We start from the raw sequence: 42,034 nt of genomic DNA on the forward strand, positions 1-42,034 counted from the left end.
CTCACCCGGGGCCCGGTCGTCGCGCTGCGCTACGCATGGCTCCGCGCGCCGCCCTCTCACCGCAAAAACCCGACCCACACCCGTTCGTTGAGAGCCTTGACTCACAAAGCCCCATATGAGGGTGGGCAAAGCGCAGCGTGCCCACCACCCACGTTCGGTGCAAGGAAAGGTGGGCACGCTGCGCTTTGCCCACCCTGCGGGATCTAAGCGGCTGCCGCGGCCGCTTTCAGCGCCGGCCGCTTGATCGCCAGCGCGATCGACGCTGCAACGAGGCAGAGTGCTCCGGCAATGAAGAAGGCGGGCAGGTAGCTTTCGTACACCGTCCGTGACAGGCCGGCGCCAAAGGCGGCGGCACCGGCGCCCAGTTGATGTCCGGCAAAGATCCAGCCGAATACGAGATTGGCGCGCTCGGCACCAAAACTCTGCGCGGTCAGGCGCACGGTTGGCGGCACGGTGGCGATCCAGTCGAGCCCGTAGAACATCGCAAACAGCGACAGACCGTAGAACGAGAAGTCCGTGAACGGCAGGAAGATGAGCGACAGCCCGCGCAAGCCGTAATACCAGAACAACAGCCAGCGGTTGTCGTAGCGGTCCGACAGCCAGCCCGAGATGATGGTGCCGAAGAAATCGAAAATGCCCATCGCGGCAAGCAGGCTCGCGGCCTGCACCTGGGGAATGCCGAAATCAAGGCACATCGGGATCAGGTGCACCTGGACCAGGCCATTGGTGGAGGCGCCGCAAATGAAGAAGGTCGCGAACAGGATCCAGAATACCGGGGACTTCGAGGCGTCGCGCAGCGTGCCAAGCGCCGCCGCCATGATCGGTGCATTGCTTGGCGGCGGCGCGGGGAGCGGCTCCTTGCCGGTGTCGCCGAACGGGCGGAGGCCGACGTCGCTCGGGCGGTCGCGCATGACGAGCAGCACCAGGAAGGCGGACAGGCCGAGCACGACGCATACCAGCGACAGCGCAATCCGCCAGCCGAAGCGCTCAGTGAGGCTCGCGAGCAGGGGCAGAAAGACGAGTTGGCCGGTCGCGACGCTCGCAGTCATGATGCCGATGACGAGGCCGCGCTGCGCGACGAACCAGCGCGCAGCGATCGTCGCGCCCAATACGAGCGCCGTCATGCCGGTGCCGATCCCGATCACGACACCCCACAGCAGCACCAACTGCCAGACCTGTGTCATCGCGAGCGAGGCAAGCAGGCCAGAGACCACGATGAGCTGGGCCGCCAAGGTCACATTGCGCAATCCGTAACGATTCATCAGCGCAGCCGCGAATGGCGCCATCAATCCGAACAGGATGAAACGGATCGAGAGCGCGGAGGAGATCTCCGCCGTGCTCCATCCGAACTCCTTCTGCAGCGGCACGATGAAGACGCCGGGCGCGCCGACCGTGCCTGCGGCGATCAGCGCGGTGAGGAAGGTGACGCCGACCATCACCCAGCCGTAATGGATATTGCGGCGGGTGAGGGTGGCCGCCAGCCAGTTCGAGATCATCGGGCCTCAGAAAATTCTACCTGGATGGAAGGCTAGCTTGTTAGGCACATACTGCCGCAAGGGGTGTATGACGTAAATGTCATACTTCCCTCATTTCAGGACATCCGGCCAGATTCTTGTTTTGACGCGTTTTCTTGACGCGAACCGGTATCCACTTCGCTCGAAAACGCTCTGTCTAGTGCGAGGCGCGCTCGACCGCGATCGCGGTGGCTTCGCCGCCGCCGATGCAGAGCGCGGCGACGCCGCGCTTCAGGTTCTGCGCTTCCAGAGCATGCAGCAGCGTCACGATCAGTCGCGCGCCGGTGGCGCCGATCGGATGGCCGAGCGCGCAAGCGCCGCCATTGATGTTGAGTTTTTCGCGGGGAATTCCGAGGTCGCGCTGCGCCGCCATCGCCACCACTGCGAAGGCCTCATTGATCTCGAACAGATCGACGTCGCCGGCGCTCCAGCCGACCTTGTCGAGCAGCTTGCGGATCGCCGGGATCGGCGCCGTGGTGAACCATTGCGGCTCCTGGCTGTGGGTGGCGTGGCCCTTGATCTCGGCCAGCACCGGCAGGCCGTCGCGATCGGCCAGCGAACGCTTGGCGAGGATCAGCGCCGCGGCGCCGTCGGCATTGGCGGAGGAGGCGGCCGGCGTGATGGTGCCGTTGGGGCGGAATGCCGGCTTTAATCCGGGAATTTTGGCAGGGTCGACCTTGAGCGGATGCTCGTCATTGGCGATCACGCGCGGGCCCGCTTTCTCCGTGATCGTGATCGGCACGATCTCGGCCTTGAAGGCGCCGCCCTCGACCGCGTTACGCGCCCGCGTCAGCGTCTCCATCGCGTAAGTGTCCTGGTCCTTGCGCGTGAACTGATAGGCCTCCGCGGTCGCCTCGCCGAAATCGCCCATCGAGCGCCCGGTCTCGTAGGCGTCCTCAAGTCCGTCCATCATCATGTGGTCGATGATGCGGTCATGGCCGGCGCGATAGCCGCCTCGCGCCTTGGCAAGCAGATAGGGCGCATTGCTCATGCTCTCCATGCCGCCGGACACCACGATCTCGGCCGAACCGGCCTTGATGATGTCATGGCCGAGCATGGTCGCCTTCATGCCGGAGCCGCAGACCTTGTTGACGGTGGTGGCGCCGGTCGCATCGGGCAGTTTGGCGCCGCGCGCGGCCTGGCGGGCTGGCGCCTGGCCCTGGCCAGCCGGCAGCACATTGCCCATGAACACTTCATCGACGCGTTCAGGCGAGAGCTTTGCCCGCTCCAGCGCCGCACCGATCACATGGGAACCGAGCTTGTGCGCGCTGAACGGCGACAATTCGCCCATGAAACGGCCAAGCGGCGTGCGGGCGGCGGAAAGGATGACGACGGGATCGAAGGCATTGGCCATGGCGGGCTCCCTGGAGGATTCTTGGTCACATGATGATGACCATATGATGCGCCGCAAAAATTGCAACGCCCGCCCGCATGAGAAATTGTCGTGCTTCATCCGCACCGCCGTCATCATCCGCGAAGGCGGATGATCCAGTAACCACAAAACGACGTTCGGTGGTTACTGGATGCCCCGCCTTCGCGGGGCATGACAACTAGCGCTTCCGCCCCAGGAACCCCTGCATCAGCCGCTGCGGTTCGCCGGTCAAGAAGGATTTCCCGAACACGCCCACGCTCAAATTGACCGACTCCGTCAGCGGCAGCTCTTCCCATTGCCGCAGCAAATCCTTCTGGATGCGCAGCGCCTCGGGGCCGCATTCGAGCAGCGCCGCCACGGTGTGTTCGACCTCGGCGTCAAGCTCGCCTTGTTTCGCGACCTTGTCGACGAGGCCCCAGGCGAGCGCAGTCGGTGCGTCGATGTTCTCAGCGGTCATCACCAGCCAGCGCGCGCGGCTCCAGCCGATCAGCCTCGGCAACAGCGCCGCATGGATCACCGAGGGGATGCCGACGCGCACCTCGGGCATGCCGAACTTCGCGTCATGCGCTGCGATCCGGAAATCGCAGGCCGCGGCCACTTCCAGCCCGCCGCCGAGACACCAGCCCGGCATTCGCGCGATGACCGGCGCCGGGAATCGGCGCACGGCCTCGCAGAGGTCGCGCAGTCGCGTGATGAAGATTTCCGCCGACTTCTGCTCGAGCTTGGCCATCTCCTTGATATCGGCGCCGCCGATCATGCTCTTCTCGCTCTGGCCGGCCAGGATTACCGCGCGGATGTCGCGGTCATCGGCAAGCTTCTCGAATCCTTCGCGGACGCCATCGGTGACGGCCGAGCTCAGGATGTTCAGCGAACCGGCGTTGCAGACGGTGAGGCGGACCACGCCGCGGGAATCGCGGTCGACGCCGCAATGGGTATTGAGCATTTCCATGGGATCATCTCGAGGCAGGGGACATCCAGCCACTTCCCGGACAATGGCGGCGCTTGTCAAGCCGCCGCGCAACCGCTGTTGCGATGCAGCGGTGCGTACAATAGAATGATGAATATCATTTAATCTCACCTAAAAGGAGTTGCCATGGCCTTCGCCGATACTGCCGATCTGCTCTCGCCAGCGTCCCGCCGCGAGCGAGTGGTGAATTGGCAGGCGCCTGGACCGACCGCGAAGGTCGCTGCCGCGATGTCGGGCATGGAAGCGATGTGCGGGATTCGCGACGGTGTCCTGCCGCCGCCGCCGTTCGCCAAGCTGATCGGTTTCCGGATGGCGGTCGTCGAGCCCAGCCGGATCGTGATGGAACTTGATCCCGAGGAGAGCCTCGAGAACACGATCGGTCTCCTGCACGGCGCGACCGCCGCGGCGTTGCTCGATACTGCCATGGGCTGCGCGATCTCGACCATGCTCCCCGCTGGCCAGACCTCTGTTACGCTCGACCTGAAGCTCACATATCTGCGACCGCTCTCGGTGCGTTCAGGCACGATCCGCGCCGAGGGCAAGGTCATCAAGCTCGGCCGCCAAAACAGCTACACCGAAGGTTTCGTCCGCGACGGCGCCGGCAATCTTGCAGTGCACTCTACCGCGACCTTCGCCATGATCGGTGGCGCGAATTTGAAATAGCTACAGCTTTCTTTACGTCTTGATGCTATTATATGACCGGAAACATCCAATGAGACCCCCATGCGTTATTCGAAAGAACACAAGGCGGAGACCCACGAGCGGATCGTGAAACAGGCCTCGGTCAGGCTGCGCGAGCGCGGCGCCCATGGCATCGGCGTCGCCGACCTGATGAAGGAGGTCGGACTGACCCATGGCGGCTTCTACGCCCATTTCGATTCCCGCGAGGCGCTGGTGATCGAGGCGTTCGGCTACGCCATGGACCGCGCCAACGAGCGCTGGCGCAAGATCGTTGAGGAGACGCCGCCGGAGAAGCGGCTGGCGACCATCGTCGATTCCTATCTGACGACGACGCACCGCGACGATCCCGGCCGCGGCTGCGCGGTTCCGTCTCTCGGCGCCGAGATCGCCCGCGAAAGCCCGAAGACGCGCAAGGCGTTCGCCGCCAAGCTGGAGCGGATGATCGATATGGTGGCCGACCAGATTCTGGACGTGCCGCCGAAGGCCGCACGCAAGCAGGCGATGGCAGCGCTCGCGACCATGATGGGAACCGTCGTGATGTCCCGCATCGCCGGCAATAGCGAGTTGTCCGACGAGATCCTCACCGCCGGCCGCGAAGCCGTATTGCCTCGTGCTGCCGCGAAGCCCGCGGTGAAGAAGCCGCGCGCCAAGGCGCACTGAGGCAAGTCAGGCTAGTAATTGTTTACGTCGTCCCGGGCTTGACCCGGGACCCATAACCACGAATGTCAGTTGTTTCTGGTGCTGAGGCCACAAGCGTCTCGCACAACAACGCGATCCTGTGGTTATGGGTCCCGGCTTTCGCCGGGACGACGCGGTGTTGTTGTGGCGGGCGGCTCATACCCATTGAACAACGCGCGCTCGTCCTCGACCGTCTCGTAGATATAATCCGCCACCGCGCGGATGCGGGCGAGGTCCTTGCTGTCGGCGTGCATCAACAGCCAGAAGGTGCGTGAGATCCGCACCTCGTCCGGCAGCACAGGACGCAATTCCGGATGCGCCGTCGCCATGAAATGCGGCAGCACCGCAATGCCGTAGCCGGCGATGGTCGCGTTGAGCTGCGCGATCAGATTGGCGCTGCGGAATTTGGCGGAGATCTTCGGCGAGACCTGCGGCAGATAGTCGAGCTCGGGCGTGAACAAGAGTTCCTCGATATAGCCGACGAAGCGATGCGTCGGCAGATCGCTGCGCGCGGTGATCTTCGGCGCGCGGCCGAGATAGGCGGGCGCCGCGTAGAGGCCGAGGCTGTAATCGAGCAATTTGCGGCCGACGATGCGGCCTTCCTTCGGCATCGACAGGCTGATCGCGATATCGGCCTCGCGCTTCGACAGGCTGAACAATCGCGCGGTCGCCACCAACTGCAGATCGACATCGGGATACCGGTCGGTGAATTTAACCAGGCGCGAGGCCAGGAAGTGGCTGCCGAAGCCGTCGGGCGCGCCGATCCGGACCGTGCCGGTCAGATGCGCGCGCGAGCCGCCGACCGCCTCCTGGTTGGCGACGATGGTCGATTCCATCGCCTCCGCGCTGTCGGCGACGCGCTGGCCGGCTTCGGTCAGGAGGTAGCCGGTCTTGCGGCGGTCGAACAACTTCGCCGAAAGGTGATGCTCCAGCCGGTCGACACGGCGGATCACCGTGGCATGATCGACGCCGAGTTGTTTTGCCGCAGCCGACACCGATCCGCCGCGCACGATGGCGAGCACGAAGCGAAAATCATCCCAGTCGATCGCGCCGCCTTGATCCAGCATTTCCGCACATCTATGGTGCAATTTATCGGACTTGAATCCCATAAAATGCGGGTCGATAGGGTTTGTAAAGCGATCTAGGTGCGGATCAGGCGTTCGGCCGGGACCAGGGAGGTTTTCATGCGTTCAATCGGACATTTCATCGGTGGCAAGGAGGTCAAGGGCACCTCGGGCCGGACGGCCGACGTCTTCGAGCCGATGACCGGCGATGTGCAGGCCAAGGTGGCGCTCGCCTCGAAGGCCGAGCTGCGCGCCGCGGTCGAGAATGCCAAGGCCGCGCAGCCCGAATGGGCGGCGACCAACCCGCAGCGGCGCGCCCGCATCATGATGAAGTTCCTGGAACTGGTGCAGCGCGACTACGACAAGCTCGCCGAGCTGCTCGCCCGCGAACACGGCAAGACCGTTCCCGACGCCAAGGGCGACATCCAGCGCGGCCTTGAAGTGGTCGAGTTCGCCTGCGGCATCCCGCATCTGATGAAGGGCGAATATACCGAGGGTGCCGGCCCCGGCATCGACATCTATTCGCTGCGCCAGCCGCTCGGCGTCGTTGCCGGCATCACGCCGTTCAATTTCCCGGCGATGATCCCGATGTGGAAGTTCGCGCCCGCGATCGCCTGCGGCAACGCGTTCATCCTCAAGCCATCCGAACGCGATCCGGGTGTACCGATGATGCTCGCGGAATTGATGATCGAGGCCGGCCTGCCGCCGGGCATCCTCAACGTCGTCAACGGCGACAAGGAAGCGGTCGACGCCATCCTTGACGACCCCGACATCAAGGCGATCGGCTTCGTCGGCTCCTCGCCGATCGCGCAATATATCTATGAGCGCGCGGCCGCGACCGGCAAGCGCTGCCAGTGCTTCGGCGGCGCCAAGAACCACGCCATCGTGATGCCCGACGCCGACATGGACCAGGCGGTCGACGCGCTGATCGGCGCCGGCTACGGCTCGGCGGGCGAGCGCTGCATGGCGGTCTCGGTCGCGGTTCCCGTCGGCAAGACCACCGCCGACCGTCTCATGGAAAAGCTGATCCCGCGCGTGGAAAGCTTGAAGATCGGCACCTCGATCGATCCCTCCGCCGATTACGGCCCGCTGGTGACGCGCGAGGCGGTCGAGAAGGTGAAGGGCTATATCGACATCGGCATCAAGGAAGGCGCGACGCTTGCCGTCGACGGCCGCGGCTTCAAGATGCAGGGCTATGAAAAGGGCTTCTATCTCGGCGGTTCGCTGTTCGACAACGTCACCAAGGACATGCGGATCTACAAGGAAGAGATCTTCGGCCCCGTGCTGTCCGTGGTGCGCGCGCATGATTACAACGAAGCGCTGGCGCTGCCGTCCGATCATGACTACGGCAATGGCGTGGCCATCTTCACGCGCGACGGCGATGCGGCGCGCGATTTCGCCGCCAAGGTGAATGTCGGCATGGTCGGCGTCAACGTGCCGATCCCGGTGCCGATCGCCTATTACACCTTCGGCGGCTGGAAGAAGTCTGGCTTCGGCGACCTCAACCAGCACGGCCCGGATTCGATCCGCTTCTACACCAAGACCAAGACGGTCACCTCGCGCTGGCCGTCGGGCGTCAAGGAAGGTGCGGAGTTCTCGATCCCGACGATGAAGTGACCTCGCGCGAGGCGGGCGCTATGCAGTTCGCTCTGAACGAGGACCAGATCGCCGTCAGAGACATGGCGCGGGCGTTTGCGGCGGAGAAGATCGCGCCGCACGCGCTGCGCTGGGACGAGGAGAAGCATTTTCCGGTCGACGTGATGCGCGAGGCGGCGGCCCTCGGCATGGGCGGCATCTACATCAAGGACGATGTCGGCGGCTCAGCGATGACGCGGTTCGACGCGGCGCTGATCTTCGAGGCGCTCGCGACCGGCTGTCCGACAGTGTCGGCTTACATCTCCATCCACAACATGGCGTCCTGGATGATCGATGCCTTCGGCAACGACGCGCAGCGCCAGAAGTGGCTGCCAAAGCTCTGCACCATGGAGCTGTTGGCGAGCTATTGCCTGACCGAGCCGGGCTCGGGTTCGGACGCCGCGGCGCTGCGTACCCGCGCGGTGCGCGACGGCGATCATTATGTGCTGAACGGCCAGAAGCAGTTCATCTCGGGCGCCGGCGGCGGCGATCTCTATGTGGTGATGGTCCGCACCGGCGGCGATGGTCCCGGCGGCATCTCGACATTGGTCATTCCCGCCGACACGTCCGGCCTCTCGCTCGGCGCCAATGAGCGCAAGATGGGCTGGAATGCGCAGCCGACCCGCGCGGTGATCTTCGAGAACGCGCGCGTGCCGGTCGAGAACCGGCTCGGCGAGGAGGGCATCGGCTTCAAGATCGCGATGGCCGGGCTCGACGGCGGCCGGCTCAACATCGCCGCGTGTTCGCTCGGCGGCGCGCAGAGTGCGCTCGACAAGGCGCTCGCCTATATGAAGGACCGCAAGGCGTTCGGAAAGCGGCTCGATGAATTCCAGGCGCTGCAGTTCCGCGTCGCCGACATGGCGACTGAGCTGGAGGCCGCGCGCACCTTCCTCTGGCGCGCCGCCGCCGCGCTCGACCGTAGGGATCCCGAGGCGACCAAGCTTTGCGCGATGGCAAAGCGCTTCGGCACCGATGTCGGTTTTGAAGTCGCCAACCAGGCGCTGCAGCTCCACGGAGGCTACGGTTACCTCAGCGAATATGGCGTCGAGAAAATCGTGCGCGATTTGCGCGTGCACCAGATCCTGGAAGGAACCAACGAGATCATGCGGCTGATCGTGGCGCGGAAGTTGATTGAGGGAGCGCGATGACGGCTGCCGTGCAGGATGAAGGCGACCTGATCGTTCGCCGCGAAGGGGCGGCGGGCGTGATCCGCCTCAACCGTCCCAAGGCGATCAATGCCATGACGCTGGAGATGTCTGAGGGCATCGACGCGGCGCTGGACCAGTTCGAGGCCGATCCTGCTGTTGCCGTCGTGCTGCTGGAAGGCGCCGGCGAACGCGGCCTCTGCGCTGGAGGCGACATCCGCGGGCTCTATGAGAGCTCCAAGGCGGGAGGCGATCTCGGCAAGCGGTTCTGGCACCAGGAATACATCATGAACGCGCGGATCGCGAAATATCCGAAGCCATACGTGGCGTTCATGGATGGTTTGGTGATGGGCGGCGGCGTCGGCCTGTCCGGCCACGGTTCGCACCGTGTCGTCACCGAGCGCACGAAACTGGCGATGCCCGAAGTGGGCCTCGGCTTTTTTCCTGACGTCGGCGGCACTTGGCTGTTGTCGCGTTCACCGGGCGAAGTCGGCGCTTACTTTGGCCTGACCGGGCAGACCATGAACGGGCCCGATGCGATCTATGCGAAATTCGCCGACGCCGAGGTGCCGTCGTCGAAATTGCCCGAATTGCGCGCGGCGCTGACGAAGGTCGGCGCCGGTGTGACACACGCCGAGGTCAGGAAACTGATCGACGGCCTTGCGACCGGAGAGACATCGGGTCCCGCAGCGGCGATGCAGCCCAGGATCGATTCCTGGTTTGCGCATGATCGCATGGCAGACATCATCGCATCGCTGCAGCGCGACGGCTCGGAGTTCGCGCTGTCGACGTTGAAGGTGCTGAACGAGAAGTCGCCGCGCGGCATGGTGGTGACGCTGAAGCTGTTGCGGCTGGCACGCACGTCGTCCTCGCTGGAGGAATGCCTGGTGCGGGAATATCGCGCCGCGCTCGCGGTGTTCGCCAGCGACGATTTTCGCGAGGGCGTGCGCGCCGCCGTGATCGACAAGGACCGCAATCCGAAATGGTCGCCGCCGCGGGTCGAGGACGTGACCGCGGAGATGCTGGCGCCATACTTCGCCGAGATCGGCGCCGACGAATTGATATTCGAAAAATAGAAGACAGGACGGGGAGGACATCGAGATGGCAACGATCGCATTCATTGGTCTCGGCAACATGGGCGGCCCGATGGCTGCCAACCTGGTGAAGGCCGGCCACAAAGTGGTGGCCTTCGACCTAGTCGCGGCGTCGCGCAATCAGGCCCAGAGCGATGGTGCTGCGATTGCGGAAAGCAGCGCGGCCGCGGTGAAGGACGCCGACATCGTCATCACCATGCTGCCGGCCGGCAAGCACGTGCTGTCGGTGTGGAACGAGGTCCTGCCTGCGGTGACCAAGGGGGCGCTTATCATCGACAGCTCGACCATTGATGTCGAAAGCGCGAGACAGGCGCATGCGCTTGCGGCCAAGCATGGCGTCTTGTCGGTGGATGCACCGGTCTCCGGCGGCACCGGCGGTGCCAAGGCGGCGACGCTCACCTTCATGTGCGGCGGCGAGGAGAAGGCGTTCGCCGCGGCCAAGCCCGTGCTCGAGAACATGGGCAAGAAGATCGTGCATTGTGGCGGCCCCGGCGCAGGGCAGGCGGCCAAGATCTGCAACAACATGATCCTCGGCATTTCCATGATCGGCGTCGGCGAAGCGTTTGTGCTGGCGGAGAAGCTCGGGCTCTCGCATCAGGCGCTGTTCGACGTCGCCTCGACCTCGTCAGGCCAGTGCTGGGCGATTACGAGCTATTGCCCGGTGCCGGGCCCGGTTCCGACCTCGCCCGCCAACAACGACTACAAGCCCGGCTTCGCCGCGAACCTGATGGTGAAGGATCTGACGCTCGCGCAGGACGCCGCCAACACCGCCGGTGCGGTCACGCCGCTCGGCAAGCATGCCCAGGAAATCTATAAGGCGTTCGATGCCTCTGGTAACGGCGGGGTCGACTTTTCCGGAATTATCCAGCACGTTAGGGCGCTCGCCGGAAAATAACTTTGCTCGTAGCCCGGATGGAGCGAAGCGAAATCCGGGACAGCTTCGTCTCCTGGCGCGGCCTGCCCCGGATTGCGCTTCGCTCCATCCGGGCTACGGTCTAGCGACCACGAGGGCGCGGAGGGAATGACCTGATGACGACCTTTCAGGAAGCGCGCGCGTTTCTGCTTCAGCACCGCACAGACTATGAGACCGCGGTAAAGAGCTTCCGCTGGCCCGATCCGGTGCCCTTCAACTGGGTGCTGGATTGGTTCGATGCGGAGCTCGCGCAAAATCCTGACAGCCGCGACCGCGCGGCGTTGTGGATCGTCGATGCCGGCAGCGACCGTGAGACGAAGCTCTCCTTCGCCACGCTGTCGCGCCGCTCCAATCAGGTTGCGAATTTCCTGCGCGCGCAAGGATTGAAGCGCGGCGATCATCTGCTGCTTCTGCTCGGCAATGTCGTGCCGCTGTGGGAGACCATGCTGGCCGCGATGAAGCTCGACGTCGTCGTGATCCCTGCGACCACGCTGCTGACGTCAGACGAATTGCGCGACCGGCTCGACCGCGGCAAGGCGAGGGCGGTGGTCGCCACGCAGGACCATGTCGGAAAATTTGCCGCCCTCGGCAGCGAAAAGCTCGTGCGCATCGTGGTCGGTGCGACGTCGCAGCAAAACGGCTGGCTGCCGTTCGAGCGGGCGGCGGATGCGTCGGAAACCTTCACGCCTGACGGACCGACCAAGGCCGACGATCCGATGCTGCTCTATTTCACTTCGGGCACCACGGCCAAGCCAAAGCTGGTGCGGCACAGCCAGCGCAGCTATCCGGTCGGTCATCTCTCGACCATGTACTGGATCGGCCTGCAGCCGGGCGACGTGCATCTCAATATCTCTTCGCCCGGCTGGGCCAAGCACGCCTGGAGCTGCTTCTTCGCGCCCTGGAATGCCGGCGCCACCGTGTTCGTGGTCAACCAGCCGCGCTTCGACGCCAAGTCGCTGCTTTCAACCATCGGCCGCTGCGGCGTCACTACGCTCTGCGCGCCGCCGACCGTGTGGCGCCTGTTCATCCAGGAGAAGCTGTCGAGCTTCAAGGTGTCGCTCCGCGAAGTCTGCGGCGCCGGCGAGCCGCTCAATCCGGAAGTGATCGATCAGGTGCAGGCGGCCTGGGGCCTGACCATTCGCGACGGCTATGGGCAGACCGAGACCACTGCGCTGGCCGGCAACTCGCCGGGCCAGAAGGTCAAGATCGGCTCGATGGGCCGGCCGCTGCCCGGCTATCGCGTCGAGATCACCGATCTCGACGGCAATCCGACCCGGGAAGGCGAGGTCTCGCTGGTACTCGGTGCCGACAGGCCCGCCGGCCTGATGCAGGGCTATCAGGGCGATGATGGCAAGCTCTCGGGGGCCGACGGCGCGATCTATCGTAGCGGCGATGTCGTGTTCAGCGACGAGGAGGGCTATTTGACCTTCGTCGGCCGCACCGACGATGTGTTCAAGTCATCCGATTACCGCATCAGCCCGTTCGAACTCGAGAGCGTCCTGCTCGAGCATGAGGCGGTCGCGGAGGCCGCCGTCGTGCCGAGCCCCGATCCAATTCGGCTCGCGATCCCGAAGGCCTATGTGCTGCTGGCCGCAGGCGTCGAGCGCACGCCGGAGACGGCGCTGTCGATCTTTGGGCATCTGCACACGCGCCTCGCGCCGTTCAAGCGCGTCCGCAAGATCGAGCTCGTCACCGAGCTGCCCAAGACAATCTCCGGAAAAATCCGCCGCGTGCAGTTGCGCCGGCTCGAACATGAGGATAATCGCGAGGACAGTTTGCGTGGCGTCGAGTTCCGCGAGGAAGAATTCCCTGAGCTGCAGAGAGTGCGTGCAACGGGATCGGAGAACTAGCGAATGAACGAAGTCTGGAAGAAGCCGCCGGTGTCGCTGGAAACGTATCAGGGCATGGTCGGCAAAGAGATCGGCGTGTCCGCCTGGCACCTGATCGATCAGAAGCGGATCGACACTTATGCTGATGTGATCGAGGATCACCAGTTCATCCATGTCGATCCCGAGCGCGCGAAGGAAACCGCGTTCGGCACCACGATCGCGCACGGTTTCCTGACGATGTCGCTGCTCAGCATCATGTCGTATCAGGTGATGCCCGTCATCGAGGGCACGACGATGGGCGTCAATTACGGCTTCGACAAGCTGCGCTTCATCTCGCCGGTGCGCTCCGGCAAGCGCGTCCGCGGCCGCTTCGTGCTTGCCGAGGCCAAGCTGCGCAAGCCGACCGAGCTGGCGTCGCGCACCAATGTCACCGTCGAGATCGAGGGCGAAGAGAAGCCGGCGCTGGTCGCCGACTGGCTTGCCCTGATCTACTTCGCCTGAAGCTCCCCCGCTCGTCATGGCCGGGCTTGACCCGGCCATCCATCGCTGCTCAAAACGCTCTGATTTTTGATGGATGCCCGGGTCAAGCCCGGGCATGACAAACCGGGAACATACTTCATGACAATCAGGTTTGACGGACGCGTCGCCATCGTCACCGGCGCGGGCAATGGCCTCGGACGGGCGCACGCGCTGGGGCTCGCGAGCCGCGGCGCCAGGGTTGTGGTCAACGATTTCGGCGGCGCGCGCGACGGCACCGGCGCCTCGCTGTCGCCGGCGGAGACCGTGGTCGAGGAAATCCGGAAAGCCGGCGGCACCGCGATGGCCGATGGCGCCGACGTCTCGAATTTCGAGCAAGTCACGGCGATGATCGAGCGCGCGACCAAGGAGTGGGGCAGCGTCGACCTGCTTTGCGCCAATGCCGGCATCCTGCGCGACAAGTCGTTCGGCAAGCTCGAAGTCGCCGATTTCCAGAAGGTGCTGGACGTCCATCTCGTCGGCACCTTCTACTGCTGCAAGGCGGCGTGGGCCGGCATGCGCGACCGCAATTACGGCCGCATCGTGCTGACGACGTCGTCCTCCGGCCTCTACGGCAATTTCGGCCAGGCCAATTACGGGGCCGCCAAGGCCGGCATGGTCGGGCTGATGAACGTGCTCGCGGAGGAAGGCCGCAAGAACAACATCCGCGTCAACACCATCTCGCCGACGGCCGCGACCCGCATGACCGAAGAGCTGTTGCCGCCGCAGGCGCTCGCGCTGATGAAGCCCGAAGCGATCACACCGGCGGTAGAATATATGCTGAGCGAGGATGCGCCGACCCGCACCATCATGGGCGCCGGCGCCGGCTCGTTTGCGGTGATCAAGATCCTAGAGACCGAGGGCATCAACCTGCCACCCTCCGAATGGACGCCCGATGCCGTCGCCGCGCATTTCGCTGAGATCAGCGACATGTCGAAGGCCAAGGCGTTGCAGGGCGCTTTCGAGCAGACGCAGAAGTACGTCGCCCAGGCGGCGGCAAGAGCAGGGATCAAGCTCTGACGATGCCCATCGCCGTCGTCGGCGCCGGCCCCGCCGGCCTGATGGCGGCCGAGGTGCTGGCGCAGGCCGGCGCGGAGGTCACGATCTACGATGCGATGCCGTCGGCCGGCCGCAAATTCCTGATGGCCGGCCGCGGGGGGCTCAATCTCACCCACAGCGAGCCGCTGCCAAAATTCCTCGCGCGCTATCGCGAGGCAATGCCGCATCTTGCGGCCGCCATCGAAGCGTTCCCGCCGCAAGCGTTGCGCGACTGGAGCGAGGCGCTGGGTCAGCCGACCTTCGTCGGCTCCAGCGGCCGGGTGTTCCCGAAAACGTTCAAGGCCTCGCCGTTGCTGCGCGCCTGGCTGCGCCGGCTCGACGGCGCCGGCGTCCGGCTGCTGCTCCGGCATCGCTGGACCGGGTGGGACAATGACGGCCGCCTGCTGTTTCAAACGCCGGAAGGAGCACGCGCCGTTGAAGCCCGCGCCACCATCCTGGCGCTCGGCGGCGCGAGCTGGCCGCGGCTTGGATCTGACGGATCATGGGTGGATGTGCTCGCGGCGAGAGGCGTAAAAGTCTCGCCGCTACGGCCGGCCAATTCCGGCTTCGCCGTCGCGTGGTCGGATATCTTCCGCGATCGCTTCGAGGGCCAGCCGCTCAAAGGCGTCGCGCTGAACTTCGGCAGCCAGCAAGTGCGCGGCGAAGCCATCATCACCCGCACCGGCATCGAGGGCGGCGCCATCTATGCGCTATCGGCCGATTTGCGCGAGGCGATTCTCCACGACGGCGAGGCAACGCTCCATATCGCATTACGGCCCGATCTCGGGATCGACGAGCTCTCCACGAAGCTATCGATGCCGAAGGGCAAGCAATCCTTCTCGAACTTCCTGCGCAAAGCTATGAATCTCGCGCCCATCGCCATCGGCCTGTTGCAGGAGGTGGCAAAAACCTCAGGCTTGTCTCTGCCGTCGCAGTCTCCCGCCGATATCGCTCGCCTCGTCAACGCCGTGCCGCTGCGTCTTGCCGGCACAGCACCGATCGCCCGCGCGATCTCCACCGCCGGCGGCATCGCATTCGACGAACTCGACGCCAACTTCATGCTTCGCCGCTTGCCCGGCATCTTCGCCGCCGGCGAGATGCTCGACTGGGAAGCCCCGACCGGCGGCTATCTATTGCAGGCGTCGTTTGCGACCGGTGCCGCTGCGGGGCAGGGCGTGTTGAAGTGGCTCGACGCGTAGGGTGGGCAAAGCGAAGCGTGCCCACCTTCTCTTGCACCGACCGTGAATGGTGGGCACGCTACGCTTTGCCCACCCTACAAGGCTAACTACAAGGCTAACGCCTCACGGATGGCTATGTGAAAGCGGTGTTCCTCGGGGCAAATCTATCGTCACCCTCTCGGTGATCTGTTTGAGAGTGAGCCAGTTGTTGAGCCTGTCTGCACGCAAGAACACAACCAGCCCCCAAATGGTACATATGAAAAATATCAATCCGACCGCGGCAACAACTGGTTGCCTGACTGCAGCGAGCAATCTCTTCATGAGTATGTCTTCGGGATGATTGGTGAACGAGCGTCTTTTTGAAAATACTACCGAGAATTGTATATCTCTTTCGTCCCGCTTAAACAACACCGTCGCTTCAGTACCGCAATGTGTCCCGATCCGGGGGGCGCCTCGGATTGTGAGTACACACCCTAGTTTTCAGTCGGCTTAGCTCAACAGGTAGAGTGTCCGCATTGTAGGTGGGTGGTTGTTGGTCCAACTCCGGCAGCCGGCTCCAAATCAATGCGGGCTGGAGCAGGGGTAACTCGCGGGCTCATAACCGTGAGATCGCCGGTTCGCGGACCCTTGAGGCGGCCAGCGTGGTTCGTCGTGGTCCTTCTGGCTCTGATCTTTATTACGACGCTCTCGAAGAGCTAGCCCACGCTAGTTGCACATAGCCTCGCAATCGCAGCCGAAGGCGCTGTACGACGTCCAGATTTCTTGCGCAGCGCGGCACAGTTTTAACTGCCATCAGTTCGACGGTTGTGCTCTCCTTGGCAGCGCGACCTCTCGCTGACCACTCAGCCCCCAGCCCCGGTCGGCGGAGAGGAAGCGCGCCCCGGCGTTGATCCCACGATCGCGCCGGGGCACGATCGCGCTGGTCGCCTTGGTCATGAGTTGAGCTGGAGTGGCAGCCATGGTGCAGAACCTCGTAGCCGGATTGGTCGTGGTGGCTTTGATTGTCATGGGCGTGCTTGCCTACGCCCAGAAACATGAAGGGTGCTTGCACGGGCACTCGCTTCAAACCTTCAAGCCCTGTGGATCAGTCAGCGCTGAAATGTAGCGCTGGCCGCGATGCTACGAATGCTTGTCGATTAGCACGAGCCACTTTGCTCGATTGAGAGAGAAAACGAGCGCCCGCCTACAATGCGGGCGTTCGGATAGCTCATCAGGGCCGACGCCTAAATCCCATTCGGCGTGCAGGCCATCAGCAGCTTGGCCGATTCGAGAAGCTGATGTTGGCTTGAGCCTTTGATTATCCGGCTTAGGTTCGGCAGCACAAAGACGATTTCGTCATCGTCTTGCATGGCATAGTGATTATCGTGCTCTTCTTCGGTGATGATGACGGCACGCCTCAGTGCCATGCCGGTTTCTCGATTAATCAGTTCTGTAGCCTCAGCCACGGCCTGTTTCGTCGGAATGTTGCTGTCGGGGGGGTCCCGGTCCAATATGTGTCCACGGTTGTTCCACACCTCAACGATCACTCTCGGAAGGTCGGTGTCGGGGTAGGAAAGAGTTGGCTGTGTGATGTCTCTATCTTCAGTGCCCCGAGCTGTCTTCACTTTCCTGATGATGGCCACGGTCAATTCCTCCCTAATGAAAAGCATTTTGCAGTAGGGCGCTACGCAGTCGTAGCAATTTATGCCTGCAAGCTAGCGTTGTACATGCGCCAGATTAGCGCGTGAACTAGACAGCGCCTCTGTCATATAGGCGCTGCGGTCGACCGGATGTTCTCCATCGGCTTTTCGTCGCAGACACGCGGAGTGCTGGTTCGTGAGTTGAGGTCGACCAGCGTATCCTGACAGATTCAGGCAAAGATCCGGCTAGCGCAGCTTGCCGCGCGCGGCGACCGGCAGTGTGCCGATGATCTCCTCGCCGCGCACCATTACCACTTCGTCCATCATGTTGACGACGACGCAGACGTGATTGGGCACGATGCGGACGACGTCGCCGACATTGGGCCGCGTGTTGCTGCGGGAGAGATCGAGAAAGCCGTGCTCCTCGGCAAAGCGCGCGATCTTGGCCTCGGGATGTTCGAGGATCAGCCCGTGGCCTTCGAGCCCGCCGGTGTCCGTGGTCAGCGTCTTCGAGCCGGCATCGAGGATGCCGCGATCGGTAGCGGCGCGGCTCACCACCGTCGAATAGATGTGCAGCGCGCAGTCGTCCCAGGTGGCGACGCCGGCGGCGACCTGCATGCGGTCGTTGTAGATGTAGGTGCCGAAGCGATGCTCGGTCGCACCTTTCAGCTTGCCGAGATTCTTCAGGTTCGGCGTGCCGCCGGTGGACACGATGGCCGCGTCAAGGCCGTGCGCGCGCACGCCGGCCAGCGCCTCGTCGAAGAACTTCTGCGCATCCGCCCAGCCGGTTTCGGTCGGATACAGCATGAAGCCGGCAAATTGCAGCCCCTTGCTGCCGGCGATCTCCCGCGCCAACGCGACCGCCTCAGTCGGCGTCTCGACGCCGGCGCGCTTGCGTCCGGTGTCGCATTCGACCACGACTGACAGCGTGCGGCCCGAGGCAGCCGCGGCCTTCGGGAGGTCGGCGACAACAACCGAATTGTCGGCCGCCACGGTGACGTTTGCCTTGCCCTGCAGCGCGCCGAGCCGCGCCATTTTCTCGTCGCCGAGCAAATTGTAGCTGATCAGGATGTCGGAGATCCCGGCATCCGCCATGATCTCGGCCTCGCCGAGCTTCTGGCAGGTAATGCCCTTGGCGCCGGCCGCGATCTGCATCTGCGCCAGCATCGGGTTCTTGTGCGTCTTGATGTGCGGACGATGCGCCACGCCCGCGGCATCGCACGCCGCCTGGATGCGCGCGATGTTGCGCTCGACGCGGTCCATGTCGATCACGGCGCAGGGCGTGCCATATTCACGGGCGATCTTTGCGGCGAGGGGAGAGGTCATGGATTATGCCTGTTCAATTTCTTCGCGCAAGACTTCGAGCTCGAGCCAACGGTCTTCCGCTGCGGAAAGCTCCTGCTGCGCCTTGGCGATCGCGGCGGAGGCGTCGTCGAATGTCTTGCGATCCTTCGCGTAGAGGTTCGGATCGTCAAGCAGCTTCTGCTGCTTTGCGATCTCCGCGTGCAATCTCTCGATCGTCTTCGGCAGCGTCTCCAGCGCGTGCTTCTCGTTGAAGCTCAGCCGCCGCTTTGGCGCGGAAGCGGGCGCCGCAGCCTTCGCTTCCTTTTTCTCCTCGACAACCGCCGTCTTCACCGCTTCGCGCTTCAAATCCGCGCCGCGCTGCGCCAGCATGTCGGTGTAGCCGCCGGCATATTCGATCCAGCGGCCATTGCCCTCGGGCACGATCACCGACGTCACCACGCGATCGAGGAAATCGCGATCGTGGCTGATCAGGATCACCGTGCCCTCGTAGTCGCCGAGCATCTCCTCGAGCACGTCGAGGGTGTCGAGATCGAGGTCGTTGGTTGGCTCGTCCAGCACCAGGAGGTTCGATGGCTTTGCCAGTGCCCGCGCCAGCATCAGCCGGCCGCGCTCGCCGCCGGACAGCACTTCCAGTGGCGTGCGGATCTGCTCCTGCGAGAACAGGAAGTCCTTCATGTAGCTGACGACATGCTTTGGCTTGCCGCCGACCATCACATGGTCGCCGCGGCCGCCGGTCAGAGCATCCGACAGCGTCGACTTCGGATCGAGGCTTTCGCGGTGCTGGTCGAGCGTCGCCATTTCCAGGTTGACGCCGAGCCGCACACTGCCGGCATCGGGCGCCTCCGCACCGGTCAAGAGGTTCACCAGCGTGGTCTTGCCGGCGCCGTTCGGGCCGACGATGCCGACGCGGTCGCCGCGCTGGATGCGGATCGAGAAATCCTCGACAATCTTGCGCTCGCCGAACGCCTTGGCGATGTTCTTCGCCTCTATCACCAGCCGTCCGGATTTCTCTGCCTCCGCAGCGGCGAGATTGGCGCTACCCGCAGTGCCGCGATAGTTCCGCCGCTGCGAGCGCAGCGCATGCAGATTGGCAAGCCGCTTGACGTTGCGCTTGCGGCGGCCGGAGACGCCGTAGCGCAGCCAGTGCTCCTCGTTGACGATCTTGCGATCGAGCTTGTGCTGATCCCGCTCTTCCTCCGCCAGCACCTCATCGCGCCAGGCCTCGAACGCGCCGAAGCCGCGATCGATCTGCCTGATCTGGCCGCGGTCGAGCCAAGCGGTCGCGCGCGACAAATTGGTGAGGAAGCGGCGGTCGTGGCTGATCAGGACCAGCGCGCTACGCCGGTTCTGCAATTCGCTTTCCAGCCATTCGATGGTCGGCAGATCGAGATGGTTGGTCGGCTCGTCCAGCAGCAGAATGTCGGGCGAGGGCGCCAGCACCCGCGCCAGCGCCGCGCGCCGCGCTTCGCCACCCGAGAGATGCGCGGGATCTTCATCGCCGTGCAGCCCGAGCTGCTCCAGCAGATAGCGCGCCTGATAATGGTCATCGCCCGGCCCGAGCCCGGATTCCACATAGGCGTGCGTGGTGGTGTGATTGCCAAAATCCGGCTCCTGCGGCAGATAGCGGATGGTCGCGCCCGGCTGCACGAAACGGTTGCCGGCGTCAGGCTCGACAAGTCCGGCCGCGATCTTGAGCAGCGTCGATTTGCCGGAGCCGTTGCGTCCGATCAGGCACACGCGCTCTTCGGCCGAGACCGACAGCTCGACGCCCGTCAATAGCGGCGTGCCGCCGAACGTCAGCCTGATATCCTTGAGCTGGATGAGAGGAGGCGCCATCAACCTTGTCCTGGTGCGGTCTGTTCAGCGCGGCGGCGCTGGATGCGGCGGATCGCGGTGTCGAGCGCCGAGAGGAATGCCGAGCGGTCGCGCGGCGAGAATGATCGTGGCCCGCCGGTGACCTCGCCTGACGAGCGCAGGTCGGTCATCAAATTGCGCATCGCCAGCGTCATGCCGATCGATTGCTCCGTGAACGGTTTGCCGTTCGGAGCAATCACGTCCGCGCCCGCCTTCACGCAGCGGCTTGCCAGCGGAATGTCGGCGGTGATGACGATGTCGCCATCTCCGGCGCGCTCGGCGATCCAGTTATCAGCAGCATCCATGCCGGAACCGGCGGCGACGCGTTCGATCAGCGGGTCCTGCGGCACACGGATGAAATTGCCCGCGACCACGCTGACGGGCAGCCCGTGGCGGAGCGCGACACGATAGATCTCGTCCTTCACCGGACAGGCGTCGGCATCGACATAGATGCGGGTGGGGTTTTCAGTTGGCATCACGGCTTGGCGGTTCATTCGTGGGCCGCATGTAACCCATCGGGCGGAAAATTGCGAGGCCGCCCGCAGGCTTGCCACGGACGGTTGATGGCGTACGATCCTGTCAGAAAATAACTGAAATAAGGGGAACCCCATGAGCAATCCTCAAACCCACCGCGTCTCGGCCTATAACACCTCGAAAGAGTCCGAGAACAAGATCCATGACGACACGGTAGCGCGGCGGTACGGCTTCTCGGGCGGGCTGGTCCCCGGCGTCGACGTGATGGCCTATATGATGCACCTGCCGGTTGCGAAATGGGGCCGCGATTTCCTCGAGCGCGGCTTGATTGACGCGCGTTTCGTTAAGCCGGTCTATGACGGCGAACAGGCCGAGGTGAGGGGCGAGCAGCGCGACGGCGCGCTGGCGATCGAGGTGTTCAGCCGCGGACAGCTTTGCGCCACCGGCAGCGCGTCGCTACCGACTGCGGCGCCCGCTGTTTCGATCAAGGATTACACCGAGGTCCCCGCGGTCGCCGAGCGCAAGCCGGTAAACGCATCATCCTACGAAGTCGGCAAATGGCTCGGCACCCGCCCGTACGTCTGGGCCGGGGACGCCGCGACGGGATATCTCGCCGATATCAGGGAGACGGACACGATCTACACGCGCGAAAATCTCGGCCATCCCGGCATGCTGCAGAAAGTGATGAACAAGTTGCTCGTCGACAACGCCATCCTCGGCCCCTGGATTCACGTCGGCAGCCGGATGCAGCTCCTCTCGGCCGCGAAGACCGGCGACGAGCTGACGGCCCGCGCGCGCGTCACCGCCAATTACGACAAGAAGGGCCACCGCTTCGTCGAACTCAACGCGATCGTGGTCGCCAACGGCACCACGCCGCTCGCGCATTGCTGGCACATCGCGATCTACCAGCCACGCGAGCAAGCCGCGGCGTAGCCTCTTCGCCTCTCTCTACGGGAGATCCGTAGCCCGGGTGGAGCGCAGCGTAACCCGGGGCCGCTCGCCAACGCTGATGCAGAAGTCCCGGGTTGCGCTGCGCTCCACCCGGGCTACGAGCTCCCTTCGCCTCTCCTCGGCAGGCGGCCTACGCCGCCTCCGCCTTCTTCGCGTCCTGGATCGCGCGCCACACTTTTTCCGGCGTCAACGGCATGTTGATGTGCTTGATGCCGTATTCCGACAGCGCATCGACCACCGCATTCACCACCGTCGCGAGGCTGCCGGCGCATCCCGCTTCGCCGCAGCCTTTGGTGCCGAGCGGATTCGACTTTGCCGGCGAGGGGTGATCGCCGACTGCCATGGGCGGAATGTCCTCGGCGCGCGGCAGCGCATAGTCCATGAACGAGCCGGTGATCGGCTGGCCGGAGGCATCGTAGTTGACCTCTTCCATCAGCGCCTGGCCGATGCCCTGCGCGACGCCGCCGTGCAACTGGCCCGCGACGATCATCGGATTGACGATGGTGCCGAAATCGTTGACGCCGGTGTAGCGCACGATCCTGATCACGCCGGTGTCCGGGTCGATCTCGACCTCCGCGACATGGCAGCCATTGGGGAAGGTCGACGGCGTCTCCTTGGTGGCGTGGTCGACGTCAAGCGTATCAGGCCCGCCCTCGGCAATCTGGCCCTCGCGCATCCGCTGCGCGAGCTCCATGATGCCGATCGAGCGATCGGTGCCGGCGATGGTGAAGCGGCCATCGGCGAATTCGATGTCGGTTTCGGAGGCTTCCATCACATGCCCGGCCGCTTTCTTGCCCTTCTCGACGACGAGCGCGGAAGCTTCGACGATGGCCTGGCCGGTCGCGGTGATCGAGCGCGAGCCGCCGGTGCCGTTGCCGAACCGCACCAGATCGCTGTCGCCCTGTTCCAGCTTGATCTTGTTGAAGGGCACGCCGAGCTGGTCGGACAGCACCTGCGCGAATGGCGTCGCGTGGCCCTGGCCGTAGTCGAGCGTGCCTGTGGTGAGCGTCACCGATCCGTCCGGATCGAACGTGATCTTGCCGAGTTCGCCGCTCGGCGGCGCGGTGACCTCGAGATAGGAACCGACCGCGATGCCGCGCAACTTGCCGTCCTTCTTGCTCTCCCGCTTGCGCTTGCCGAAATTCTCGTAGTCCGAAATCTCCAGCGCCTTCTCGAACACACCCTGGAAATCGCCGCTGTCATAGGTGACGCCGGACGCGGCCGGGAAGGGCAGTTGTGACGGCTTGATGAAATTGCGCTTCCGTAAAGTGAGCCGGTTGATGCCCATCTCGTCGGCGGCCTTATCGATCAGCCGCTCCATATAGTAATTGGCCTCGGGCCGGCCGGCGCCGCGATAGGCGCCCATCAGCGTGGTGTTGGTCAGCACCGTCTTGATGTCGACGCCGAGCAGCGGCGTGCGATAGACGCTTGCGAGATTCTTGCCGGTGTTGAGCGACAGCGGCCCGGGCGCGACGCCGGTGATGTAGGCGCCGAGATTGCCATAGCCGGAAAGCCGCACCGCCAGGAACTTGCCATCGGCATCGAGCGCGAGCTCGGCATGGATGAGCTGGGCGCGACCCTGGCTGTCCGACAGGAAGCTGGTCGAGCGCTCATCGGTCCATTTCACGGGACGCCCGAGCTCCTTCGCCGCATGCGCGATGCAGGTATATTCGGGATAGTTGAGGTTCTTCATCCCGAAGGAGCCGCCGACATTGGCGGTCAGGATCCGCACCTTCTCCGGCGGCACATTGAGGATTTTTGCTAGAGTCGCCTTGTTGCCGGAAACGCCCTGCGTCGGCACCTGCAGCGTATAGCGCTCGGTCGTCTTGTCGTAGGCCGCAAGCGCCACGCGCGGCTCCATCGAGACGACAGCGACGCGGGTGTTGACGATGTCAAGCTTGGTCACATGCGCGGCACCGGCGAAGGCGGCCTCGATCTTGTCGGTGTCGCCATAGTGGTAGTCGAGCGCGACATTGTTCGGGATGTGGTCGTAGAGCTGCGGCGCGCCGGGCTCGGCGGCCTCGGCGGCATCCGTCACCGCCGGCAGCGATTCGATATCGAGCTCGACGGCTTCGGCCGCATCGCGCGCCTGCGCCGCCGTTTCCGCCACCACGAAGGCGACGGGGTCGCCGACGAAGCGGACCTTGTCGGTCGGCAGCGGCAGGCGGTTGGTCTGCAGCAGTGGGGAGCCATCCCGGCTTTTCAGCGGCATGCCACAGGTGAAGGGGTTGTAGCTGGCGGCCGCGAGGTCGGCCCCGGTCCACACCCCGAGCACGCCCGGCATCGCCCGGGCCGCCGAGGTGTCGATCCCCTTGATGACGCCGTGGGCGTGGGAGGAGCGCACCATCCAGCAATAGGCCTGGCCGGGCAGGGAGAAATCGTCGGTGTATTTGCCCTTGCCGCGCACCAGCGTGTCGTCCTCCTTGCGGCGGACCGGTTGCCCGACACCGTATTTTTGCAGTGCGATGGCGTTTTCGAGGGCAGCGGGAGATGTGTGATCTTGCATGGTAAATAACCTGAAATGCCGCGATTTGGAGCAATTTCGCAGTGTTTCGACCAGATAACGTAGGGTGAGTTCAGCGACAACGCCCGATTAGGCATGTCGCGTGTGATGATTTGTTGCGTAGGCCTTTGGCGCTGCTAAAGTTTCCGTGAAGGGAAATTCTTCGACGGGCGCCTGCGCCGGCGGAAAGACAGTGTTGATGAAGGATGACACGCGGCCTTGCGTCGGCCTTGTGGCCCGCGAGAGCCCGTCAGGGTTGGCTACGGCGGCCGTCGAAAGCGGCGTTTACGCCGCGCTCGACCTTGGCACCAACAACTGCAGGCTCCTGATCGCCTGTCCCACCGGGGACGGGTTCCGCGTGGTCGACTCCTTTTCGCGAATCATCCGGCTTGGCGAGGGCATTTCGGCGACCGGTTCCATCAGCGACGCCGCGATCGAACGCGCGATCGCCGCGCTCTCGATCTGCAGCGACAAGATCCGGTACCGCAGGGCCCGCCGGCTGCGGCTGATAGCGACGGAGGCCTGCCGTGCCGCCGCCAATGCCGACAGTTTCCGCGCCCGCGTCGCCGCGGAGACCGGCATCAAGCTCGAGGTGATCGACCGCGAGACCGAGGCGACGCTGGCCGTGATCGGCTGCTCGCCGCTGCTCGACCGAAGGGGCCGCGGCGCGATCCTGTTCGATATCGGCGGCGGCTCGACCGAATTGGTGCGGATCGAGCGCGATCCGGCAAGGCCGGATGCGGCGCCCCGGATCAAATCCTGGATGTCGATCCCGTTCGGCGTGGTCAGCCTTGCCGAGCAATTCGGCGGTCGCGATGTCACAAAAGAGTTGTATGCGCGGATGGTCGCCGAGGTCGCGCAATATATCGCCCCGTTCGCGGCCGAGCACGGCACGGATTTGCGCGACATGCATCTGCTGGGCACATCAGGCACGGTGACGACGCTGGCCGGCGTATTCCTCAACCTGCCGCGCTACGATCGCCGCCGCATCGACGGCATCTGGATGAACGATGCCGACGTGACCGCGACGATTCAAAAGCTGCTCGGCATGAGCTATGAGGAGCGCATCAACAATAGCTGCATCAGCATCGAGCGCGCCGACCTCGTGCTCGCGGGCTGCGCGATCCTCGATGCCGTCAGGAACGCATTCCCGCTGCCGCGGCTCAGGGTCGCCGATCGCGGCCTGCGCGAGGGCATGCTGGTCGAGATGATGCGCGAGGACGGCGCGCTGAAGGCGTGCCTGCACGTGCCGTAGCGAGCATGATCCGGGAAAGTGGGAACCGGTTTTCCGATAAGATCATGCTCCAACAAAAGAGAGGGAGATTATGATCCGATCAAATTGATCGGATCATAATCCAGAGATACTTTATGGCGAAAGATTCGACCGGCCGGCTCCACGTCACGGTCAAGAGCGGCGGCAAGCGGAAATTGTCCTCGAAGCTGTGGCTGGAGCGGCAACTCAACGATCCCTATGTCGCGAAGGCCAAGGCGCAGGGCTACCGCTCGCGCGCGGCCTTCAAGCTGACCGAGATCGACGACAAATATCGGCTGCTCAAGCCGGGCATGACCGTCGTCGACCTGGGCGCCGCGCCCGGCGGCTGGAGCCAGGTCGCGGTCAAGCGCGTCGGCGCTGTCGACGGCAAGGGCAAGGTGATCGCAATCGACCTGTTGGAAATGGGCGAGATCCCCGGCGTCACCTTCGCGCAGCTCGATTTCCTCGACCATGACGCGCCGGACAAACTGATCGCGATGATGGGCGGCCGCGCCGACTTCGTAATGTCCGACATGGCCGCCAACACCACCGGGCACCGCAAGACCGACCAGCTTCGCATTGTCGGCCTCGTCGAGACCGCCGCGGCCTTCGCCTGCGACGTGCTCAGCCCCGGCGGCGCGTTCCTGGCAAAAGTCTTTCAGAGCGGCGCCGATGCGGAGCTATTGGCGCAATTGAAGCGCGACTTCGCAACCGTGCGTCACGTGAAACCCGCCGCCAGCCGCCAGGATTCCTCCGAACGTTACGTGCTCGCGACAGGGTTCCGCGGCGGCGTCACCAAGAGCGAGGGGCGCTCATGACGAATCGCGTCAGGCTCGCTGGTCCGCTCGCTGCGGCAGGAGAAAAACCAGCGCCGCGATGGCGGCTGCGAGGGCGCCTGAAGCCGCATATCGGCTGAGAGCCAAGCCGCCGTGATCGAGGGGCTTGTCCAGGAAATCGCCCACGGTCGCTCCAAGAGGCCGGGTCAGCACGAAGGCGACCCAGAAGAGAAGCGTCCTGGACAGATTGGTCCAAAGGTATGCGCCAGCGACGATGGCGATGCCTGCTGCGAAGACCAGGGCTCCGCCGCGATAGCCAAGCCCGGTCGAGTCGGCCATCCAGTCTCCGAGCGCCGTTCCGAGCGTTTGCGAAAACAGGATCGTGACCCAATAGAAGGCTTCCGCCGCCTTGTTGTCGATCGATGCAATCGAGACCGACCCCATCGTTCGATGCCAGACCGCGAGCGATGCGACGAGCAGTGCCGCGAGCAGGGAGGAGCCGCCGAGATAGCCGATCCCGAGTGACCGGTCCACGAAGTCTGCCAGCGTCGTGCCGACGGTGGTCGTTGCGATGATGACCGTCCAATACAGGAACGGATGGAATCGTTTCGCTGCGATCTGGGCGGCGACCACCACGGCAAAGATGATGGCGAAAATCGCCGTACCAACCAGATAGCCGAGACCCATCGACATCGTCACGGCATCGCCGCCGGTTTCGCCCAGCGTCGTGGCCAAGATCTTGACGATCCAAAAGCCCAACGAAATGGCTGGCACCTTGCCGGCGTCGTCGACGCCGCCGTTCTCGTTGATGAATTCCATAGGCTCTTCACTCCGGAGATTGAGGGGATCGAATGGAGGCACTTCTAGGCCTTCATCGAATCCATCACAGCCAGCAGCTCGGCGAGGGCCTTCTTGCATTTGGCGGCATCGGGAGTGCTTTCGCGGACGGCTTCGAGCGCGCGATCGATAGCCTTGTCGACCGTGTGCCAATCGGCGGCGGCCCGGGGTTTCAATCCGGCCTCCACCTCATCCCACTTTGTCTCGAGGTCCTTGATCCGCGCCTTCGCGCCCGGAAAATCGCGCTCGTCGACCAGGGCGGCGACGTCGATGACAATGCTGCGGAACGGGCTCAGGTCTCCGAGCTTCGACGCGGCGGCTTCGGCGCGTGGCCACAAGGACACGCCTCCATTGGCGTTGGGGACCGACTGAGCGGCAACGACCGCAAGAAGCCCGGCGGCGAGGGTAAGAATCTTCCTTTTCATCATGCTCTCCATGGTTAACTGGCACGGACCTTGGTCGATCTCATTCGCCAAGGTAGGCCGCGGCCTTGTGGGTGCGGCCGTCTTCGAAGGAAATCCAGGCAACCAGAGCCACGATCACCGCGAGGAAGACGAGGCTGGTGTGGATCGTGCCGAAGCCGAGACCGCCATATTCGCGTGCCTGCGACAGCAGGTCTCCGAACGACGCGCCCAGTGGACGTGTCAGGATGTACGCCAGCCAGAACGTCAGCACGGCGTTGGTGCCGAGGGCATAGGCCGCCGCGATCGATGCGATCAGAGCCGCGAACGCCACGACGCCGACGTTGAACCCGAGGCCCAGGGCTTCCGTCGCAAGATCGCCCGCCGCTGTCCCGAGCGCGAAGGTGGACAGAATCGCAGCCCAGTAGAAAAGCTCGCGGCGCGTGGTCACGATGGTTTGGATCGACAGCGTCCGCTCCACGGCGTACCAGACGGCGAATATGGCGGCGAGGATGAGGGCGAAGACCGCCGTGCTGACGTAAAGGCTTATCTCCAGCCTGTCCGTCAATGCATCGGTGATCTGGGTGCCGACGACGCTGACCAGCACCACTGTCAGCCAGTATATCCAGGGTATGTAGCGCTGCATGCGCAACTGCGCGATCAACGCCACGATGAGGAAGCTAGCCATCAGGAGCCCGGTTACGGTGGCCCCGAGACCCACATGCACGGCAAGGTAGTCCGCGCCCGTCTCGCCGACTGTCGTTGACATGATCTTGATCACCCAGAAGATTAGCGTGACTCCGGGGACCTTGTTCAGCATCGGCGCGCCAGTGCGTTCAGGATAGGACACTTTGCGGAACTCCAATCGGGGATGTCTTGCGGTGTTGCCGAATTTCGAATGGAGCGTGCCTGTCCCAACTTAGCTCCGACTTAGGGGCGCGATCGTGCCGAAGGATGAACGGGAGTAGAGCTAAGTATCGGCTAAGTCGGAGCTGTCATGCTTCCCGGGGAGGCCCAGACCCGACAGGAGAACCAGAGGAAAGATGATGTCCCGTTCACGGACCGTAGCCTGCTCGCTGGCCACTGGCATTGCGACGGCCGAGACTCCCGGCGCAGCCGCGAACGATGCCGGTCCGCCGGCTCCATAGCGGGTGCCGACTGTCATGCGAGTGCTGCTGGTCGAAGACGACAAAATGATCGGCGCGGCCGTTCTGGAGGCGCTGAAGGATGCCGCCTACGCCGTCGATTGGGTCAGGAACGGCGATCTCGCCATCGCGGCGATCCACAGCGAGACCTACGATATCGCGCTGCTCGATCTTGGCCTGCCCCTCGTCGATGGCCTCGATGTTCTAAAACGAGTCCGCGCGGAACGCGCGCGCCTTCCGATCATCGTACTGACGGCGCGCGACGCCTTGAGCGATCGCGTGGCTGGTCTCGACCTTGGTGCCGACGACTACTTGGTCAAGCCATTCGAGATCGGGGAATTGCTGGCGCGCATGCGCGCTGTACTGCGGCGCGAAGGCAGCGGTACGCCGCCGGTTCTCACCAACGGCCGGCTTTGGCTTGATCCAGCCACGCGCGAGGCGACCTTCTTGGGTGAGCAAGCGGTACTGAGCGCACGCGAATTCGCTCTGGTTCAGGCGCTGCTGATGCGGCCTGGTGCGATCCTGTCCCGCAGCGAACTCGAGCGCCAGATCTACGGCTGGACCGAGGAAGTCGAAAGCAATGCTGTCGAATTCCTTATTCACGCGGTGCGCAAGAAGCTGGGTGCCATTGCGATCAGGAACGTTCGCGGCGTTGGGTGGATGGTGGATCGTCCTACATGCTGAAATCGTTGCGCGCACGTCTGTTCGTCGGCCTCACGGCGATTATCGTGCTGACGGGAGTGATCGGAGGCACCTTCGCTTATCTATGGGCCTACAGCGAAGCCATCGAAATGCAGGACTCGGTCCTGATCCAGGTCGGCACGTTCGCGCTGAACGCTTCGGTCAGGGAAAGCCAGCCCGTCAACGGTGTCGACGCGGAGGCCGAGGTTGCGGTCATCGAACTGGGAACGTCGCCGCGCGGCTCGGCCGACGACCGTAATCTCTGGACGCTGCCGGACGGATTGCACAACGGCGTCTATAGAGGGCAGCCGATTCGCCTGTTGCTGCGCACGCGCGCCGACGGCAGCCGATTCGCGGTGACGCAGCGCACGGAGATCCGCACCGAGATCGCAGACGACATGGCGTTGCGGACATTGCTGCCGATTGTCGCGCTGGTTCCATGTCTTCTGCTGGTGACAGCATTGGTGATCGCAAGTTCGTTCCGACCGATGGTCAAGCTGGCTCATGATCTCGATGCGAGAAGGGGCGACGACATCCATGAATTGAAGGCGGCGGGAATGCCGAGCGAGTTACATCCGTTTCTCGTGTCAATTAACGGATTGTTGGATCGCATGCGCGGCATGATGGAGCAACAGCGGCGGTTTATCGCAGACGCGGCCCACGAACTCCGGACGCCGATTACGGCGCTGAGCCTTCAGGCCGAAAATCTGGATCCGCGCGAAATGCCGCCCCAGGCGCGCGAGCGTCTCAACGCGTTGAAGAGCGGCATGCGGCGAACCAAGCATCTGCTCGAGCAACTCTTGGCACTTGCGCGCCAGGATGCCGTGCAAGCCACGGTTTGGGAGACCGTCTCTCTCGACGAGATAGCGAAGGAAGTCGTCGCCGATCTTCTGCCGGAAGCCGCCGCGCGAGACATAGATTTGGGCTTTAGGATGGCCGAGACTGTTGCGGTCAGCGGTGATGCGCTGTCGCTTGCCTCGGCCGTGCGCAATCTCGTCGAAAACGCGGTCAAGTTCACGCCCGATAGCGGAAGCGTCGACCTTGGGGTCTATCGTGAAGGCGAGATGGCGGTCCTGCAGATCGAGGACACCGGGCCGGGGATTCCACCGAGCGATCTCGACCGGATATTCGAGCCGTTCTTTCGAGGTGAGCGGCCGACGGGGGAGGGATCCGGGCTTGGATTATCGATCGTGAAACGGATCATCGATCGTTGCGGTGGCTCGATCGCGTTCGAAAACGTCAACGGGACCGGCCGATCGGGCCTTCGCGCGACCATCAAGATGCCGTGCAAGAGCAACCCATAGTTTTGGGGTTTAGCCTGCCCCCAATGCGACCGCGATATTGTAGGTCGCAAAGCTCGCCAGATACGCCAGTGTGAGCATGTAGAAGAAGGTGACCGCCATCCATCGCCAGCCGCCGGTCTCGCGGCGGATCACCGCGAGCGTCGAGGCGCATTGTGGGGCGAAGATGTACCACACAAGCAACGACAAAGCGGTGGCGAGGCTCCATTTGGTGGCGAGCACATGGCCGATCTGGTCGGCGGCTTCCTTGCCACCTTCGATGGCGTAGACGGTGCCAAGCGCTGCCACCGCGACCTCGCGGGCGGCCATGCCGGGGATCAGCGCCACCGCGATCTGCCAGTTGAAACCGAGCGGCGCCAGCAGTGGCTCGATCGCCTTGCCGATGATCGCGGCGAGGCTGTAGTCGATGGCGGGATCTTGGGCACCGGTCGGCGCGGTCGGGAACGATGCCAGGAACCAGATCAGCACCATCATCGAGAAGATCGTCGTGCCGGCCCGCTGCAGGAACATCTTCGCCCGCGTGTAGACGCCGATGGCGATGCTCTTCAGCCGCGGCAGTTTGTAGTCGGGCAATTCCAGCATGAACGGCGCAGGGGCGTAATCGCGCAGCATGAAGAATTTGACCAGGAACGAGACGCCGAGCGCGCTGGTGATTCCAGCCGCATAGAGGCCGAACAGGACGAGGCCACGCAGGTTGAACCAGCCCCACACATCGCGGTCCGGAATGAACGCCGAGATGATCAGCGTGTACACGGGAATTCGTGCCGAACACGTCATCAGCGGCGCGATCAGGATGGTGGTCAGGCGGTCGCGCCGGTTGTCGATCACGCGCGTCGCCATGATGCCGGGGATCGCGCACGCAAAGCTCGACAGCAGCGGAATGAAGGCGCGGCCGTGCAGGCCGGCGCCGCCCATGATGCGGTCCATCAGGAACGCCGCGCGCGCCATGTAGCCGAAATCTTCCAGGAGCAGGATAAACAGGAAGATGATGATGATCTGCGGCAGGAACACGATGACGCTGCCGACGCCGGAGATGACGCCGTTCTGCAGGAAGCTCTGCAGCAGCCCTTCCGGCAGCGTGTCATGCACGAACTGGCCGAGCGCGTCGAAGGCCGAGGACAACAGCTCCATCAGCGGCTGTGCCCAGGCGAACACGGCCTGGAACATCAGGAACAGGATCAGCGCGAGGATGAAAAGTCCCGCCACCGGATGCAGCACCACCGCGTCGATCCGGGCGGTCCAGGTGTCGGGCTTGGCCGGTAGCGAGACGGCGGAGGCGATGATGCGGTCGGCCTCGCGCTGGGTGGCGCGCAACTCGGAGGCGGTGAGGGGCTGCCATCGATTCGGCCCGACGGGTGGCTGCTCTTGCGCCGCGATCTCGTCGGTTCGACGCAACAGTTCCGCGATCCCGCCTTTGCGAACCGCGATCGACGTCACGACGGGCACGCCGAGCGCCTCGGACAATTTCGGCACGTCCACGCTCACACCGCGGCGGGCCGCAATGTCGAACATGTTGAGCACCAGCATCATCGGCCGGCCGGTGTTCTTCAGCTCCAGCAGCAGGCGGATCGTCAGCCGCAGGTTGGTCGCGTCCGCGACACAGAGGATGAGGTCGGGCACGGCCTCGCCAGAGGTGCGGCCGAGCACCATGTCGCGGGTGATTTCCTCGTCCGGGCTGCGCCCGCGCAGCGAATAGGTGCCGGGCAGGTCCACCACCGAAACCTGCCGTCCGGCGGGGGTGACGAAAAACCCTTCCTTGCGCTCGACGGTCACGCCCGGATAGTTCGCGACCTTCTGGCGGCTGCCGGTCAGCGCATTGAAAAGCGAGGTCTTGCCGCTGTTGGGCGTGCCAACCAGCGCGAGATGCAGCAGTGGGGCTTCCATCGCGTTACCGCTCGCTCCATCAGGCGACGATGATCGCCATGGCCTCGCGCCGGCGCAGGGCGATCGTGACGTTTTCGACCCTGACCGCGATCGGGTCGCGTCCAACGATCCCCTCGTGCAGCACCTCGACCCGGGCGCCCTCGACGAAACCGAGCTCGATCAACCGGCTCTCGAGTTCGTGGCCGGCGAGCGCTGAAGCTGCCTCAGCTACGGCCAGATGCTGGATCACGCCCGAATATCCCCGCTTGGCCAGTCCCAACGGCTGAGATGTTCGGATATCGGTTTGTTCGCTCATCACACGTGTTTTTCAGCCGGGCGCGAAACGGTCAAGCGCTGCGACCAACACGAAGCTGGGATTTAGAACGATTACAAGTTGGTGGCGCGGGTGCTATCCCAATCGCTGATCCCGCGCGTCCTGCGTTCCTTCGGTTGCGGCCTTCACGGCGGCGGTGGCCGCGCCCTTGCGGCTGGAGATCTCGACCGCCTTGCGGCCGGAGATCTCGTGGCCGGCATCATCGGGCATCTGCCAGAAGAACCAGGCTGATGCCGCGGAGATGACTGCAACCACCACGAAGGCTGGTGCGAACATGGTCGCGCTTAAGTCGCTCGCACCGTGCAGCAACATCGTCGTCTCCACCGAGAACGCGCCGACCGCGACGCCGGCGGAGATCGCAAGCTGCTGGTTGACGCTGACCAGCGTTGTGGCGCGGCTCATCTGCGCCGGCTCGACCTCGGCATAGGCGACCGTGTTGATGGCGGTGAACTGCAGCGAGCGGAAGAAGCCGCCGACCACCAGGATGATCATGATCAGGAGCAGCGGGGTCGTCGATGTGAACAGCGCGCAGGCGGCAAGGAAGAGCGAGCTCACCACAGCATTCACCGTCATCAGGTTGCGGAAGCCGAAGCTGCGGATGATGCGTGCGGCAAGCGTCTTCATGCCCATGGCGCCGACGGCGGACGCGAAGGTGACGAGGCCGGACTGGAACGGCGACAGCCCGAAGCCGACCTGCATCAGCAACGGCAGCAGGAACGGCAGAGCGCCGACGCCGAGGCGGAACATGAAGCCGCCGATGATGCTGGCGCGCAGCGTCGACAGGTTCAGCAGGGAGAAATCCAGCACCGGCGATCCGGTCCGTCGTGCGTGGATGACGTAGAGCGTCATCGAGATCGAGCCGACCGCGATCAGCGAGGCGACAACCGTCCATGGCAAAAGGTTGAGGCCGGCGACCGAAAGCCCGAAGGCGATACCGGCAAGGCCGATGCCGGCGAGCACGAGGCCGTAGAGGTCGAACGGCTCCGGGTTCTCGCTCTTGATCGGATCGATGTATTTCAGCGCCATGAAGATGCCGAGGAACCCGATCGGAATGTTGATCAGGAAGATCCAGTGCCAGGAGAAATAGGTGGTGATGAAGCCGCCGAGCGGCGGCCCGATGACGGGGCCGATCAGCGCCGGCACCGTCACCCACGCCATCGCGTTGACCAGCGCGCTCTTGTCGACTGAGCGCAATAGCACCAGCCGCCCGACCGGTGTCATCATCGCCCCGCCGAGGCCCTGCAGGATGCGCGCGAACACGAAGTCGGTGACCGAGGACGACAGCGCGCAGCCGATCGATCCCAGCATGAACACACCGACCGCCCCCGCAAACACCATCCGCGCGCCGAACCGGTCTGCGGTCCAGCCGCTCGCCGGAATGAAGACCGCAAGCGAGAGCAGGTACGAGGTGATCGCGAGCTTCAGCGTCAACGGACTGGTGCCAATATCGGCCGCAATCGCCGGCAGCGAGGTCGCAATAACCGTCGAATCCATGTTCTCCATGAACAGGGCGGTCGCGACGATCAGCGGGATCAGGCGTTGCTTGTCCATCGGTATCGGAGAACAGGCGAGTCAGGGGCGGGATGCCGTGCGGCTTAGCACCGCGTTGCGTGCGAGGCTATTGCGGAGTGCCCGCGAAAGCTAAATCCTGTGTAACCTTCAGTTCCCGCCGTGCGCACTATATCGCACTATGCGAAGGTATCTTGTCGAACGAATCGCGTTGTGCGATAATTGCCAGTGAAAGAGATCGAATTCACCTCTGCTGCCGTCCGCTAATGGCGCAAACTCAGCGCTGCGACACGCGGCCAGATCGATCTCAAGCTAAAGACATTCGCAGAAACCGGCGCTGGTGACGTGAAAGCGCTCAAGGGCGTATCAGGCATGCGATTGCGTTCGGGTGACTGGCGCGTCCTGTTCACGATGACGGGCAATACCATCACGGTTCACGCCGTAGGCCACCGCCGCGAGATCTATGATTGAGAGGATGCCATGGCAAAAGCCGGCACAGCAAAGAGCAATGTCCAGTTTATCCGTACCCCCGGCGGTGACGATCTCGCCGTGCTGCCGCGCAACGAATATGATCGACTGGTCGCCTTGGCCGCCGAGGCGCAAGAGGATGCCGGCACGAGCCGGATTGTCCGTAATTCCATGCGTGCCCTGAAGGAGGGGCGCGAGGTCGTGCTGCCGAAGGCCGTCGCCGATCGTCTGGCGAACGGCGATAATGCAGTGCGCGTCATCCGTGAGTGGCGTGGCATGATTCAGGGCGAACTGGCTGTCGCGGTCGGGATCAGCCAGAACTACCTGTCCGAGATCGAGACGGGGCGCCGCAAGGGCCCGGCCGAACTGCAGAAGAAATTCGCTCGCGCGTTGGCTGTACCGGTCGACCTGTTGATCGACTAGGGCAGCGGGCTCGGTCGCCACGACCGGATCCGGCTATTGTTCCCGGCGGAAAACCACCTAAATCCCAGCCTGACGCGGCCATTCAGGCCGAAGGCGATCGGCGGCGCGGTTGCCGGCGGGCGCTGAAAAAGCCTGTGCATGGCTGGCAAACACTTTGATTCGTCATGTCGCCATGCTATCGACCACCGTCAACCCCACCGATGGGCTCCGATTCGACGGCGATGCAGCAGGCAGCGCCGGGAGGCGGCGCTCATCCTTTTACGTTATCGCGGCGGATCGCCGCCGAAAGGAGTTGGCAATGGCGACGGTACAGGCATCCCCCGCGATCCGCGAGGCCTTCACGTTTGACGACGTGCTGCTGAAGCCGGGCCTCTCGGACGTGCTTCCCTCGGAAGTCGACATCCGCTCTTACGTCACCCGCGCCATCCCGCTCAATATCCCGATCATCGCTTCCGCGATGGACACCGTCACCGAAGCGCGCATGGCGATCGCGATGGCGCAGTCCGGCGGCATTGGCGTCATCCATCGCAATTTCGACGCCGAGGGCCAGGCCGCGCAGGTGCGGCAGGTGAAGAAGTTCGAATCCGGCATGGTGGTCAACCCGCTCACCATCGGTCCCGACGCCACGCTCGCGGATGCGCTGACGCTGATGAAGGACCACGGCATATCAGGCATTCCCGTGGTCACCGGCGCGGCCAAAAATGTCCCGGGCAAGCTGGTCGGCATCCTCACCAACCGCGACGTGCGCTTTGCCACCGATCCCAGGCAGAAGGTCTCGGAATTGATGACGCACGAAAACCTCGTGACGGTGCGCGAGGGCGTCAGCCAGGACGAAGCCAAGCGGATGCTGCACAAGCATCGCATCGAGAAGCTCTTGGTCGTCGACGATCAATATCGCTGCGTCGGCCTGATCACCGTGAAGGACATCGAAAAGGCGGTGGCGCATCCGCTGGCCGCAAAGGACGCACAGGGCCGCCTGCGCGTGGCCGCGGCGACCACGGTCGGCGAGGGCGGTTTCGAGCGCACCGAGCGCCTGATCGACGCCGGCGTCGATCTCATTGTCGTGGATACCGCGCACGGCCATTCCTCGCGCGTGCTGGAAGCCGTCAACCGTATCAAGCGGCTCTCCAACGCGGTGCAGGTGATCGCCGGCAATATCGCAACCAAAGACGGCGCGCAGGCGCTGATCGATGCCGGCGCGGATTCAATCAAGGTCGGCATCGGCCCGGGCTCGATCTGCACCACCCGCATCGTCGCCGGCGTCGGCGTGCCGCAGCTCACGGCGATCATGGATGCGGTCGAAGCGGCGAAGAAGGCCAATGTGCCCGTCATCGCCGATGGCGGCATCAAATATTCCGGCGACCTCGCCAAGGCGCTTGCGGCCGGCGCCGACATCGCGATGGTCGGCTCGCTGCTCGCCGGCACCGATGAGACGCCCGGCGAAGTCTTCTTGTGGCAGGGCCGCTCCTACAAGGCCTATCGCGGCATGGGCTCGGTCGGCGCGATGGCGCGCGGCTCGGCCGACCGTTATTTCCAGCAGGACATCAAGGATACGCTCAAGCTCGTGCCTGAAGGCATCGAAGGGCAGGTGCCCTACAAGGGCCCGGTCGCCAATGTGATGCACCAGCTTGCCGGCGGCCTGCGCGCCGCAATGGGCTATGTCGGCGCCAGGAACATCGCCGAATTCCACAACAAAGCGGAGTTCATTCGGATCACCGGTGCTGGCTTGCGCGAGAGCCACGTCCACGACGTCACCATCACCCGCGAATCCCCGAACTATCCGGGCGGGGCGTAAGCTCCGTCTCTCTGTTATTCCGGGCTTCATGCGTCGTATCGTCCCCGAATGACGCTTCCGATTGATTGGCTGCTTCGCTACGGTGACGCGAAGCAAACAATCGGAGGAAACATCATGCCCCAGGGCAAGCGCATCGTTCTCGCCTCGCGTCCCGTTGGCGAACCCAAACCATCCGACTTCCGCCTCGAGGAATATGCCGTGCCGGAGCCGGGCGCGGGCCAGGTCCTCTTGCGCACGATCTGGCTGTCGCTCGATCCCTATATGCGCGGGCGCATGAGCGATGGCCCGTCCTATGCGCAGCCGGTGCCGGTCGGCGGCGTGATGGAAGCCGGCACGGTGAGCGAAGTGGTCGCTTCCAACAACCCAGCCTTTGCCAAGGGCGACATCGTGCTGTCGCGCGCCGGCTGGCAGACGCACGCGCTCTCCGACGGCAAGGGCCTGTCCAAGATCGATCCAAAGCTTGCGCCGATCTCGACCGCGATCGGCGTGCTCGGCATGCCCGGCATGACCGCCTATACGGGGCTGCTCGACATCGGCAAGCCGCAAGCAGGCGAGACTGTGGTCGTGGCTGCGGCGTCAGGCGCGGTCGGTTCCGCGGTCGGGCAGATCGCAAGGATCAAGGGTGCCCGCGCAGTCGGCATTGCCGGCGGCAAGGACAAATGCGACTTCGTGAAGAACGAGCTTGGCTTCGACGATTGCCTCGATCATCGCGATCCCGACCTCGCGGCCAAGTTGAAGGAAGCTTGTCCGAAGGGCATCGACGTCTATTTCGAGAATGTCGGCGGCGCCGTGTTCGACGCGGTGTTCCCGCTGCTGAACCCGTTCGCGCGCGTGCCGGTCTGCGGCTTGATCGCGCACTACAACGATACCGAGAGCAAGCCGCCGAAATGGGCCGGCGCGATGATGCGCGCGATCCTGACCAAGCGCCTGACGTTCCGCGGTTTCATCGTCAGCGATTTCGCCGCCCGTCACGGCGATTTCCTGCGCGACATGTCGCAGTGGGTGCGCGAGGGCAAGGTCAAGTACAAGGAGTTCGTCACCGACGGCCTCGAGAGCGCGCCGGACGCCTTCATGGGGCTGCTGAAGGGCGCCAATTTCGGCAAGCAGCTTGTGCGCGTCGGGCCGGACAAGGCGTGACCCATCACAGCTCAGCGAGCACTGCGATCCATTGGTCGTACGGCGCCGACCTCGCGCATCGGTGAAGGGAAATCAGGAACGCACTGCTGCTTGCGGCTGTTGGTGCCGAGCATGATCCGACAGAACCGGGAACGTTTCGCTCGCCATAAGCGCGAAGCGTTCCCGCGCGAGGGTCATGCACAACCAGCAGGCCAAGGTGCCGGGAAGCCGAACATCATCGGTTCCTCGCATCGCAATGGAGCAGCTAATGAGAAGACTGGCAGTCCTATCGGCAGCACTGATCGGGGTAGCGACGTTGGCAAATCCTGTGGCCGCCCGCGAGCGCTACGTGCAGCGGCCCGCCATGGTGGACCCCGACATGGCCGCCCCGGCCGCCCCGTATTACCGCAGCGGGCCGGCCTACTATCCGGGGCCGCGCGTCGGCGCATTCGCCACCGCGCCCTGGGATAATTCCCCGCCGCCGTCCTACTACGGCTCGCCTTACGCGGGGGCATACTACGGCTACTGACCTCCGGGAAATTTGGCAGCAACACCAGTCCGCCGCGGCCACCGCGGCGGGCTTTTTCATGCCGCCGGTAGCGACATCGCAGGCCTTGGGCAGGGCCACCGTACCCGAAAGATCACAGCGTTAACCAAATGATTCCTGCGCGGTCCACGTTTGCTTGACTGTGCATGCAACACATTGAATCATCACATTATTTTCAGGTGTAGCTATGTTTGAAATCGGTGTTTTCTGTGTCATTTTGCTGGCGGTCGGCTATGTGGTGGCCATGTGGGTCATCAGCCGCCGCGCTGATGTTTTGCATGGCAAATTCGTCGAGGCCGAAGCCGAGCCAGAACCGTTCGGAATAGGGCCGCTGCTGCCGCCGCCGGCGCCGCGCCCCAACGCGGAATCCCTGCAGGCACTGCTGACGGTGATCCAGCAGGATCTGAAGGACAATCATTCACCAGGATCAGAGGGATACGGCGCAGACTTGACGCGTCGGCCTAATCCGCCGCCATCTCTGCGAGCAGCGCGTCGAGGCTGATATCGACCTGGCCTTTCGCCCTGACGTGGCGGACCTCGAAACTGTCGGGCCGGAAGCGGTACTCGACAATCCCGGTTTCCTTGATCCCGATCACGTCCTGCATGTGGTCGGGAATCATGAAGCCGACGGACGGCGCCCAGACATGGCGGACGCCCCGATGGGTGAAATCGCGCCGCTGATGCACATGGCCGCTGCCGACCAGGCGCCAGTCGACCGCGCCGAACATCTCGATCAGGCGGCACCGCGCCGGCTGCGGGACATAGCGGATCGCGGTTTCCGCAAGCTCGGCATCATCAGGCAGATTCAGGAACAGCGGCTTGTGCAGGAACAGCGCAACCGGGTTGCCGTTGACGTTGCCAAGCTGTGAAGCGAGCCAGTCGAACTGCTCGGCCTCGCTATCGAGCCCGGTATTCATGATCAGCGAATTGAGCCCGATGAAGCGCCAGCCGGCGGCCTCGAAGCACCAGCGATCCTCGCCGACGATGGCGCGGAACGCATCGCAATTCTCCTCCGTTGCCGGCTCTGTCGGCGGCGTGCCGACCGCGGTCGGGTTGTCGCCGATGTCGTGATTGCCCGGCAGATAGCGGCAATCGACCGGCAGCGCCGCATGCAGCGACTTGGCAAATTCGAGATCGGCGCGGCTGTTCGGCCCGTCGAAGGCGACGTCCCCGCTGTTGAGCACGAGGTCGGGCCGCGTCGCGTCGACATGCTCGGCGACCGCCTCAAAATTCGCGATCAGCGTCGGCCGGATGCGGGCGAGGTGGGTGTCGGAAATCTGGGTCAGGCGAAATTCGGACATGCGGAATTCCTTTTGGAACGATGTTAGATCGGGCCGAAGTCGGAATGATGACGGTGTCACGTTGTCAGTAGCGGAAGCGTTCGCCATCAGCTATCGCTTGCGTTTTAAACGGGGTATGAATCCCATGTCGGTTCAAATGGTTCTGCTGCCGGTCTTCGTGCTGGTCGGCCTCACCTTCGCGCTGCTGCTCGGCATGATGCGAACGCGGCGCGGAGACACTGGCGGCCCCAACCGCGCAACGCAGCTTGCCGATTGCTACCGCGACCAGTTCGAATTGCCTGTGTTATTCTATCTCCTGATCGCACTTGCGCTGCCGCTGCGCCGTGCCGATCTCGTCATCGTGATGCTGTCCTGGGTGTTCGTGGTGACGCGCTTTGCCCATGTCGGCATCTTCGTCACCTCAAACGATTCCGCACCCCGCTCGACGGCCTGGCTCGCAAGCGCGCTGGTGCTGTTTGCGATGTGGCTCTATTTCGCTCTGAAACTCCTGCTCCTGATCTGAAAGTTCCTGATGACCCCCGCTGCGCGTCTCTCCGCCGCCATCGAATTGATCGACACCATCGACGCGCAGCGCGTGCCGGCGGCGAAAGCCTTGAAGGAGTGGGGCACCGCGCACCGCTATGCCGGCTCCGGCGATCGTGCCGCGATCTCTGGCCTGATCTGGGACGTGCTGCGCCGGCAATCCTCCAGCGCCTACCTGATGGATGACGACAGTGCCCGCGCGCGCGTGCTCGGCATGCTCCATCTCGAGCGCGGCATGGACGTCGACGCCATCGCCGCACTCTGCGACGGCGGCCGCTTCGCCCCATCGCCGCTCACTGATGCGGAGCGCTCAGCGCTGACCTCGCGCTCGCTGCAGGGCGCGCCGGCACATATCGCCGGCGATTATCCGGAATGGCTCGATCCGTACCTCGCAAAGGTGTTCGGCGATGACCGCGTGCCGGAAGCGACCGCGATGGCGAGCCGCGCGCCGCTTGATCTGCGCGTCAACACGCTGAAGACGAGCCGCGACAAGATGCTGCCGCGGCTGAAGCATCTCGGCGCCAAGGAAACGCCGTGGTCGCCGCTTGGTCTGCGGATCGAGCTCGGCGCCGACGCCCGCAATGTCGGCATCCATGCCGAGGAGGATTTCGTCAAGGGCGGCATCGAAGTGCAGGACGAAGGCTCGCAGCTCGCCGCGCTGTTCTCGGCCGCAAAGCCCGGCGAGCAGGTGATCGATCTCTGCGCCGGCGCCGGCGGCAAGACGCTGGCGCTCGCCGCGATGATGCAGGGCAAGGGCCGGCTGATCGCGACCGACCGCGACAAGCGCCAGCTCGCGCCGATCCACGAGCGCCTGTCGCGCGCCGGCGTGCACAATTGCGACGTCCGCACGCCCAAGGGCGACAGCGATCCGCTCTCGGACATCAAGGGCTCCGCCGATCTCGTCGTCATCGACGCGCCCTGCACAGGCACCGGCACCTGGCGCCGCAACCCGGACGCCAAATGGCGGATGCGCCCGGGCGCGCTCGAGGTGCGGCTGAAGGACCAGGCCGAGGTGCTCGCGCGCGCGGCGCCCCTGGTGAAGCCGGGCGGGCGCATCGCCTACATCACCTGCTCGGTGCTGCCGGCCGAGAACGGCGAGCAGGTCGGAGCCTTCCTCGCCCGCCATGGCGAATTCTCGATCATCCCACCCGAACAGACCGCCAGCATCCTCTGGGACAAGGCGGAAGCCTTCGCCGCCGCGGCCCTGCCGTCGCCGGAAGGCTGGCTGATGACCCCCCGCCGCACCGGAACCGATGGCTTCTTCGTCTCGATCCTGAAGCGAACGGGGTAGGTGCGTAAGGGTGGGCAAAGCGCAGCGTGCCCACCATCCACGGGCGGTGCAAGAAAGGTGGGCACGCTCCGCTTTGCCCACCCTCATATGGGGCTTTGTGAGTCAAGGCTCTCAACGAACAGGGTTGGGTTGGGTTTTTGCG

Annotated in this window: 40 protein-coding genes and 1 tRNA gene; 23 read left to right on the forward strand and 18 right to left on the reverse strand. The window is 64.1% G+C overall.

Going from position 1 to position 42,034, the window contains the following annotated elements:
- Positions 1-203: 203 nt before the first annotated feature.
- The 3 genes from OZ411_RS36495 to OZ411_RS36505 form a co-directional block, all read right to left on the reverse strand.
- Complete coding sequence (locus OZ411_RS36495) at positions 204-1,496, reverse strand: MFS transporter (RefSeq protein ID WP_130582766.1); 1,293 nt, start codon at positions 1,494-1,496, stop codon at positions 204-206.
- A gap of 175 nt (positions 1,497-1,671) precedes the next feature.
- A complete protein-coding gene (locus OZ411_RS36500; RefSeq protein WP_282531832.1) occupies positions 1,672-2,868 on the reverse strand; it encodes an acetyl-CoA C-acyltransferase in 1,197 nt (398 codons plus the stop codon).
- Positions 2,869-3,064: 196 nt separating this feature from the next.
- Entirely contained in the window at positions 3,065-3,835 is a 771-nt protein-coding gene (locus tag OZ411_RS36505) for an enoyl-CoA hydratase (protein WP_282531833.1), read from the reverse strand.
- A 144-nt stretch (positions 3,836-3,979) separates the two neighbouring features.
- Between OZ411_RS36505 and OZ411_RS36510 the strand changes: the two genes are divergently transcribed.
- Positions 3,980-4,516, forward strand: a complete 537-nt coding sequence (locus tag OZ411_RS36510) for a PaaI family thioesterase (protein WP_282531834.1) — start codon at positions 3,980-3,982, stop codon at positions 4,514-4,516.
- Positions 4,517-4,576: 60 nt separating this feature from the next.
- Positions 4,577-5,194, forward strand: coding sequence for a TetR/AcrR family transcriptional regulator (locus OZ411_RS36515; RefSeq protein ID WP_282531835.1), 618 nt, complete (start codon positions 4,577-4,579; stop codon positions 5,192-5,194).
- Between the two features lie 122 nt (positions 5,195-5,316).
- Here OZ411_RS36515 and OZ411_RS36520 read toward each other — a convergent pair whose 3' ends face one another.
- Positions 5,317-6,279: a LysR family transcriptional regulator gene (locus OZ411_RS36520; RefSeq protein WP_282531836.1), complete on the reverse strand. Its 963-nt coding sequence runs from the start codon at positions 6,277-6,279 to the stop codon at positions 5,317-5,319.
- A 117-nt stretch (positions 6,280-6,396) separates the two neighbouring features.
- Between OZ411_RS36520 and OZ411_RS36525 the strand changes: the two genes are divergently transcribed.
- The 9 genes from OZ411_RS36525 (at position 6,397) to OZ411_RS36565 (ending at position 16,183) form a co-directional block, all read left to right on the forward strand.
- Positions 6,397-7,893 carry a CoA-acylating methylmalonate-semialdehyde dehydrogenase gene (locus OZ411_RS36525; RefSeq protein ID WP_282531837.1) on the forward strand — a complete coding sequence of 499 codons (1,497 nt, stop codon included), beginning with the start codon at positions 6,397-6,399 and terminating at the stop codon, positions 7,891-7,893.
- A 20-nt stretch (positions 7,894-7,913) separates the two neighbouring features.
- Entirely contained in the window at positions 7,914-9,059 is a 1,146-nt protein-coding gene (locus tag OZ411_RS36530; RefSeq protein ID WP_282531838.1) for an isobutyryl-CoA dehydrogenase, read from the forward strand.
- Positions 9,056-10,132 carry an enoyl-CoA hydratase/isomerase family protein gene (locus OZ411_RS36535; RefSeq protein ID WP_282531839.1) on the forward strand — a complete coding sequence of 359 codons (1,077 nt, stop codon included), beginning with the start codon at positions 9,056-9,058 and terminating at the stop codon, positions 10,130-10,132. The genes OZ411_RS36530 and OZ411_RS36535 overlap by 4 nt, the downstream gene beginning before the upstream one ends.
- Positions 10,133-10,157: 25 nt before the next feature.
- Positions 10,158-11,045: a 3-hydroxyisobutyrate dehydrogenase gene (mmsB, locus tag OZ411_RS36540; RefSeq protein ID WP_349017068.1), complete on the forward strand. Its 888-nt coding sequence runs from the start codon at positions 10,158-10,160 to the stop codon at positions 11,043-11,045.
- Positions 11,046-11,179: 134 nt separating this feature from the next.
- Positions 11,180-12,913, forward strand: a complete 1,734-nt coding sequence (locus OZ411_RS36545; protein ID WP_282531840.1) for an AMP-binding protein — start codon at positions 11,180-11,182, stop codon at positions 12,911-12,913.
- 3 nt (positions 12,914-12,916) lie between these two features.
- A complete protein-coding gene (locus OZ411_RS36550; RefSeq protein WP_282531841.1) occupies positions 12,917-13,393 on the forward strand; it encodes a MaoC family dehydratase in 477 nt (158 codons plus the stop codon).
- Positions 13,394-13,510: 117 nt separating this feature from the next.
- Positions 13,511-14,428, forward strand: coding sequence for an SDR family NAD(P)-dependent oxidoreductase (locus OZ411_RS36555; protein ID WP_282531842.1), 918 nt, complete (start codon positions 13,511-13,513; stop codon positions 14,426-14,428).
- A 2-nt stretch (positions 14,429-14,430) separates the two neighbouring features.
- A complete protein-coding gene (locus OZ411_RS36560; RefSeq protein ID WP_282531843.1) occupies positions 14,431-15,645 on the forward strand; it encodes a TIGR03862 family flavoprotein in 1,215 nt (404 codons plus the stop codon).
- A gap of 462 nt (positions 15,646-16,107) precedes the next feature.
- Positions 16,108-16,183, forward strand: a tRNA-Thr gene (locus OZ411_RS36565).
- A gap of 233 nt (positions 16,184-16,416) precedes the next feature.
- On the opposite strand, the gene OZ411_RS36570 is transcribed toward OZ411_RS36565, so the two are convergent.
- From OZ411_RS36570 to OZ411_RS36590, 5 genes are all read right to left on the reverse strand, one after another.
- On the reverse strand, positions 16,417-16,632 hold the full coding sequence (locus tag OZ411_RS36570) for a hypothetical protein (RefSeq protein ID WP_165421176.1): 216 nt from the start codon (positions 16,630-16,632) through the stop codon (positions 16,417-16,419).
- Between the two features lie 215 nt (positions 16,633-16,847).
- Entirely contained in the window at positions 16,848-17,246 is a 399-nt protein-coding gene (locus tag OZ411_RS36575; RefSeq protein ID WP_130579716.1) for a hypothetical protein, read from the reverse strand.
- Positions 17,247-17,489: 243 nt separating this feature from the next.
- Positions 17,490-18,569, reverse strand: a complete 1,080-nt coding sequence (locus OZ411_RS36580) for a D-TA family PLP-dependent enzyme (RefSeq protein ID WP_282531844.1) — start codon at positions 18,567-18,569, stop codon at positions 17,490-17,492.
- A gap of 3 nt (positions 18,570-18,572) precedes the next feature.
- On the reverse strand, positions 18,573-20,384 hold the full coding sequence (locus OZ411_RS36585; protein WP_282531845.1) for an ATP-binding cassette domain-containing protein: 1,812 nt from the start codon (positions 20,382-20,384) through the stop codon (positions 18,573-18,575).
- Complete coding sequence (locus OZ411_RS36590; protein WP_282531846.1) at positions 20,384-20,896, reverse strand: YaiI/YqxD family protein; 513 nt, start codon at positions 20,894-20,896, stop codon at positions 20,384-20,386. The genes OZ411_RS36585 and OZ411_RS36590 overlap by 1 nt, the downstream gene beginning before the upstream one ends.
- A gap of 115 nt (positions 20,897-21,011) precedes the next feature.
- Between OZ411_RS36590 and OZ411_RS36595 the strand changes: the two genes are divergently transcribed.
- Positions 21,012-21,809, forward strand: coding sequence for a hypothetical protein (locus tag OZ411_RS36595; RefSeq protein ID WP_282531847.1), 798 nt, complete (start codon positions 21,012-21,014; stop codon positions 21,807-21,809).
- Between the two features lie 148 nt (positions 21,810-21,957).
- Here OZ411_RS36595 and OZ411_RS36600 read toward each other — a convergent pair whose 3' ends face one another.
- Positions 21,958-24,333, reverse strand: coding sequence for a xanthine dehydrogenase family protein molybdopterin-binding subunit (locus OZ411_RS36600; protein ID WP_282531848.1), 2,376 nt, complete (start codon positions 24,331-24,333; stop codon positions 21,958-21,960).
- Between the two features lie 196 nt (positions 24,334-24,529).
- Here OZ411_RS36600 and OZ411_RS36605 point away from each other — a divergent pair, with 196 nt between their 5' ends.
- Positions 24,530-25,585 carry a Ppx/GppA phosphatase family protein gene (locus OZ411_RS36605; RefSeq protein ID WP_282531849.1) on the forward strand — a complete coding sequence of 352 codons (1,056 nt, stop codon included), beginning with the start codon at positions 24,530-24,532 and terminating at the stop codon, positions 25,583-25,585.
- 113 nt (positions 25,586-25,698) lie between these two features.
- On the forward strand, positions 25,699-26,400 hold the full coding sequence (locus tag OZ411_RS36610) for an RlmE family RNA methyltransferase (RefSeq protein WP_282531850.1): 702 nt from the start codon (positions 25,699-25,701) through the stop codon (positions 26,398-26,400).
- Positions 26,401-26,409: 9 nt separating this feature from the next.
- Here the strand turns inward: OZ411_RS36610 and OZ411_RS36615 are convergent, their stop codons facing one another.
- The 3 genes from OZ411_RS36615 to OZ411_RS36625 are packed head-to-tail and all read right to left on the reverse strand — an operon-like array spanning position 26,410 to position 28,416.
- Complete coding sequence (locus tag OZ411_RS36615; protein ID WP_130579723.1) at positions 26,410-27,177, reverse strand: hypothetical protein; 768 nt, start codon at positions 27,175-27,177, stop codon at positions 26,410-26,412.
- 44 nt (positions 27,178-27,221) lie between these two features.
- Positions 27,222-27,671 carry a hypothetical protein gene (locus tag OZ411_RS36620; RefSeq protein ID WP_245476320.1) on the reverse strand — a complete coding sequence of 150 codons (450 nt, stop codon included), beginning with the start codon at positions 27,669-27,671 and terminating at the stop codon, positions 27,222-27,224.
- The gene (locus OZ411_RS36625; RefSeq protein ID WP_282531851.1) at positions 27,661-28,416 is read right to left on the reverse strand and encodes a hypothetical protein; all 756 of its coding nucleotides are present in this window, start codon (positions 28,414-28,416) and stop codon (positions 27,661-27,663) included. Before OZ411_RS36625 ends, OZ411_RS36620 begins: the two co-directional genes overlap by 11 nt.
- A 343-nt stretch (positions 28,417-28,759) precedes the next feature.
- Between OZ411_RS36625 and OZ411_RS36630 the strand changes: the two genes are divergently transcribed.
- A complete protein-coding gene (locus tag OZ411_RS36630) occupies positions 28,760-29,425 on the forward strand; it encodes a response regulator transcription factor (protein ID WP_282531852.1) in 666 nt (221 codons plus the stop codon).
- On the forward strand, positions 29,419-30,726 hold the full coding sequence (locus OZ411_RS36635; protein WP_282531853.1) for an ATP-binding protein: 1,308 nt from the start codon (positions 29,419-29,421) through the stop codon (positions 30,724-30,726). Before OZ411_RS36630 ends, OZ411_RS36635 begins: the two co-directional genes overlap by 7 nt.
- Positions 30,727-30,735: 9 nt before the next feature.
- Here the strand turns inward: OZ411_RS36635 and OZ411_RS36640 are convergent, their stop codons facing one another.
- The 3 genes from OZ411_RS36640 to OZ411_RS36650 all read right to left on the reverse strand — a co-directional run bounded on the left by OZ411_RS36640 (position 30,736) and on the right by OZ411_RS36650 (position 34,471).
- Complete coding sequence (locus tag OZ411_RS36640) at positions 30,736-32,607, reverse strand: ferrous iron transporter B (protein ID WP_282531854.1); 1,872 nt, start codon at positions 32,605-32,607, stop codon at positions 30,736-30,738.
- A gap of 19 nt (positions 32,608-32,626) precedes the next feature.
- Positions 32,627-32,902, reverse strand: coding sequence for a FeoA family protein (locus OZ411_RS36645; protein ID WP_130226273.1), 276 nt, complete (start codon positions 32,900-32,902; stop codon positions 32,627-32,629).
- A 93-nt stretch (positions 32,903-32,995) separates the two neighbouring features.
- Positions 32,996-34,471 (reverse strand): MFS transporter, encoded by a 1,476-nt coding sequence (locus OZ411_RS36650; RefSeq protein ID WP_282531855.1) that lies wholly within the window; start codon positions 34,469-34,471, stop codon positions 32,996-32,998.
- A gap of 303 nt (positions 34,472-34,774) precedes the next feature.
- On the opposite strand from OZ411_RS36650, the gene OZ411_RS36655 reads away from it, so the two are divergent.
- The 5 genes from OZ411_RS36655 (at position 34,775) to OZ411_RS36675 (ending at position 38,760) form a co-directional block, all read left to right on the forward strand.
- Entirely contained in the window at positions 34,775-34,900 is a 126-nt protein-coding gene (locus tag OZ411_RS36655; RefSeq protein ID WP_282531856.1) for a hypothetical protein, read from the forward strand.
- A 9-nt stretch (positions 34,901-34,909) separates the two neighbouring features.
- A complete protein-coding gene (locus OZ411_RS36660; RefSeq protein WP_282531857.1) occupies positions 34,910-35,320 on the forward strand; it encodes a helix-turn-helix transcriptional regulator in 411 nt (136 codons plus the stop codon).
- Between the two features lie 298 nt (positions 35,321-35,618).
- Positions 35,619-37,115 (forward strand): IMP dehydrogenase, encoded by a 1,497-nt coding sequence (guaB, locus tag OZ411_RS36665; RefSeq protein WP_282531858.1) that lies wholly within the window; start codon positions 35,619-35,621, stop codon positions 37,113-37,115.
- A 114-nt stretch (positions 37,116-37,229) separates the two neighbouring features.
- A complete protein-coding gene (locus OZ411_RS36670; protein WP_165421178.1) occupies positions 37,230-38,252 on the forward strand; it encodes an NADP-dependent oxidoreductase in 1,023 nt (340 codons plus the stop codon).
- A 247-nt stretch (positions 38,253-38,499) separates the two neighbouring features.
- Positions 38,500-38,760, forward strand: a complete 261-nt coding sequence (locus OZ411_RS36675) for a hypothetical protein (RefSeq protein ID WP_207234490.1) — start codon at positions 38,500-38,502, stop codon at positions 38,758-38,760.
- Between the two features lie 193 nt (positions 38,761-38,953).
- On the opposite strand, the gene OZ411_RS43445 is transcribed toward OZ411_RS36675, so the two are convergent.
- Positions 38,954-39,196 (reverse strand): hypothetical protein, encoded by a 243-nt coding sequence (locus OZ411_RS43445; RefSeq protein ID WP_165421179.1) that lies wholly within the window; start codon positions 39,194-39,196, stop codon positions 38,954-38,956.
- Positions 39,197-39,239: 43 nt separating this feature from the next.
- Positions 39,240-40,079: a metallophosphoesterase gene (locus tag OZ411_RS36685; protein ID WP_282531859.1), complete on the reverse strand. Its 840-nt coding sequence runs from the start codon at positions 40,077-40,079 to the stop codon at positions 39,240-39,242.
- A 124-nt stretch (positions 40,080-40,203) separates the two neighbouring features.
- On the opposite strand from OZ411_RS36685, the gene OZ411_RS36690 reads away from it, so the two are divergent.
- Together OZ411_RS36690 and OZ411_RS36695 are read left to right on the forward strand one after the other, a co-directional pair.
- Complete coding sequence (locus tag OZ411_RS36690) at positions 40,204-40,581, forward strand: MAPEG family protein (RefSeq protein WP_130584324.1); 378 nt, start codon at positions 40,204-40,206, stop codon at positions 40,579-40,581.
- A 9-nt stretch (positions 40,582-40,590) separates the two neighbouring features.
- On the forward strand, positions 40,591-41,892 hold the full coding sequence (locus OZ411_RS36695) for an RsmB/NOP family class I SAM-dependent RNA methyltransferase (RefSeq protein WP_282531860.1): 1,302 nt from the start codon (positions 40,591-40,593) through the stop codon (positions 41,890-41,892).
- Positions 41,893-42,034 lie beyond the last annotated feature (142 nt).

This window comes from Bradyrhizobium sp. Arg237L, assembly GCF_029990105.1.
GTDB lineage: Bacteria > Pseudomonadota > Alphaproteobacteria > Rhizobiales > Xanthobacteraceae > Bradyrhizobium.

Bases quoted from the DNA above. Each gene is read 5' to 3' on its own strand.
- OZ411_RS36645 (WP_130226273.1), bottom strand. From the start codon at position 32,902: ATGAGCGAACAAACCGATATCCGAACATCTCAGCCGTTGGGACTGGCC.
- OZ411_RS36635 (WP_282531853.1), top strand. From the start codon at position 29,419: ATGCTGAAATCGTTGCGCGCACGTCTGTTCGTCGGCCTCACGGCGATT.
- OZ411_RS36525 (WP_282531837.1), top strand. From the start codon at position 6,397: ATGCGTTCAATCGGACATTTCATCGGTGGCAAGGAGGTCAAGGGCACC.
- OZ411_RS36545 (WP_282531840.1), top strand. From the start codon at position 11,180: ATGACGACCTTTCAGGAAGCGCGCGCGTTTCTGCTTCAGCACCGCACA.
- OZ411_RS36500 (WP_282531832.1), bottom strand. From the start codon at position 2,868: ATGGCCAATGCCTTCGATCCCGTCGTCATCCTTTCCGCCGCCCGCACG.
- OZ411_RS36640 (WP_282531854.1), bottom strand. From the start codon at position 32,607: ATGGAAGCCCCACTGCTGCATCTCGCGCTGGTTGGCACGCCCAACAGC.
- OZ411_RS36570 (WP_165421176.1), bottom strand. From the start codon at position 16,632: ATGACAATCAAAGCCACCACGACCAATCCGGCTACGAGGTTCTGCACC.
- OZ411_RS36515 (WP_282531835.1), top strand. From the start codon at position 4,577: ATGCGTTATTCGAAAGAACACAAGGCGGAGACCCACGAGCGGATCGTG.
- OZ411_RS36530 (WP_282531838.1), top strand. From the start codon at position 7,914: ATGCAGTTCGCTCTGAACGAGGACCAGATCGCCGTCAGAGACATGGCG.
- OZ411_RS36670 (WP_165421178.1), top strand. From the start codon at position 37,230: ATGCCCCAGGGCAAGCGCATCGTTCTCGCCTCGCGTCCCGTTGGCGAA.
- OZ411_RS36510 (WP_282531834.1), top strand. From the start codon at position 3,980: ATGGCCTTCGCCGATACTGCCGATCTGCTCTCGCCAGCGTCCCGCCGC.
- OZ411_RS36660 (WP_282531857.1), top strand. From the start codon at position 34,910: ATGGCAAAAGCCGGCACAGCAAAGAGCAATGTCCAGTTTATCCGTACC.
- OZ411_RS36690 (WP_130584324.1), top strand. From the start codon at position 40,204: ATGTCGGTTCAAATGGTTCTGCTGCCGGTCTTCGTGCTGGTCGGCCTC.
- OZ411_RS36560 (WP_282531843.1), top strand. From the start codon at position 14,431: ATGCCCATCGCCGTCGTCGGCGCCGGCCCCGCCGGCCTGATGGCGGCC.
- OZ411_RS36605 (WP_282531849.1), top strand. From the start codon at position 24,530: ATGAAGGATGACACGCGGCCTTGCGTCGGCCTTGTGGCCCGCGAGAGC.
- OZ411_RS36590 (WP_282531846.1), bottom strand. From the start codon at position 20,896: ATGAACCGCCAAGCCGTGATGCCAACTGAAAACCCCACCCGCATCTAT.
- OZ411_RS36555 (WP_282531842.1), top strand. From the start codon at position 13,511: ATGACAATCAGGTTTGACGGACGCGTCGCCATCGTCACCGGCGCGGGC.
- guaB (WP_282531858.1), top strand. From the start codon at position 35,619: ATGGCGACGGTACAGGCATCCCCCGCGATCCGCGAGGCCTTCACGTTT.
- OZ411_RS36630 (WP_282531852.1), top strand. From the start codon at position 28,760: ATGCGAGTGCTGCTGGTCGAAGACGACAAAATGATCGGCGCGGCCGTT.
- OZ411_RS36695 (WP_282531860.1), top strand. From the start codon at position 40,591: ATGACCCCCGCTGCGCGTCTCTCCGCCGCCATCGAATTGATCGACACC.
- OZ411_RS36535 (WP_282531839.1), top strand. From the start codon at position 9,056: ATGACGGCTGCCGTGCAGGATGAAGGCGACCTGATCGTTCGCCGCGAA.
- OZ411_RS36685 (WP_282531859.1), bottom strand. From the start codon at position 40,079: ATGTCCGAATTTCGCCTGACCCAGATTTCCGACACCCACCTCGCCCGC.
- OZ411_RS36520 (WP_282531836.1), bottom strand. From the start codon at position 6,279: ATGCTGGATCAAGGCGGCGCGATCGACTGGGATGATTTTCGCTTCGTG.
- OZ411_RS36600 (WP_282531848.1), bottom strand. From the start codon at position 24,333: ATGCAAGATCACACATCTCCCGCTGCCCTCGAAAACGCCATCGCACTG.
- OZ411_RS36585 (WP_282531845.1), bottom strand. From the start codon at position 20,384: ATGGCGCCTCCTCTCATCCAGCTCAAGGATATCAGGCTGACGTTCGGC.
- OZ411_RS36650 (WP_282531855.1), bottom strand. From the start codon at position 34,471: ATGGACAAGCAACGCCTGATCCCGCTGATCGTCGCGACCGCCCTGTTC.
- OZ411_RS36610 (WP_282531850.1), top strand. From the start codon at position 25,699: ATGGCGAAAGATTCGACCGGCCGGCTCCACGTCACGGTCAAGAGCGGC.
- OZ411_RS36675 (WP_207234490.1), top strand. From the start codon at position 38,500: ATGAGAAGACTGGCAGTCCTATCGGCAGCACTGATCGGGGTAGCGACG.
- OZ411_RS36580 (WP_282531844.1), bottom strand. From the start codon at position 18,569: ATGACCTCTCCCCTCGCCGCAAAGATCGCCCGTGAATATGGCACGCCC.
- OZ411_RS36625 (WP_282531851.1), bottom strand. From the start codon at position 28,416: ATGCTGAACAAGGTCCCCGGAGTCACGCTAATCTTCTGGGTGATCAAG.
- OZ411_RS43445 (WP_165421179.1), bottom strand. From the start codon at position 39,196: ATGATTGTCCTTCAGATCCTGCTGGATCACCGTCAGCAGTGCCTGCAG.
- OZ411_RS36550 (WP_282531841.1), top strand. From the start codon at position 12,917: ATGAACGAAGTCTGGAAGAAGCCGCCGGTGTCGCTGGAAACGTATCAG.
- OZ411_RS36595 (WP_282531847.1), top strand. From the start codon at position 21,012: ATGAGCAATCCTCAAACCCACCGCGTCTCGGCCTATAACACCTCGAAA.
- mmsB (WP_349017068.1), top strand. From the start codon at position 10,158: ATGGCAACGATCGCATTCATTGGTCTCGGCAACATGGGCGGCCCGATG.
- OZ411_RS36615 (WP_130579723.1), bottom strand. From the start codon at position 27,177: ATGGAATTCATCAACGAGAACGGCGGCGTCGACGACGCCGGCAAGGTG.
- OZ411_RS36505 (WP_282531833.1), bottom strand. From the start codon at position 3,835: ATGGAAATGCTCAATACCCATTGCGGCGTCGACCGCGATTCCCGCGGC.
- OZ411_RS36495 (WP_130582766.1), bottom strand. From the start codon at position 1,496: ATGATCTCGAACTGGCTGGCGGCCACCCTCACCCGCCGCAATATCCAT.